The organism is Pseudomonas sp. WS 5411 (assembly GCF_012985595.1).
In the GTDB taxonomy this organism is placed as follows: Bacteria; Pseudomonadota; Gammaproteobacteria; order Pseudomonadales; family Pseudomonadaceae; genus Aquipseudomonas; species Aquipseudomonas shahriarae.
Genome location: NZ_JAARMC010000011.1, coordinates 115,344 through 171,761 on the forward strand (window position 1 = coordinate 115,344; position 56,418 = coordinate 171,761).

The 56,418-nt window shown below is 61.4% G+C and carries 53 protein-coding genes (1 of these 53 cut by a window edge); 19 read left to right on the plus strand and 34 right to left on the minus strand.

What is annotated here, in order from left to right:
* From uppS to rpsB, 5 genes are all read right to left on the minus strand, one after another.
* Nucleotides 1-158 carry the beginning of a polyprenyl diphosphate synthase gene (uppS, locus tag HBR93_RS16745; protein WP_057439905.1) on the minus strand. Its footprint begins 598 nt before the window's first position, so 158 of the gene's 756 nt are visible here — the first part of the coding sequence; its start codon is at nt 156-158; its stop codon lies beyond the left edge, outside the window.
* Nucleotides 159-175: 17 nt separating this feature from the next.
* Nucleotides 176-733 carry a ribosome recycling factor gene (gene frr, locus HBR93_RS16750; protein ID WP_057439907.1) on the minus strand — a complete coding sequence of 186 codons (558 nt, stop codon included), beginning with the start codon at nt 731-733 and terminating at the stop codon, nt 176-178.
* Nucleotides 730-1,473 (minus strand): UMP kinase, encoded by a 744-nt coding sequence (pyrH, locus tag HBR93_RS16755; RefSeq protein ID WP_003172271.1) that lies wholly within the window; start codon nt 1,471-1,473, stop codon nt 730-732. Before pyrH ends, frr begins: the two co-directional genes overlap by 4 nt.
* Nucleotides 1,474-1,684: 211 nt before the next feature.
* Nucleotides 1,685-2,548, minus strand: a complete 864-nt coding sequence (gene tsf / locus HBR93_RS16760) for a translation elongation factor Ts (protein ID WP_003172264.1) — start codon at nt 2,546-2,548, stop codon at nt 1,685-1,687.
* Nucleotides 2,549-2,741: 193 nt separating this feature from the next.
* On the minus strand, nt 2,742-3,482 hold the full coding sequence (gene rpsB / locus HBR93_RS16765; RefSeq protein WP_029297291.1) for a 30S ribosomal protein S2: 741 nt from the start codon (nt 3,480-3,482) through the stop codon (nt 2,742-2,744).
* A gap of 386 nt (nt 3,483-3,868) precedes the next feature.
* Here rpsB and map point away from each other — a divergent pair, with 386 nt between their 5' ends.
* The 3 genes from map (at nt 3,869) to dapC (ending at nt 8,767) form a co-directional block, all read left to right on the plus strand.
* Complete coding sequence (gene map, locus HBR93_RS16770) at nt 3,869-4,651, plus strand: type I methionyl aminopeptidase (protein ID WP_032858167.1); 783 nt, start codon at nt 3,869-3,871, stop codon at nt 4,649-4,651.
* Between the two features lie 67 nt (nt 4,652-4,718).
* A complete protein-coding gene (locus tag HBR93_RS16775; RefSeq protein ID WP_115127527.1) occupies nt 4,719-7,421 on the plus strand; it encodes a [protein-PII] uridylyltransferase in 2,703 nt (900 codons plus the stop codon).
* A gap of 146 nt (nt 7,422-7,567) precedes the next feature.
* Nucleotides 7,568-8,767: a succinyldiaminopimelate transaminase gene (gene dapC / locus HBR93_RS16780; RefSeq protein WP_057439911.1), complete on the plus strand. Its 1,200-nt coding sequence runs from the start codon at nt 7,568-7,570 to the stop codon at nt 8,765-8,767.
* 80 nt (nt 8,768-8,847) lie between these two features.
* Here the strand turns inward: dapC and HBR93_RS16785 are convergent, their stop codons facing one another.
* Entirely contained in the window at nt 8,848-10,491 is a 1,644-nt protein-coding gene (locus tag HBR93_RS16785; RefSeq protein ID WP_169960721.1) for a Na+/H+ antiporter, read from the minus strand.
* 264 nt (nt 10,492-10,755) lie between these two features.
* Here HBR93_RS16785 and HBR93_RS16790 point away from each other — a divergent pair, with 264 nt between their 5' ends.
* From HBR93_RS16790 to HBR93_RS16805, 4 genes are all read left to right on the plus strand, one after another.
* Complete coding sequence (locus HBR93_RS16790) at nt 10,756-11,064, plus strand: arsenate reductase (RefSeq protein WP_232545463.1); 309 nt, start codon at nt 10,756-10,758, stop codon at nt 11,062-11,064.
* A 32-nt stretch (nt 11,065-11,096) separates the two neighbouring features.
* Nucleotides 11,097-12,131, plus strand: a complete 1,035-nt coding sequence (gene dapD / locus HBR93_RS16795) for a 2,3,4,5-tetrahydropyridine-2,6-dicarboxylate N-succinyltransferase (RefSeq protein WP_057439915.1) — start codon at nt 11,097-11,099, stop codon at nt 12,129-12,131.
* Between the two features lie 69 nt (nt 12,132-12,200).
* Nucleotides 12,201-13,406 (plus strand): cysteine desulfurase, encoded by a 1,206-nt coding sequence (locus HBR93_RS16800; RefSeq protein ID WP_057439916.1) that lies wholly within the window; start codon nt 12,201-12,203, stop codon nt 13,404-13,406.
* Nucleotides 13,403-13,816: a SufE family protein gene (locus tag HBR93_RS16805; RefSeq protein ID WP_057439918.1), complete on the plus strand. Its 414-nt coding sequence runs from the start codon at nt 13,403-13,405 to the stop codon at nt 13,814-13,816. Before HBR93_RS16800 ends, HBR93_RS16805 begins: the two co-directional genes overlap by 4 nt.
* Before the next feature lie 55 nt (nt 13,817-13,871).
* On the opposite strand, the gene tcdA is transcribed toward HBR93_RS16805, so the two are convergent.
* A complete protein-coding gene (gene tcdA, locus HBR93_RS16810) occupies nt 13,872-14,687 on the minus strand; it encodes a tRNA cyclic N6-threonylcarbamoyladenosine(37) synthase TcdA (protein ID WP_076962157.1) in 816 nt (271 codons plus the stop codon).
* 213 nt (nt 14,688-14,900) lie between these two features.
* Between tcdA and HBR93_RS16815 the strand changes: the two genes are divergently transcribed.
* From HBR93_RS16815 to HBR93_RS16830, 4 genes are all read left to right on the plus strand, one after another.
* The gene (locus HBR93_RS16815) at nt 14,901-17,492 is read left to right on the plus strand and encodes a glycosyltransferase (RefSeq protein ID WP_057958688.1); all 2,592 of its coding nucleotides are present in this window, start codon (nt 14,901-14,903) and stop codon (nt 17,490-17,492) included.
* A 233-nt stretch (nt 17,493-17,725) separates the two neighbouring features.
* On the plus strand, nt 17,726-18,877 hold the full coding sequence (gene dapE, locus HBR93_RS16820) for a succinyl-diaminopimelate desuccinylase (RefSeq protein ID WP_057441751.1): 1,152 nt from the start codon (nt 17,726-17,728) through the stop codon (nt 18,875-18,877).
* Complete coding sequence (locus HBR93_RS16825) at nt 18,877-19,686, plus strand: putative RNA methyltransferase (protein WP_169960722.1); 810 nt, start codon at nt 18,877-18,879, stop codon at nt 19,684-19,686. The genes dapE and HBR93_RS16825 overlap by 1 nt, the downstream gene beginning before the upstream one ends.
* Nucleotides 19,687-19,759: 73 nt before the next feature.
* Entirely contained in the window at nt 19,760-20,137 is a 378-nt protein-coding gene (locus HBR93_RS16830; RefSeq protein ID WP_057445111.1) for a hypothetical protein, read from the plus strand.
* 143 nt (nt 20,138-20,280) lie between these two features.
* Here HBR93_RS16830 and HBR93_RS16835 read toward each other — a convergent pair whose 3' ends face one another.
* Entirely contained in the window at nt 20,281-20,490 is a 210-nt protein-coding gene (locus tag HBR93_RS16835; RefSeq protein WP_057441757.1) for a cold-shock protein, read from the minus strand.
* Nucleotides 20,491-20,669: 179 nt separating this feature from the next.
* Here HBR93_RS16835 and plsB point away from each other — a divergent pair, with 179 nt between their 5' ends.
* The 3 genes from plsB to HBR93_RS16850 are packed head-to-tail and all read left to right on the plus strand — an operon-like array spanning nt 20,670 to nt 24,339.
* Nucleotides 20,670-23,174, plus strand: coding sequence for a glycerol-3-phosphate 1-O-acyltransferase PlsB (gene plsB / locus HBR93_RS16840; RefSeq protein ID WP_120731793.1), 2,505 nt, complete (start codon nt 20,670-20,672; stop codon nt 23,172-23,174).
* Between the two features lie 51 nt (nt 23,175-23,225).
* Nucleotides 23,226-23,627: a YbaY family lipoprotein gene (locus HBR93_RS16845; RefSeq protein WP_057958684.1), complete on the plus strand. Its 402-nt coding sequence runs from the start codon at nt 23,226-23,228 to the stop codon at nt 23,625-23,627.
* Nucleotides 23,628-23,652: 25 nt separating this feature from the next.
* Nucleotides 23,653-24,339, plus strand: a complete 687-nt coding sequence (locus tag HBR93_RS16850) for a DUF4197 domain-containing protein (protein ID WP_057441761.1) — start codon at nt 23,653-23,655, stop codon at nt 24,337-24,339.
* A gap of 83 nt (nt 24,340-24,422) precedes the next feature.
* Here the strand turns inward: HBR93_RS16850 and HBR93_RS16855 are convergent, their stop codons facing one another.
* The 3 genes from HBR93_RS16855 to HBR93_RS16865 form a co-directional block, all read right to left on the minus strand.
* A complete protein-coding gene (locus HBR93_RS16855) occupies nt 24,423-24,602 on the minus strand; it encodes a hypothetical protein (RefSeq protein WP_169960723.1) in 180 nt (59 codons plus the stop codon).
* A 138-nt stretch (nt 24,603-24,740) separates the two neighbouring features.
* Nucleotides 24,741-27,806 carry an efflux RND transporter permease subunit gene (locus tag HBR93_RS16860; protein WP_169960724.1) on the minus strand — a complete coding sequence of 1,022 codons (3,066 nt, stop codon included), beginning with the start codon at nt 27,804-27,806 and terminating at the stop codon, nt 24,741-24,743.
* A gap of 6 nt (nt 27,807-27,812) precedes the next feature.
* Nucleotides 27,813-28,916, minus strand: a complete 1,104-nt coding sequence (locus tag HBR93_RS16865; protein ID WP_057958680.1) for an efflux RND transporter periplasmic adaptor subunit — start codon at nt 28,914-28,916, stop codon at nt 27,813-27,815.
* A gap of 92 nt (nt 28,917-29,008) precedes the next feature.
* Here HBR93_RS16865 and HBR93_RS16870 point away from each other — a divergent pair, with 92 nt between their 5' ends.
* Entirely contained in the window at nt 29,009-29,644 is a 636-nt protein-coding gene (locus HBR93_RS16870) for a TetR/AcrR family transcriptional regulator (protein ID WP_057958679.1), read from the plus strand.
* Here the strand turns inward: HBR93_RS16870 and HBR93_RS16875 are convergent.
* Nucleotides 29,622-30,416, minus strand: a complete 795-nt coding sequence (locus HBR93_RS16875; protein WP_057958678.1) for a class I SAM-dependent methyltransferase — start codon at nt 30,414-30,416, stop codon at nt 29,622-29,624. The two genes, HBR93_RS16870 and HBR93_RS16875, sit on opposite strands and share 23 nt — an antisense overlap.
* Nucleotides 30,417-30,511: 95 nt before the next feature.
* On the opposite strand from HBR93_RS16875, the gene HBR93_RS16880 reads away from it, so the two are divergent.
* Nucleotides 30,512-31,132, plus strand: coding sequence for a hypothetical protein (locus tag HBR93_RS16880; RefSeq protein WP_057958677.1), 621 nt, complete (start codon nt 30,512-30,514; stop codon nt 31,130-31,132).
* 3 nt (nt 31,133-31,135) lie between these two features.
* Here HBR93_RS16880 and HBR93_RS16885 read toward each other — a convergent pair whose 3' ends face one another.
* From HBR93_RS16885 to ppc, 7 genes are all read right to left on the minus strand, one after another.
* Nucleotides 31,136-31,834: an extensin family protein gene (locus HBR93_RS16885; RefSeq protein ID WP_169960725.1), complete on the minus strand. Its 699-nt coding sequence runs from the start codon at nt 31,832-31,834 to the stop codon at nt 31,136-31,138.
* Nucleotides 31,835-31,837: 3 nt separating this feature from the next.
* On the minus strand, nt 31,838-32,665 hold the full coding sequence (locus HBR93_RS16890; protein ID WP_057441771.1) for an isocitrate lyase/phosphoenolpyruvate mutase family protein: 828 nt from the start codon (nt 32,663-32,665) through the stop codon (nt 31,838-31,840).
* Between the two features lie 25 nt (nt 32,666-32,690).
* Entirely contained in the window at nt 32,691-33,551 is an 861-nt protein-coding gene (locus HBR93_RS16895) for a DUF72 domain-containing protein (protein ID WP_057441772.1), read from the minus strand.
* Nucleotides 33,551-33,871: a hypothetical protein gene (locus tag HBR93_RS16900; RefSeq protein ID WP_057441774.1), complete on the minus strand. Its 321-nt coding sequence runs from the start codon at nt 33,869-33,871 to the stop codon at nt 33,551-33,553. Before HBR93_RS16900 ends, HBR93_RS16895 begins: the two co-directional genes overlap by 1 nt.
* Before the next feature lie 192 nt (nt 33,872-34,063).
* Complete coding sequence (gene tsaB, locus HBR93_RS16905; protein WP_169960726.1) at nt 34,064-34,747, minus strand: tRNA (adenosine(37)-N6)-threonylcarbamoyltransferase complex dimerization subunit type 1 TsaB; 684 nt, start codon at nt 34,745-34,747, stop codon at nt 34,064-34,066.
* A 90-nt stretch (nt 34,748-34,837) separates the two neighbouring features.
* The gene (gene adk / locus HBR93_RS16910) at nt 34,838-35,485 is read right to left on the minus strand and encodes an adenylate kinase (RefSeq protein ID WP_057441778.1); all 648 of its coding nucleotides are present in this window, start codon (nt 35,483-35,485) and stop codon (nt 34,838-34,840) included.
* 293 nt (nt 35,486-35,778) lie between these two features.
* Nucleotides 35,779-38,424: a phosphoenolpyruvate carboxylase gene (gene ppc, locus HBR93_RS16915; RefSeq protein WP_057441780.1), complete on the minus strand. Its 2,646-nt coding sequence runs from the start codon at nt 38,422-38,424 to the stop codon at nt 35,779-35,781.
* 184 nt (nt 38,425-38,608) lie between these two features.
* Here ppc and HBR93_RS16920 point away from each other — a divergent pair, with 184 nt between their 5' ends.
* The 3 genes from HBR93_RS16920 to HBR93_RS16930 all read left to right on the plus strand — a co-directional run bounded on the left by HBR93_RS16920 (nt 38,609) and on the right by HBR93_RS16930 (nt 40,508).
* Nucleotides 38,609-38,953, plus strand: a complete 345-nt coding sequence (locus HBR93_RS16920; protein WP_057441782.1) for a hypothetical protein — start codon at nt 38,609-38,611, stop codon at nt 38,951-38,953.
* Nucleotides 38,954-39,245: 292 nt separating this feature from the next.
* On the plus strand, nt 39,246-39,671 hold the full coding sequence (locus HBR93_RS16925) for a DUF4398 domain-containing protein (RefSeq protein ID WP_057441784.1): 426 nt from the start codon (nt 39,246-39,248) through the stop codon (nt 39,669-39,671).
* Nucleotides 39,672-39,725: 54 nt separating this feature from the next.
* Nucleotides 39,726-40,508, plus strand: a complete 783-nt coding sequence (locus HBR93_RS16930; RefSeq protein ID WP_057441786.1) for an OmpA family protein — start codon at nt 39,726-39,728, stop codon at nt 40,506-40,508.
* 85 nt (nt 40,509-40,593) lie between these two features.
* Here HBR93_RS16930 and HBR93_RS16935 read toward each other — a convergent pair whose 3' ends face one another.
* The 15 genes from HBR93_RS16935 to HBR93_RS17005 all read right to left on the minus strand — a co-directional run bounded on the left by HBR93_RS16935 (nt 40,594) and on the right by HBR93_RS17005 (nt 56,413).
* The gene (locus HBR93_RS16935; protein WP_057445117.1) at nt 40,594-40,908 is read right to left on the minus strand and encodes a hypothetical protein; all 315 of its coding nucleotides are present in this window, start codon (nt 40,906-40,908) and stop codon (nt 40,594-40,596) included.
* Between the two features lie 97 nt (nt 40,909-41,005).
* Nucleotides 41,006-41,332, minus strand: coding sequence for a hypothetical protein (locus HBR93_RS16940; RefSeq protein ID WP_057441790.1), 327 nt, complete (start codon nt 41,330-41,332; stop codon nt 41,006-41,008).
* Nucleotides 41,329-42,243: an alpha/beta hydrolase gene (locus HBR93_RS16945; RefSeq protein ID WP_169960727.1), complete on the minus strand. Its 915-nt coding sequence runs from the start codon at nt 42,241-42,243 to the stop codon at nt 41,329-41,331. Before HBR93_RS16945 ends, HBR93_RS16940 begins: the two co-directional genes overlap by 4 nt.
* Nucleotides 42,244-42,386: 143 nt before the next feature.
* Nucleotides 42,387-43,664, minus strand: a complete 1,278-nt coding sequence (locus HBR93_RS16950; protein WP_057441794.1) for a flavohemoglobin expression-modulating QEGLA motif protein — start codon at nt 43,662-43,664, stop codon at nt 42,387-42,389.
* Nucleotides 43,665-43,685: 21 nt separating this feature from the next.
* Nucleotides 43,686-44,234: a hypothetical protein gene (locus HBR93_RS16955; protein ID WP_169960728.1), complete on the minus strand. Its 549-nt coding sequence runs from the start codon at nt 44,232-44,234 to the stop codon at nt 43,686-43,688.
* Between the two features lie 44 nt (nt 44,235-44,278).
* Nucleotides 44,279-44,995, minus strand: coding sequence for a TetR family transcriptional regulator (locus HBR93_RS16960; RefSeq protein WP_081044192.1), 717 nt, complete (start codon nt 44,993-44,995; stop codon nt 44,279-44,281).
* Nucleotides 44,996-45,104: 109 nt separating this feature from the next.
* Nucleotides 45,105-46,604: a lysine--tRNA ligase gene (gene lysS / locus HBR93_RS16965; RefSeq protein WP_057441798.1), complete on the minus strand. Its 1,500-nt coding sequence runs from the start codon at nt 46,602-46,604 to the stop codon at nt 45,105-45,107.
* 83 nt (nt 46,605-46,687) lie between these two features.
* A protein-coding gene (gene prfB / locus HBR93_RS16970; protein ID WP_115127508.1) for a peptide chain release factor 2 occupies nt 46,688-47,783 on the minus strand; the annotation gives its coding sequence in 2 pieces (ribosomal slippage) (nt 46,688-47,710 and nt 47,712-47,783; 1,095 coding nt in all).
* A gap of 169 nt (nt 47,784-47,952) precedes the next feature.
* The gene (locus tag HBR93_RS16975) at nt 47,953-48,954 is read right to left on the minus strand and encodes a diguanylate cyclase (protein ID WP_057441800.1); all 1,002 of its coding nucleotides are present in this window, start codon (nt 48,952-48,954) and stop codon (nt 47,953-47,955) included.
* 51 nt (nt 48,955-49,005) lie between these two features.
* Nucleotides 49,006-50,016, minus strand: coding sequence for a chemotaxis response regulator protein-glutamate methylesterase (locus HBR93_RS16980; protein ID WP_169960729.1), 1,011 nt, complete (start codon nt 50,014-50,016; stop codon nt 49,006-49,008).
* A complete protein-coding gene (locus tag HBR93_RS16985) occupies nt 50,013-52,310 on the minus strand; it encodes a hybrid sensor histidine kinase/response regulator (protein WP_169960730.1) in 2,298 nt (765 codons plus the stop codon). The genes HBR93_RS16980 and HBR93_RS16985 overlap by 4 nt, the downstream gene beginning before the upstream one ends.
* Nucleotides 52,307-53,005, minus strand: coding sequence for a chemotaxis protein CheW (locus HBR93_RS16990; protein WP_057445119.1), 699 nt, complete (start codon nt 53,003-53,005; stop codon nt 52,307-52,309). Before HBR93_RS16990 ends, HBR93_RS16985 begins: the two co-directional genes overlap by 4 nt.
* Nucleotides 53,002-54,270, minus strand: coding sequence for a protein-glutamate O-methyltransferase CheR (locus tag HBR93_RS16995; RefSeq protein ID WP_169960731.1), 1,269 nt, complete (start codon nt 54,268-54,270; stop codon nt 53,002-53,004). Before HBR93_RS16995 ends, HBR93_RS16990 begins: the two co-directional genes overlap by 4 nt.
* Entirely contained in the window at nt 54,270-54,791 is a 522-nt protein-coding gene (locus tag HBR93_RS17000) for a chemotaxis protein CheW (RefSeq protein ID WP_057441807.1), read from the minus strand. Before HBR93_RS17000 ends, HBR93_RS16995 begins: the two co-directional genes overlap by 1 nt.
* Complete coding sequence (locus HBR93_RS17005; RefSeq protein ID WP_169960732.1) at nt 54,791-56,413, minus strand: methyl-accepting chemotaxis protein; 1,623 nt, start codon at nt 56,411-56,413, stop codon at nt 54,791-54,793. The genes HBR93_RS17000 and HBR93_RS17005 overlap by 1 nt, the downstream gene beginning before the upstream one ends.
* Nucleotides 56,414-56,418 lie beyond the last annotated feature (5 nt).

Below are 56,418 nucleotides of genomic sequence, written 5' to 3' on the forward strand. Positions count from 1 at the left end.
GCACACACCTCGATCACGGCCCGTACCGCATCGACACCCGCTTTATGCCCGGCGACACCCGGCATAAAGCGTTTTTTCGCCCAGCGATTATTCCCATCCATGATGATCGCGACATGGCGCGGCACCACAGAGGGCACAGTCTGCTTGGTCTTTTCCATGAAGGCGTCCTGACCCCTTATACGGCCATCAGGTCCTTTTCTTTCTCTTCCGTGGCCTTGGTGATCAGGGCCTCGGATTCCTTGGTCAACTTATCGATATCGGCGATTGCACGACGCTCTTCGTCTTCGCTGATTTCTTTGTCCTTGACCAGCTTCTTCAGGTCACCCAAGGCATCGCGACGGATGTTGCGCACGGCAACACGAGCATCTTCAGCTGCGCTGCGCGCCTGCTTGGTGAAGCCCTTGCGGGTTTCTTCGGTCAGGGCCGGCATGGAGATCAGCAGCAACTCACCCAGGTTGGTCGGGTTGAGGTTCAGGCCAGCGCTCTGGATAGCCTTGTCGACGGCAGCGAGCATGTTGCGCTCGAAGGCCACGACCTGCAGGGTGCGCGAGTCTTTTACGGTCACGTTGGCCACGCCGCTCAGCGGGGTGTCGGAGCCGTAGTAAGGCACCATCACGCTGCCCAGGATGCTTGGGTGGGCCTTGCCGGTACGAATCTGGCCAAACGCGTGGTTCAGAGACTCCAGGGATTTTTGCATACGCGCTTGGGCGTCTTTCTTGATTTCATTGATCATTGTTGGCCTTCCTCGATCAGAGTCCCTTCTGCGCCGCCGTGTACGATATTCAGCAGGGCGCCGGGCTTGTTCATGTTAAATACGCGCAGCGGCATCTTATGGTCGCGGCACAGGCAGATTGCCGTCAGGTCCATCACACCCAGCTTGCGATCCAGCACTTCATCATAAGTCAGATGATCGAACTTCTCGGCATGCGGGTCTTTGAATGGATCGGCAGTGTAGACACCATCGACCTTGGTGGCCTTGAGCACTACGTCGGCATCAATTTCGATGGCACGCAGGCAGGCAGCCGAGTCGGTGGTGAAGAACGGGTTGCCGGTACCGGCGGCAAAAATCACCACCTCTTTGGCATTCAGGTGGCGCATGGCTTTGCGGCGATCATAATGATCGGTCACACCCACCATGGAAATGGCCGACATCACGATGGCCGAGATGTTGGCACGCTCCAGGGCGTCGCGCATGGCCAGGGCGTTCATCACAGTGGCCAGCATGCCCATGTGGTCGCCAGTGACCCGATCCATGCCAGCAGCACTGAGCGCAGCGCCACGGAACAGGTTGCCACCACCGATCACCAGGCCGACCTGGACGCCGATACCGACCAGTTGGCCGACTTCCAACGCCATGCGGTCAAGCACCTTGGGATCGATCCCGAACTCTTCCGAGCCCATCAGGGCCTCGCCGCTAAGCTTGAGTAGAATGCGTTTATAGCGAGCCTGATAACCACTGCCCTGCTGAGCCATTGCGAATCTCTCCTGCGGCGTATTTTTAAAAAATTCTTGGCGAGCCGTTTACGGCTTGCGTTCACTCTAGCTGGACGCTGTCACAGCGCCATCGGAACACGGCTTTGTAAGCCAGTTCCAAAGGGAAGCCAAATAAAATTGAGCATCCCATTTGAAAAGAGGCTGCGCGCGTGAGCGGGCAGCCTCTCTTGGGCGACAGTTGAAAACTGTCTTATTGCTTAGCGGCAGCCAGCTGGGCAGCAACTTCTTCAGCGAAGTTGTCGACCGGCTTCTCGATGCCGTCGCCTACTTTGAAGTAGGTGAAGGAAACGATTTCAGCACCGGCTTTCTTGGCCAGCTCGCCAACCTTGATTTCAGGGTTCTTGACGAACGCCTGCTCAACCAGGCTTGCTTCGGCCAGGAACTTGCTGATACGGCCTTTGACCATGTTCTCAACAATGTTTTCTGGCTTGCCTTTGATTTTTTCTTCGTTCAGCTGCAGGAACACAGCTTTTTCGCGCTCGATCGCTTCGGCAGAAACTTCCGAAGGCAGCAGGAACTCAGGGTTGCTGGCCGCTACGTGCATAGCGATGTCTTTGGCCAGCTCAACGTTGCCGCCCTTGAGGACAACTGCAACACCGATCTTGTTGCCGTGCAGGTAACCACCGACAACATCACCTTCAACGCGCACCAGACGACGGATGTTGACGTTTTCGCCAACCTTGCCGACCAGTACCAGACGATCAGCTTCTTGAGCGGCGATCAGCGGAGCGGCGTCAGTCAGTTTGTCGGCGAACGCTTTTTCAACGCTAGCAGCAACAAATGCCTTGAAGTCGTCCTGCAGAGCCAGGAAGTCGGTCTGCGAGTTCACTTCCAGCAGAACGGCAGATTTACCGTCTTCCTTCAGAGCGATAGCGCCTTCAGCAGCGACGTTGCCTGCTTTCTTGGCAGCCTTGATCGCGCCCGAAGCACGCATGTCATCAATGGCTTTTTCGATGTCGCCGTCAGCCTTTTCCAAGGCTTTCTTGCAATCCATCATGCCTTCGCCAGTACGCTCACGCAGTTCTTTAACCAACGCTGCAGTAATTGCTGCCATTTTCAAATTCCTCTTGGATAGGTTTTCAACCATTCCACCCGACTTGTACGGGCGTTCAATTCTTCCCGAACCACCCTTGTTAACCGCTGCACGTTACAGATGCTGTAGCTGTGCCGCTCACAAATGGTTTTCGAGGTGGCAAAAAGGGGGCCAAGCCCCCTTTTTGCTTACTGAGTCAACGCCAGGGCGTCAATTACTCAGCTGCAGCGACCGGTGCTTCTTCAGCAGCGAACTCTACGGTGCCGCCGCCAACATTGTTGCGGCCACGGATTACAGCGTCAGCCATCGAACCCATGTACAGCTGGATAGCGCGGATTGCGTCATCGTTGCCTGGGATGATGTAGTCAACGCCTTCCGGGCTGCTGTTGGTATCGACTACGCCGATAACCGGGATACCCAGCTTGTTGGCTTCGGTGATCGCGATGCGCTCGTGATCAACGTCGATAACGAACAGTGCGTCAGGCAGACCGCCCATGTCCTTGATACCACCCAGGGAACGATCGAGCTTTTCCAGGTCACGGGAGCGCATCAGCGCTTCTTTCTTGGTCAGCTTGGCGAAAGTACCGTCTTCGGCTTGCACTTCAAGGTCACGCAGACGCTTGATGGAAGCACGGATGGTTTTGAAGTTGGTCAGCATGCCGCCCAACCAGCGGTGATCGACGTACGGCGAACCGCAACGTGCTGCTTCTTCAGCAACGATCTTGCCAGCGGAACGCTTGGTGCCGACGAACAGAATCTTGTTTTTGCCCTGGGCCAGGCGCTCTACGAAAGTCAGAGCTTCGTTGAACATTGGCAGGGTTTTTTCAAGGTTGATAATGTGGATCTTGTTACGCGCGCCGAAAATGTATTTACCCATTTTCGGGTTCCAGTAACGGGTCTGGTGACCGAAGTGCACACCGGCCTTCAGCATATCGCGCATGTTGACTTGGGACATGATAGTTCCTTAATAAGTCGGGTTTGGCCTCCACGTATCCCAATGACCAACCAGCGGCTTCAAGGCCTCCGGCACCCAGGTCATCGTGTCGACACGTGTGTGGATTTAAGCTTTGCGGGGTATCCCCGGAAAGCGGCGCATTTTATACCACAGCATCGGCAAAAACGAAACCCGCAATCGCACTTGCTTGCCGCCAGCGCCACCCAAGCCATTGAATCAGGTGAAAATACCCACACCTTATAGAGAGAAGCGATAGCCAGACACTCATGGTTTACACCTTGCGTCTGTTAGAATCGCGTTTTTTGGGCTTGTGCGAACGCTGCACCTTTTTGTCGCACGCCCGTAAACCGTATTGATTTCAGCGCGTCGCGCTAGAGAGAGCCTGTATGACCGTTACCCTGAAAACCGCCGAAGACATCGCTGGTATGCGCGTTGCCGGCAAACTGGCGGCCGACGTACTGGAAATGATTGCCGAACACGTCAAGCCCGGCGTCACCACCGAAGCCCTGGACCGCATCTGCCATGACTATATTGTCGACGTGCAGAAAGCCATCCCCGCGCCGCTGAACTACAAAGGCTTCCCCAAGTCGATCTGCACCTCGATCAACCACGTGGTCTGCCACGGCATCCCTGGCGACAAGCCGCTCAAGGACGGTGACACGCTGAACATCGACGTCACCGTGATCAAGGACGGCTATCACGGCGACACCAGCCGTATGTTCCATGTCGGCAACGTGCCGGTGTGGGCCGAGCGTCTGTCCCAGGTCACCCAGGAATGCATGTACAAGGCCATTGAGCTGGTCAAGCCGGGCTGCCGCCTGGGCGACATCGGTGAAGTGATCCAGAAGCACGCGGAAAAGAACGGCTTCTCGGTAGTCCGTGAATTCTGCGGCCACGGCATCGGTAAAGTGTTCCACGAAGAGCCACAGATCCTGCACTACGGCCGTGCCGGCACCGGCATGGAACTCAAGGCAGGCATGACGTTTACCATCGAACCGATGATCAACCAGGGCAAGGCCGACACCAAGGTGCTGGGCGACGGCTGGACGGCCATCACCAAGGACCGCAAGCTCTCGGCGCAGTGGGAACACACCCTGCTGGTCACCGAGACGGGCTATGAGATCTTCACCCTGCGCGCCGACGACACGATTCCCCGCGTTTCGGCCTGATGCTTGCTGCGGGCTTTCCAGATAGCAATGTTGTGACCTACACCTAGATAGAAAGGAAAGCCGATCAATGCCCCAGGTGGATCCCGAACTCTTCGACCGTGGCCAGTTCCAGGCGGAACTGGCGCTGAAGGCCAGCCCCATAGCAGCCTTCAAGAAGGCCATCCGCCAGGCCCGCGAGGTGCTCGACGAGCGCTTTCGCAGCGGCCGGGAGATTCGCCGGCTGATCGAGGATCGCGCCTGGTTCGTCGATAACATCCTGCAAAAGGCCTGGGAGCAGTTTGATTGGAGCGAGGACGCCGATATCGCCCTGGTGGCCGTCGGCGGCTACGGCCGTGGCGAACTGCACCCCTACTCCGATATCGACCTGCTGATCCTGCTGGACAGCGCCGACCATGAGATCTTTCGTGACTCCATCGAGCGTTTTCTGACGCTGTTGTGGGATATCGGCCTGGAAGTCGGCCAAAGCGTGCGTTCGGTGGCTGAATGCGCCGAAGAAGCCCGCGCCGACCTGACCGTGGTCACCAACCTGATGGAAAGCCGCACCATCTGCGGCCCCGAGCGTCTGCGCCAGCGCATGCTGGAAGTCACCAGCACCGCGCATATGTGGCCGAGCAAGGAGTTCTTCCTGGCCAAGCGCGCCGAGCAGAAAGCCCGGCATCACAAGTACAACGACACCGAATACAACCTGGAACCCAACGTCAAGGGCTCGCCCGGCGGGCTGCGGGATATCCAGACCATTTTGTGGGTCGCCCGTCGCCAGTACGGCACCCTGAACCTGCGGGCCCTGGCCGGCGAAGGTTTTTTGGTGGAGAGCGAAAACGCCCTGCTGGCCTCGTCCCAGGAGTTCTTGTGGAAGGTGCGCTACGCCCTGCACATGCTGGCCGGACGCTCCGAAGACCGCCTGCTGTTCGACCACCAGCGCTCCATCGCCACCCTGCTGGGCTTCGAGGGCGAAGACGCGAAGACCAGCATCGAAAGCTTCATGCAGCAGTACTACCGGGTGGTCATGAGCATCGCCCAGCTCAGCGACCTGATCATCCAGCACTTCGAAGAAGTAATCCTGGCCCCCGAAGACGAAGCGCCGCCACAACCGATCAACGCCCGCTTCCAACTGCACGATGGCTATATCGAGGCACGTAACGACAACGTGTTCAAACGCACGCCGTTTGCCATGCTGGAAATCTTCGTGCTGATGGCCCAGCAACCGGAAATCAAGGGCGTGCGCGCCGATACCATCCGCTTGCTGCGGGAAAACCGTCACCTGATCGACGACGAGTTCCGCCACGACATCCGCAACACCAGCCTGTTTATCGAGCTGTTCAAGTGCAAGGTCGGCATTCACCGCAACCTGCGGCGCATGAACCGCTACGGCATCCTCGGGCGCTATCTGCCGGAGTTCGGTTTTATTGTCGGGCAGATGCAACACGACCTGTTCCACATCTATACGGTCGACGCCCATACCCTGAACCTGATCAAACACCTGCGTAAGCTGCAATACACCCAGGTGTCAGAGAAATTCCCGCTGGCCAGTAAGCTAATGGCCAAGTTGCCCAAGCCTGAACTGATCTACCTGGCCGGCCTGTATCACGATATCGGCAAGGGCCGGCATGGTGACCACTCGGAAATCGGCGCAGTGGATGCCGAAGCCTTCTGCCAGCGCCACCAGTTGCCGCAGTGGGACAGCCGCCTGATCGTCTGGCTGGTGCAGAACCACCTGGTGATGTCCACCACCGCCCAGCGCAAGGACTTGTCCGACCCGCAGGTGATCCATGACTTTGCGCAGATCGTCGGCGACGAAACCCGTCTCGACTACCTGTACGTGCTGACCGTCTCCGACATCAACGCCACCAACCCGACCTTGTGGAACTCGTGGCGCGCCAGTCTGTTGCGCCAGCTCTACACCGAGACCAAGCGCGCCTTGCGCCGCGGCCTGGAGAACCCGGTGGACCGCGAAGAGCAGATCCGCCGCACCCAGAACGCGGCCCTGGATATCCTGGTGCGCGGCGGCAACGACCCGGACGATGTCGAGCAACTCTGGTCGCAGTTGGGGGATGATTACTTCCTGCGCCACACCGCAGGCGACGTGGCCTGGCATACCGACGCGATCCTGCAGCAGCCGGCCGACGGCGGCCCATTGGTGCTGATCAAGGAAACCACCCAGCGCGAATTCGAAGGCGGCACGCAGATCTTTATCTATGCGCCGGACCAGCATGACTTCTTCGCCGTGACCGTGGCCGCAATGGACCAGTTGAACCTGAACATCCATGACGCGCGGGTCATTACCTCCAGCAGCCAGTTCACCCTCGACACCTATATCGTGCTCGACACCGAAGGCGAGTCCATCGGCGACAACCCCGAACGCGTGAAGAAGATCCGCGAGGGCCTGACCGAGGCCCTGCGCAACCCGGACGACTACCCGACCATCATCCAGCGCCGGGTACCGCGCCAGCTCAAGCACTTCGCCTTTGCGCCTGAGGTGACGATCCACAACGATGCCCAGCGCCCGGTGACGGTACTCGAGCTCAGCGCCCCCGATCGCCCTGGCCTGCTGGCGCGGATCGGCGGCATTTTCCTGGAGTTTGACCTGTCGTTGCAGAACGCCAAGATTGCCACCCTGGGCGAGCGGGTCGAAGACGTGTTTTTTATTACCGATGCCGACAACCAGCCACTGTCCGACCCTGAACTGTGCCGCCGCTTGCAGGACGCCATCGTCGCGCAATTGAGCGTGAATCAGGAGCCTGGCGCGGAGTTGTCCAGAATAACCATTTGAGTTGAATTTAATTTCCCTGTGGACGCGGACCTTGTAGGGGCTGGCTTGCCTGCGATGCGGGCGGCGCGGTGTATCTGGTGCACCGAGGCGATGCCATCGCAGGCAAGCCAGCTCCCACAGGGCCGCGCTCAACGATAGAGGCCCCGATGAATAACGCCCTGAACCAACTGCAACCCTACCCGTTCGAGAAATTGCGTGCCCTGCTGGGCAGCGTCACACCAAACCCGGACAAGCGCCCGATTGCCCTGTCCATTGGTGAACCCAAGCACAAGTCCCCGGATTTTGTTGCCCAGGCCCTGGCCAACAATCTGGATCAGATGGCGGTATACCCCACTACCCTGGGGATCCCCGCGTTGCGCGAGGCCATTGGCACCTGGTGCGAACGGCGTTTCGACGTGCCCAAGGGCTGGCTGGACCCGGCGCGCAATATCCTGCCGGTCAATGGCACCCGCGAAGCCCTGTTCGCCTTCACCCAGACCGTGGTCAACCGGGGTGACGATGCCCTGGTGGTCAGCCCGAACCCGTTCTACCAGATCTACGAAGGCGCAGCGTTCCTCGCCGGGGCCAAGCCGCACTACCTGCCGTGCCTGGATGAAAACGGCTTCAACCCGGATTTCGACGCGGTCTCGGCCGATATCTGGAAACGTTGCCAGATCCTGTTCCTGTGCTCACCCGGCAACCCGACCGGCGCACTGATCCCGGTCGACACCCTGAAAAAACTGATTGCCCTGGCCGACCAGTACGACTTCGTGATCGCCGCCGACGAGTGCTACAGCGAGCTGTACTTCGACGAGCAAACCCCGCCGCCAGGCCTGCTCAGCGCCTGCGTCGAGCTGGGCCGCCAGGACTTCAAGCGCTGCGTGGTGTTCCATAGCCTGTCCAAGCGCTCCAACCTGCCGGGCCTGCGCTCGGGGTTTGTGGCCGGAGATGCGGAAATCCTCAAGGCCTTCCTGCTGTACCGCACTTACCACGGCTGCGCGATGCCGGTGCAAACCCAGCTGGCAAGCATCGCCGCGTGGCAGGACGAGGCTCATGTACAGGCCAATCGTGACCTGTATCGGGAAAAATTCGACGCCGTACTGGCGATTCTCAAGCCGGTACTCGACGTGCAAAACCCCGATGGGGGCTTCTACCTATGGCCGAACGTCGAGGGCGACGATGCCGCGTTCTGCCGCGATTTGTTCGCGGAAGAACATGTGACCGTGGTGCCGGGCTCGTACCTGTCGCGGGAAGTGGATGGCTTCAATCCAGGGGCCGGACGGGTGCGCCTGGCATTGGTTGCGCCATTGACCGAATGCGTTGAAGCCGCCGAACGGATGCGCAACTTCATCCAGCGTCGTCGTTGATGACAGGGGCCACTCCCGCCCGGTAGCGGCCTGCGCGTTGAGATCGCGCAAGGGCAACGGGGGTAAGTCAGCCCACTCGGTTATTTCTGGGTCCCCAGGTTGGCCTCACTCATATCCAGGTCAGCCAGCACTTCGCGCAGCACGTCATCGCCAATCTGGTGGTGACGGCTCAGGCTATACAGCTCCAATCGCTGCGCGCGCAGGGCCTTGAGCCGTAACTTGCGCTCCAGATGATCCATCTGCAGCGCCAGCGCCTGGGCTTCGGCCGAGTCATTGAACACCTCCAGTTGATGGCGATATTCCGACATGATCCGTGCCTTGAGCTCTGCCGCCAGTGCAGCCTGGGCCGCATCCAGGGGCGCCGCGTCGGCGGCCTCCTCTGCTTCCAGGGCATGAATCGCGGCTTCGGCGGTTTTCTTCCAGGCATCACGCACCTCGCCGCGCCGCTTGTCATCCGGGCTCTTCTCGATCCCCCGCAACAACAAGGGCAAGGCGATACAGGCGGCGACCAATGACAACAGGATTACCCCGGCGGCAATGAAGATCAGCAGGTCGCGCTCGGGAAACGCCTGGCCAGGCGCCATCAGCAACGGTACCGACATCACACCGGCCAGGGTCACCGCCCCGCGCACCCCGCCAACCGTCAACAACCAGCAGGACCGCGCGGTGGGCACCAGTGTCAGCTCACTTTTACCGCGCAGGCGACGCAGCAGACCGGACAGACGCCAAATGCTCTGTACCCAGATAAACCGCAACACCAACAACACCAGGAAGATCGCGATCACGTCCAGGCAGCGATAGAACAAGGTCGGCCACAGCGTGGCTTCGTGGCTGGTCACCGCCTTGATGATGTCCGGCAACTGCAGGCCCAGCAGCAGGAAGATCAAACCGTTGAAGGCAAACTCCAGCAACGACCAGACACTGCGATTGAGCAAGCGTGTACTGGTCTGGCGTGGCAGCAGGTCCAGCCAGCTCTGCATCATGCCCGCCGCCACGGCCGAGAGAATCCCCGAGGCGCCCAGGCGTTCAGCCAACACATACGCCGCAAACGGCAGCAGCAACATAAACACCACATGGGTCGCCGGATCATCCCAGCCCCGGGCAATCATCCAGGCCCGCAGGCGCCCCACCAGCCAGCTCAAGGCTACGCCAATGGCCAGGCCACCGACCGCCACCAGCACAAATGTCAGGCTGGCATCGGCCAGGGAAAATACCCCGGTCAACGCGGCCACCAGGGCGAACTTGAAGGTCACCAGGCCCGACGCATCATTCATCAAGGCCTCGCCCTGAAGCATGTGCATCAAAGGCGTGGGCAAGCGGTTCTGGGAAATCGCCGACACCGCCACCGCATCCGTCGGCGACAACACTGCCGCCAGGGCGAAAGCCACCGGCAAGGGAATGCTCGGCAACAACCAGTGGATAAAGTACCCGGCGCCCACCACGGTAAACAGCACCAGCCCCACGGCCAACGTCAGGATCGGCCCACGCAGGCGCCACAGCTCACGCTTGGGCATGCGCCAGCCATCGGAGAACAGCAACGGCGGCAGGAACAGAAACAGAAACAATTCAGGGTCCAACGCCACATGCAGCCCCAGGGTCGGCCACGCCAGCAAGGCACCAGCGCCAATCTGCACCAACGGCAACGGCAAAGGGATCACACGCCCGACCAGACGCGAAACGCTGACCAGCATCAGCAGGATAAGAACGGTGTAGGCGGTTTGCATAAAGCGGGGTTCCCGGACAATCGACTTGCAATGACACACTTGAGGCAACAACGCGCCTTTGAAGTGCCATATTAGCTGCCTATGCTGTTGCCGGGCTTTTGCACATAAGTCGCACCTCGTACCGTAAGGAGTGACGAGCGGCACCCAAACTGTTTTGTCGTGGCATAATCCGTGATCGTTTGTTTCCAGCAGCCCAAAGGGGGCAGTTCCTTGACCGATTCAAGCAAAACATTGCACCTTTTTGGCATCAAAGCCTGCGACACCATGAAAAAGGCCCGTACCTGGCTCGATGAAAATGCCATCAGCTATGAGTTTCATGACTACAAGACGGCCGGTATCGACCGCGAACACTTGACCCAATGGTGCAATGAGCACGGTTGGCAGGTGGTTTTGAACCGTGCAGGCACGACCTTTCGCAAACTCGAAGACGAACGCAAAGCCGATCTCGACCAGGCGAAAGCCGTTGAACTGATGCTCGCACAACCCTCGATGATCAAGCGCCCAGTGCTCGATCTCGGTGACAGAACCCTGATTGGCTTCAAGCCAGATAGTTATTCGGCGGCCCTCAAGTAGGCCAGCCACTTCATTTTTGTAGAGGTAACAGCATGTCCAATTCCCTGTTCAGCCTGGGCTTCGGCGTCGGCACCCAGAACCGCCAAGGTGCTTGGCTGGAAGTGTTTTACGCGCAGCCATTGCTCAACCCTTCGGCCGAAATCGTCGCTGCCATCGCGCCGATCCTTGGCTACACCGAAGGCAACCAGGCGATCACCTTCACCATTGCCCAAGCCTCGCAACTGGCTGATGCACTGAAAAATGTAGATGCCACCCAGGCCGCCCTGCTGACCCGCCTGGCCGAAAGCCACAAGCCGCTGGTCGCCACGTTGCTGGCCGAAGATGCCGCACTGACCTCCACCCCAGAGGCCTACCTCAAGCTGCATCTGCTCTCCCACCGCCTGGTCAAGCCCCATGGCCTGAGCCTGGCGGGTGTGTTCCCGCAACTGCCGAACGTGGCCTGGACCAGCCAGGGTGCGATCGACATCGGCGAACTGGCCGAGCGCCAACTGGAAGCGCGCCTGCGTGGCGAGCTGCTGGAAGTGTTCTCGGTGGACAAGTTCCCGAAAATGACCGACTACGTGGTCCCGGCCGGCGTGCGTATCGCCGATGCCGCACGTCTGCGCCTGGGTGCCTATGTGGGCGAAGGCACCACCGTGATGCACGAAGGCTTCATCAACTTCAATGCGGGCACCGAAGGCCCGGGCATGATTGAAGGCCGTGTATCGGCTGGCGTCTTCGTCGGCAAAGGTTCGGACCTGGGCGGCGGTTGCTCCACCATGGGCACCCTGTCGGGCGGCGGCAACATCGTGATCAAGGTGGGCGAAGGCTGCCTGATCGGCGCCAACGCCGGTATCGGTATCCCATTGGGCGACCGCAACACCGTGGAATCGGGCCTGTACGTGACTGCCGGCACTAAAGTGGCGCTGCTCGATGAGCAGAACCAACTGGTCAAGGTGGTCAAGGCCCGTGAACTGGCTGGCCAGCCGGACCTGCTGTTCCGCCGTAACTCCGAGACCGGTGCCGTGGAGTGCAAAACCCACAAGTCGGCCATCGAACTGAACGCAGCGCTGCACGCTCACAACTAAGCAGCGACTCGATGCCACCGGAACCGGCCGTGCCTTGCAGCACGGCCGGTTCATATGAGTCTTGAACCCATGCTTGTGCCCTCGCCCTGGCGCGCCGATTTCCCGGCCATCGCCACCTTGCAACGGCAAGACCAGACCTATCTGGACAACGCCGCTACCACGCAAAAACCTCAAGCCCTGCTGGACGCCCTTGGCCATTACTACGCCAATGGCGCGGCCAATGTGCACCGTGCCCAGCATTTGCCAGGCGCCCATGCGACCCAGGCGTTCGAGGACAGTCGCAGCAAAGTGGCGCAATGGCTCAACGTCGGTGACAGCGGGCAGATTATCTTTACCCACGGCGCGACGTCTGCGCTGAACCTCCTGGCCTATGGCCTGGAGCACCTTTTCAACCCGGGCGATGAGCTTGTCATCAGCGCCCTGGAACATCACGCCAACCTGCTGCCCTGGCAGCAACTGGCCAAACGCCGCGAGCTCACGCTGGTGGTGCTGCCCCTCGACGATGAGGGTTTGATCGACCTGCAAGCCGCCGCCACGATGATCGGCCCACGCACCCGCCTGCTGGCGGTGAGCCAGTTGTCCAACGTGCTGGGCGTCTGGCAGCCGTTGCCGCAGTTGCTGGCACTGGCCAAGGCCCACGACGCCTTGACCGTGGTGGATGGCGCCCAGGGCATCGTCCACGGTCGCCATGACGTGCAGGCCCTGGGCTGCGACTTCTATGTATTTTCCAGCCACAAACTTTATGGTCCGGACGGCGTCGGCGTGCTTTACGGCCGCACAGAAGCCCTGCATCGGCTGCGCCACTGGCAGTTTGGCGGCGAGATGGTGCAGCAGGCGGACTACCACAGCGCCAGCTTCCGTCCGGCGCCCCTGGGCTTCGAGGCGGGTACGCCACCGATTGCCGGGGTGATTGGCCTGGGGGCGACCCTGGATTACCTCAATTCCCTGGATCAACAGGCGGTGATCGCCCACGAAGCGGCACTGCACGACTACCTCTTGCGCGGCCTACAGGCACGCAAGGGCGTCCATCTGCTGGGCTCGCCGCAAGTCGCCCTGGCCAGCTTTGTGGTAGAGGGCGTGCATAACGCCGACCTCGCCCACCTGCTGACCGAGCAGGGCATCGCGGTACGCGCCGGTCATCACTGTGCGATGCCTTTGCTCAAGAGCCTGCATCTGTCGGGGGCGATCCGGGTTTCCCTGGCGTTGTACAACGACTCCGATGATCTGGAGCGTTTCTTTGAAGCGCTGGATCAGGCCCTGGACATGCTGCGATGAGCCTGCCCGCAGATGCACGTGTCGCGTTGCAGGCCTTTCAGGCCGTCGGCAGCTGGGAGCAACGCGCGCGCTTGTTGATGCAATGGGGCGAGCGGCTGCCGGCGTTGGCGGCTGAAGACAAGGTCGACGCCAACCTGGTGCAGGGCTGTGAAAGCCTGGTGTGGCTGGTGGGATGCTTGCGCGACGACCATTGGCAGTTTGCCGCCAGCAGTGATGCACGCTTGATTCGCGGGTTGGTGGCATTGCTGCTGGCGCGGGTCAATGGTCTGTCGGCGGAGGCGTTACAGGCAGTCGACCTGCCCGACTGGTTCAACCAGTTGGGGCTTTCCCGTCAATTGTCGCCGTCGCGCAGTAATGGCCTGAATGCGGTCCTGCAGCGCATGCGCCAATTGAGCCAAACACAAAACTGAATGTGGGAGCTGGCTTGCCTGCTCCCACACTGTGATGGATGTCCAGCCGTGAGATTCAGGCGGGCTTGACCCGCTCGGACGGCCTGCGCACCCCAGCCACAATCTTGTCCACCGCCTTGGTCGCCGCGACCATGCCAAAAGTTGCCGTCACCATCATCACCGCGCCAAACCCGCCGGCGCAGTCCAGCTTGACGCCATCACCGACAAAACTCTTTTGCAAACAGATGCTGCCATCGGGCTTGGGATAGCGCAGTTGTTCGGTGGAGAACACGCAAGGCACGCTGTAGTGCCGGGTCACGGTGCGCGAGAACCCGTAGTCGCGGCGCAAGGTGGAGCGCACTTTCGAGGCCAGCGGGTCGTTGAAGGTGCGGTTCAGGTCGCACACCTGGATCAGCGTCGGGTCAATTTGCCCGCCGGCGCCGCCGGTGGTGATGATCTGGATCTTGCGGCGCTTGCACCAGGCAATCAGCGCCGCCTTGGCGTTGACCGCGTCGATGCAGTCAATCACGCAGTCGATGGTCGGCGTGATGTACTCGGCCATGGTGTCGCGGGTTACGAAGTCCGCCACCGCGTGCACCGTGCAATCGGGGTTGATCGCACGCAGGCGTTCGGCCATCACTTCGACCTTGGGCTTGCCCACCGTGCTGTCCAGGGCGTGCAACTGACGGTTGCTGTTGCTGACGCACACGTCGTCCAGGTCAAACAGCGAAATCTCGCCCACCCCACAACGGGCCATGGCTTCAGCGGCCCACGAGCCGACACCGCCCACGCCGACGATGGCCACATGGGCCGCTTTCAAGCGTTCCAGGCCTTCAATGCCATACAAGCGGGCGACGCCGGCAAACCGTGGATCTTCTGTACTCATGACCATTACCCCAAAAACCGGCGCGCATTATAGGGCTACGCAGCGATAAGTTCTAAGCTACAAGCTATAAGTAAAGAACTTACCGACGCTTTCGCTGCCCAATGCCCGGTTTTTCCTGGCTTGCTGTACGCAGAGTGCAGGGCCGATGGTAGGATGCGCGCCGTTCGGCGTACACCAACACGTCTATTCGTTCCACACCCTTTGGAACCCGAAACAGCTATGTCATCGCGTAAATTTGGACTCAACCTGGTGGTGGTGCTGGCAATTGCCGCGCTGTTCACCGGTTTCTGGGCGCTGATCAACCGCCCGGTCACTACCCCCAACTGGCCTCAGCAGATTTCCGGGTTTTCTTACTCGCCGTTCCAGCAGGGCCAGTACCCGCAAAAAGACCAGTACCCGACCGACGAACAAATGCGTCAGGACCTTGCGATCATGAGCAAGCTGACGGACAACATTCGGACCTATTCGGTCGACGGCCCTCTGGGGAATATCCCCAAGCTGGCGGAAGAGTTCGGCCTGCGTGTGACCCTGGGGATCTGGATCAGCCCGGACCTTGAGCGCAACGAGCGCGAAATCCAGCGGGCCATCGAGATCGCCAACAGCTCGCGCAGCGTGGTACGTGTGGTGGTCGGCAACGAGGCCATCTTCCGCAAGGAGATTACCCCCGAAGAGCTGATTGTCCTGCTGGACCGGGTGCGCGCCGCCGTCAAAGTGCCAGTGACTACCTCCGAGCAGTGGCATATCTGGGAACACAACCCGCAACTGGGCAAGCATGTCGACCTGATCGCCGCGCACGTTCTGCCGTACTGGGAACATGTGCCGATGGCCCAGGCCGGGCAATTCGTCCTCGACCGGGCCAAGGATCTGAAGAAGACCTTCCCGAAAAAGCCATTGCTGCTGTCGGAAGTCGGCTGGCCGAGCAATGGCCGCATGCGCGGTGGCGCGGACGCCTCCCCGGCTGACCAGGCCATTTACCTGCGCACTCTGGTCAACAAGCTGAACCGCCAGGGCTACAACTACTTCGTGATCGAAGCCTTCGACCAACCCTGGAAAGCCAGTGACGAAGGCTCGGTAGGCGCCTATTGGGGCGTGTTCAACGCCGCGCGCCAGCAGAAATTCAACTTTGAAGGGCCGGTCGTGGCGATTCCGCAATGGCGGGTGCTGGCCATCGGCTCGGTGGTGTTGGCACTGCTGTCGCTGACCTTGCTGATGATCGACGGCTCGTCCCTGCGCCAGCGTGGTCGCACCTTCCTGACCTTTATCGCGTTCCTGTGCGGCTCGGTGCTGGTCTGGATCGGCTACGACTACAGCCAGCAATACAGCACCTGGTTCAGTCTGACTGTGGGCTTCTTGCTCGCGCTGGGTGCCATGGGCGTGTTTATCGTGTTGCTGACCGAGGCCCATGAACTGGCGGAAGCGGTCTGGACCCACAAACGCCGGCGTGAATTCCTGCCGGTTGAAGGGGATTCGGACTACCGCCCGAAAGTCTCCATCCATGTGCCGTGCTACAACGAGCCGCCGGAAATGGTCAAACAGACCCTCGACGCCCTGGCCGCCCTCGATTACCCGGACTACGAAGTCCTGATCATCGACAACAACACCAAGGACCCGGCGGTGTGGGAACCGGTACGCGACTACTGCCTGACCCTGGGCCCGCGCTTCAAGTTCTTCCACGTCGCGCCCCTGGCCGGCTTCAAGGGTGGCGCGCTGAACTACCTGATCCCGCACACCGCCAAGGATGCCGAAGTGATCGCGGTGATCGACTCGGACTACTGTGTATCGCCCAACTGGCTCAAGCACATGGTGCCGCACTTCGCCGACCCGAAAATCGCCGTGGTGCAATCGCCCCAGGATTACCGCGACCAGAACGAAAGCACCTTCAAGAAGCTCTGCTACGCCGAATATAAAGGCTTCTTCCATATCGGCATGGTCACCCGCAACGACCGCGACGCGATCATCCAGCACGGCACCATGACCATGACCCGCCGCTCGGTGCTCGAAGAACTGGGCTGGGCCGACTGGTGTATCTGTGAAGACGCCGAACTGGGCCTACGGGTATTCGAGAAAGGTCTGTCGGCTGCGTACTACCACACCAGCTACGGCAAGGGCCTGATGCCCGATACCTTTATCGACTTCAAGAAACAGCGGTTCCGCTGGGCCTATGGTGCGATCCAGATCATCAAGCGCCACACCGCCAGCCTGCTGCGCGGCAAGGACACTGAGCTGACCCGTGGCCAGCGCTACCACTTCCTCGCGGGCTGGTTGCCGTGGGTAGCGGACGGCATGAACATCTTCTTCACCGTCGGTGCCCTGTTGTGGTCGGCGGCGATGATCATTGTGCCGACCCGGGTCGACCCGCCGTTGCTGATCTTCGCAATCCCGCCGTTGGCGCTGTTTGTGTTCAAGGTCGGCAAGATCATCTTCCTCTACCGCCGCGCCGTTGGTGTGAACCTCAAGGATGCGTTCTGCGCAGCCCTGGCCGGGTTGGCGTTGTCCCATACCATCGCCAAGGCAGTGCTGTATGGCTTCTTCACCACCAGTATTCCGTTCTTTCGTACACCGAAAAACGCGGATAACCACGGCTTCTGGGTAGCGATTTCCGAAGCCCGCGAAGAGATGTTCATTATGTTGCTGCTGTGGGGCGCGGCGCTGGGGATCTACCTGGTGCAGGGCCTGCCAAGCAATGACATGCGCTTCTGGGTGGTGATGCTGCTGGTGCAATCACTGCCGTATGTGGCGGCGCTGATCATGGCATTCCTCTCGTCACTGCCGAAACCGGCAGCGGTGGCGGAGCCCGCGACGGCCGCGTAAAAACTTGCGCAATGCACTAAACGGCGGCCTCTGGTCGCCGTTTTGCTATAAGATAACGGCCCTTTATGGGTTCAGGCAGCCACTGCCCCCCCTTGTGGGAGCGGGCTTGCCCGCGATGGCATCGCTGCGGTGCAAGTGCTACACCGCGGCGCCTGCACCGCGGGCAAGCCCGCTCCCACATTGGATATATTTCACTCTCGTCTTGCGCCCTGACACACCTTCGGAGTTTTCCCATGACGGCCCACGCCGACCTTTCGCCGACCCTCCAACTCGCTATCGACTTGATCCGCCGCCCGTCGGTGACACCGATCGACGCCGATTGCCAGAAGCTGATGATGCAGCGCCTGGGCGACGCCGGCTTTGCGCTTGAGCCGATGCGCATCGAGGATGTGGACAACTTCTGGGCCACCCACGGCAAGCATGAAGGCCCGGTGCTGTGCTTCGCCGGCCACACCGACGTGGTCCCGACCGGCCCGGTGCAGGCCTGGCAGAATGACCCGTTCGACGCACTGATCGACGAACACGGCATGTTGTGCGGGCGTGGCGCGGCCGACATGAAGGGCAGCCTGGCCGCGATGCTGGTAGCCTCCGAGCGCTTTGTGAGGGACTACCCGGACCACAAGGGTTCGGTGGCGTTCCTGATCACCAGCGACGAAGAAGGCCCGGCGCACCACGGCACCAAGGCAGTGATCGAGCGCCTGGCAGCACGCAAGGAGCGCCTGGACTGGTGCATCGTCGGTGAACCGTCGAGCACCACCCTGGTGGGCGATGTGGTCAAGAACGGCCGTCGCGGCTCCCTCGGTGCGACCCTGACCGTGCGCGGTGTGCAAGGCCACGTGGCTTACCCGCACCTGGCAAAGAACCCGATCCACCTGGCCGCCCCGGCCCTGGCCGAACTGGCCGCCGAGCATTGGGACAACGGCAATACCTTCTTCCCGCCGACCAGCTTCCAGATTTCCAACCTCAATTCCGGCACCGGCGCCACCAACGTGATCCCGGGTGACCTGACGGCGGTGTTCAACTTCCGTTTCTCCACCGAGTCCACCGTCGAAGGCCTGCAACAGCGGGTCGCGGCGATTCTCGACAAGCACGGCCTGGACTGGCATGTGGAGTGGGCGCTGTCGGGCCTGCCGTTCCTGACCGAGCCGGGCGCGCTGCTCGATGCGGTGTCCGCCAGCATCAAGGCCATTACCGGCCGCGAGACCCAGGCGTCCACCAGTGGCGGCACCTCCGACGGGCGCTTTATCGCGACCCTCGGCACTCAAGTGGTGGAACTGGGCCCGGTCAACGCGACGATCCATCAGGTCAATGAGCGCATTCTGGCCAGCGACCTCGATGTGCTGACCGAAATCTACTACCAGACCCTGATCAAGTTGCTCGCCTGATGCTTGCTTGCCCCATTTGCAGTGCGCCCCTCAATGAGGTGGATAGTGGCGTGGTATGCCCGGCCGGGCACCGGTTCGACCGGGCCCGCCAGGGTTACCTGAACCTGTTGCCGGTGCAGCACAAGAACAGCCGTGACCCAGGCGATAACCTGGCCATGGTGCAAGCGCGCCGCGACTTCCTCAATGCCGGGCACTACGCGCCAGTGGCCAGGCGCCTGGCCGCCCTGGCAGCCGAACGCAAACCCCAGCGCTGGCTGGATATCGGTTGCGGCGAAGGCTACTACACCGCGCAAATCGCCGATGCCCTGCTGCGCGCCGATGGTTATGCCCTGGATATTTCCAAGGAAGCAGTCAAGCGCGCGTGCAAACGCAACCCGACGCTGACTTGGCTGATCGCCAGTATGGCCCGCGTGCCGCTGGCCGACGGCAGTTGCCAGTTCCTCGCCAGCGTGTTCAGCCCCCTGGACTGGCAGGAAGCCAAGCGCCTGCTCAGCCCCGGCGGCGGCCTGATGAAGGTCGGGCCGACCAGCGGCCACCTGATGGAACTGCGCGAACGCCTGTACGACGAAGTGCGCGAGTACACCGACGACAAGCACCTGGCCCTGGTGCCAGAAGGCATGAGTCTGCAACACAGCGAAGTGCTGGAGTTCAAGCTCAGCCTGGCCGCCCCCGAGGACCGCGCCAATCTGCTGGCGATGACCCCCCATGGCTGGCGTGCCAGCGCCGAGCGCCGCGCCCAGGTGATCGAGCAGGCTGAACCGCTGCTGGTCACCGTGTCGATGCGCTACGACTATTTCGTGCTTCAATAACCGACTATTCCGGGCCTTTGCGCCCACCCTGAATCCGCGAATGGATTTTCGAATCCCGCAACGAGGAACATCCATGCGCCAACCCGATATCGAGATTTACCTCAAGGACGCCGACGTCGACTACAAGGCTATCGCCGCCTGGCTCGGCGCTGCCCTGGGGCCGTGCACCGACTGGGTACAGAAGGGCCAGACCTACAAGTGCAAGGCCGGCAATGTGCCAGTGACCTGGCTGCCCAAGGCCGTGGGCAAATGGAACAGCCTGTACCTGGAAAGCGACCAGACCCCGTGGGAAGACGACATCGCCTGCGCCCGTGCGGCCTTTGCCGCGCTGAACGTTGAAGTGCGCTGCGCGCCGGGGACGTGGGTCGAGGAAGAAGGTGAAGAAAGCGCCGACACCTGGATTCGGATCAGCACCGACGGTGAAGAGCAGATCACCTGGAAAACCACCTGATTCTGAACTGTGAACCCAATCAGATGTGGGAGCGGGCTTGCTCGCGAAAGCAGTCAATCAGTCAACCTCTACAGTGACTGATTCAGCGCTTTCGCGAGCAAGCCCGCTCCCACATGGGTTCAGCGGCGTTGCAGAAACCTGCTTTAAAGACCGACTACATCCTCAGCCTGCAAGCCCTTGTCGCCGGTCACCACGGCGTATTCCACCTGCTGGCCCTCGGCCAGGGAGCGGTGTCCTTCACCGCGGATAGCGCGGTAGTGCACAAACACATCCTTGCCATCCTCCCGCTGGATAAAACCATAGCCCTTGGCGTCGTTGAACCACTTCACATTGCCGGTTTCGCGCGTTGTCATCTGTTTGCTCCCACTGGTTTTTATTGTTGAGTCAGTCGCATTGAACTGCCGAGTATAAGACAGGCTCAAAAACGATCAACTCAACTTTACATCGCTGCTTTTTTGCCGATTTTCGGCGAATACGGCACACTACCCGCCCGAGCGCCTGCTCGGTTTTTTCCACTCAAAGCAGCACGCCTATGACCCGCTCCCCGTTCCGCCGTCTGGTATTTGGCACCTTGCGCCGACTGTTGTACCTCTGGGTTCGCTCGGAGACGATCAACCAGTCGTCCCTCACCCTTAACCTGGACCGCAGCCGGCCGGTGTTCTACGTCCTGCAATCGCCCTCCCTGACCGAACTGGCCGTGGTGGATGCCGAGTGCACCAAGGCCGGCTTGCCGCGCCCGGTGCTGCCGGTGTCCGTTGGCCCGTTGATGGAACCGGCGGCGTTCTTCTACCTGACCCCGGACCCGGACTGGCTCGGCCGCCAGGACAAGCGCGGCGCGCCGCCGACCCTGACCCGCCTGGTCAACACCCTGACCGAGCATGCCGAAGAAAACGCCCAGATCATTCCGGTCAGCGTGTTCTGGGGCCAGTCGCCCGCCAGCGAGTCGAGCCCCTGGAAACTGCTGTTCGCCGACAGTTGGGCAGTCACCGGGCGCCTGCGCCGGCTGTTGAGCATCCTGATCCTGGGGCGCAAGACCCGAGTGCAATTCTCTGCGCCAATCAACCTGCGTGAATTGATCGAGCACAATAAAGGTCACGAACGCACCGTACGAATGGCCCAACGGATCCTGCGGGTACACTTTCGCAACCTGAAGACTGCGGTGATCGGCCCCGACCTGTCCCACCGGCGCAACCTGGTCAAAGGCCTGGTGAATATGCCACTGGTGCGCCAGGCGATCCTCGACGAGGCCGAGCGGGAAAAGATCACCCCGGAAAAAGCCAAGGCCCAGGCCCTGCGCTATGGCAACGAAATTGCCTCGGACTACACCTACACCGCCATCCGCTTCCTCGAAGTGGTGCTGAGCTGGTTCTGGAACAAGATCTACGACGGCATCAAGGTCAACAATATCGAAGGTGTGCAAAAGGTCGCCCAGGGCTACGAAGTGATCTACGTGCCCTGCCACCGCAGCCATATCGACTACCTGCTGCTGTCTTACCTCCTATTCAAGAACGGCCTGACCCCGCCGCACATTGCTGCCGGGATTAATCTCAATATGCCGGTGATCGGCAGCCTGTTGCGCCGCGGCGGGGCGTTTTTCATGCGCCGTACCTTCAAAGGCAACCCGCTGTACACCTCGGTGTTCAACGAATACCTGCATACCCTGTTCACCAAGGGCTTCCCGGTGGAGTACTTCGTCGAAGGCGGCCGCTCGCGCACCGGGCGCATGTTGCAACCCAAGACCGGGATGCTGGCGATCACCCTGCGCAGCTTCCTGCGCTCCTCGCGCATGCCCATCGTGTTTGTGCCGGTGTATATCGGCTATGAACGGGTGCTGGAAGGCCGCACCTACCTGGGCGAACTGCGCGGGGCGACGAAAAAGAAAGAGTCGATCTTCGATATCTTCAAGGTCATTGGCGCGCTGAAGCAGCGCTTTGGCCAGGTGGCGGTCAACTTCGGCGAGCCGATCAAGCTGGCGGAATTCCTCGACCAGGAGCAACCGGACTGGCGCGCCCAGGATCTGGCACCGAACTACAAGCCGGCCTGGTTGAATGAGACCACCAACCGCCTCGGCGAGCGCGTGGCCCAGCACCTCAACGAGGCGGCCGCGATCAACCCGGTGAACCTGGTAGCGTTGGCGCTACTGTCCACCAGCCGCCTGGCCCTGGACGACCAGGCCATGGCCCGGGTGCTGGACCTGTACCTGGCGCTGCTGCGCCGGGTGCCCTACTCGCCTCACACCACGCTGCCCGAAGGTGACGGCCAGGCCTTGATCAAGCACGTCAAGGACATGAACCTGCTGTCGGAACAGAGTGATGCCCTGGGCAAGATCCTCTATCTGGACGAGCAAAACGCCGTCCTGATGACCTATTACCGCAACAACGTGCTGCATATCTTCGCCCTGCCGGCGCTGTTGGCCAGCTTCTTCCAGAGCAGCTCGCGCATGAGCCGCGAACAGATCCTGCGCTACACCCGTGCGCTCTATCCGTACCTGCAATCGGAGTTGTTCATCCGCTGGACCCTGGACGAACTTGACGCAGTGGTCGACCAGTGGCTCGAAGCCTTGGTAGAACAAGGTCTGCTGCGCTTTGAAAACAACATCTACCTGCGCCCGGCGCCCAGCTCGCGCAACTTTGTGCTGCTGACCCTGCTGTCCAAGAGCATTGCCCAGACCCTGCAACGCTTCTACATGGCCATTTCCCTGCTGCTCAACAGCGGCCAGAACAGCATCAGCGCCGAAGAGCTGGAAGACTTGTGCACGGTCATGGCCCAGCGCCTGTCGATCCTGCATGGCCTGAATGCCCCGGAGTTCTTCGATAAGAGCCTTTTCCGACATTTTATTCAGACGCTGCTCGAGCAAGATGTGCTGCGTCGCGATGAAGCCGGCAAGTTGAGTTACCACGACCTGCTCGGCGAATTGGCCGAAGGCGCAGCCAAACGGGTGTTGCCGGCGGAGATTCGCCTGTCGATCCGCCAGGTCGCGTTGCACCGCAATGAAGAAGCGCCCGCACCGGACGCCGAGGCGGACGAAACCCGCTAGATTTACCAGGGCGCCAGGGTGTTTCTGGCGCCGTTGACAAGGAGCTGTACCATGAAAAAAATCATCCTCTTGGGCCTGACCGCCCTGCTGGGAGCCTGTCACTCGATGAATCCTGCGCCCAAAGCCAGCCTTGATGGCGAGGTGTTCTACCTGCAACGCATCGCCCTGCCGCCTGCCGCGACCTTGAGCGTCAGCCTGCAGGATGTGTCCCTGGCCGATGCGCCCGCCGTCACCCTGGCCGAGCAGAAAGGCCCGGTCAACGGCCAGGTGCCGCTGCCCTTCCACCTGAGCTACGACCCGGCCCAGGTCAAGCCTGGCCACAGCTATTCGGTCAGCGCTCGCATCGAGCTGGATGGCAAGCTAATGTTTATCACCACCGAGCGCCATTCGGTGCAGTTGAACGGCCAGGATTCCCAGCCGCTGCGCCTGCGCGTTGACGCCGTTGCCCACTGATCCAGTCGATTAAAAGGAAGCGCCCATGCTCCGTAACTCTCTTCGCCTCACCACCTTGTGTGCCGGCCTGCTGCTCGGTGCCAACGCCATGGCCCTGTCCCTCGGCGACCTGTCCCAGGGCGACGCTACCGGCGGCCTCAAGGACGCCCTGACCCAAGGCGCACAGATAGCCGTCAAGCAACTGGGGGCTCCCGGTGGCTTCAGCAACAACCCCGAGGTCAAGATCGGTTTGCCGGGCAAGCTGGAGAAAGCTGCCGGCGCCCTGAAAATGCTCGGCATGGGCGATCAGATCACCCAGCTTGAAGCCAGCATGAACAAGGCCGCCGAATCCGCCGTGACCCAGGCCCAGCCGATTCTGGTGAATGCCGTGAAAAACATGAGCGTGAACGACGCCAAGGGCATCCTCAGCGGTGGCCAGGATTCGGCGACCCAGTATCTGGACAAAAGCAGCCGTGAGCAGATCCGCGCCAAGTTCCTGCCGATCGTCAAGCAATCCACGGACAAGGTCGGTGTAGCCCAGCAATACAACGCGCTCGCCAAAAAGGCGCCCCTGGGTTTACTGGGTGGCAAGAGCGACAGCGTCGAAAACTACGTGACTGAGCAAGCGCTGGACGGCCTGTTCAAGATGATTGCCCAACAGGAAGAAAGCATTCGCCAGAACCCGGCAGCCGCCGCGACCAGCCTGGCGAAGAAAGTGTTCGGTGCCCTCTAGGTATACCGTCGGTAACAAACAACAACGCCCCGAATAATTGGGGCGTTGGTGTTATTGCCCAGCGGACCTGCCCCTTACTACCATCAGCTGTAGCTGATTTTTCCCTCGTACTTGATGGTACTGGAGAACTGCGGCGGTTGAGCGTGGTGGTGGTGGCAGGGCGGAGGCTTGCATTTGGATTTACCGCGCTTGCCCATTTTGAAGGCCATCATCGGCATCATGCCCAGACCTATACCTACACCACCCATTGCAAATAAACCCATAGGTAATTCCTCGCAGGTTGATAAAGCCTTGTTCTGTAACAACCCCGTTGCCAGAAGAAGGTACCTGTAACTCAGGTACCCCTAAGTGGCAAACACGCAGGAAAAGGTTCCTAAACCGCGTAGCCGATTCACGCAGGCTTATGCCGAGCGCGGCTTGACCCGGAACCACGCCGCATACAGCGCCGGCAAAAACAGCAGCGTCAACGCCGTCGCCACAATCAACCCACCCATGATCGCCACCGCCATCGGCCCGAAAAACACACTGCGCGACAGCGGGATCATCGCCAACACCGCCGCCAGGGCCGTCAGCACAATCGGCCGGAAGCGCCGCACGGTGGCTTCGATAATCGCCTGCCAAGGCTCCAGGCCCGCCTTGATGTCCTGCTCGATCTGGTCCACCAGGATCACCGAGTTACGCATGATCATCCCCGACAACGCGATGGTCCCCAACATGGCCACGAAGCCAAACGGCTGGCGGAACACCAGCAGGAACAGCGTCACCCCGATCAGCCCCAGCGGCGCGGTCAGGAACACCATGGCAGTGCGCGAGAAGCTGCGCAGTTGCAGCATCAGCAAGGTCAGCACCACCACGATAAACAGCGGCACCCCGGCCTTCACCGAGTTCTGCCCTCGGGCGGAGTCTTCCACGGTGCCGCCCACGTCCAGCAGGTAACCGTCCGGCAATTCGGCACGTACATCTGCCAGGGTCGGCAGGATCTGCTGGACCAGGGTCGCCGGTTGCTCCTTGCCGTAGATATCAGCACGTACAGTCACCGTTGGCAGGCGGTTGCGGTGCCAGATAATGCCTTCCTCGAAGCCATATTCCAGGGTGGCGATCTGCGACAGCGCCACGCTGGTGCCGTTGTCGGTCGGCACCGCCAGGCTCGGCAGCAGCGACAATTCGGTGCGCTCATGCACGGTGCCGCGCAGGAGGATTTCGATCAACTCGTTGTCTTCCCGGTATTGGCTGACGCTGGAGCCGGTCAGGGAGCTCTGGAGGAATTTCGACAGGTTGGCGGTGCTCACGCCCAAGGCCCGGGCGCGGTCCTGGTCGACATTGAGGTAGACGATCTTGCTCGGCTCTTCCCAGTCCAGATGCACGTTGGCCACGTGGCTGTTCTCACGCACTTTGGCCGCGACCTTGCGCGCCAGGGCACGTACTTCTTCGATGTGCTCGCCGGTCACGCGGAACTGCACCGGGTAACCAACCGGCGGGCCGTTCTCCAGGCGGGTGACCCGCGAACGCAGGTCGGGGAATTGCTCGTTGAGGGTTTCGATCAACCAGGTGCGCAGGGTTTCGCGCTCCTCGATGGTCTTGGCCAACACCACAAACTGGGCAAAGCTGGCCGCCGGCAGTTGCTGGTCCAGGGGCAGGTAGAAGCGCGGTGAGCCGGTGCCGACATAGGCCACGTAGTTTTCGATCCCCTCATGCGCCTTGAGCAAGCCTTCGAGACGCTTGACCTGCTCGGCGGTGCTGCTCAGGGAGGCGCCTTCCGCCAGTTTCAGGTCGACCATCAGTTCCAGGCGTCCGGACGCCGGGAAGAATTGTTGCGGGACAAAACGGAACAGCGCCACCGAGCCGATAAACAGCAGCACCGTCAGCACAATCACGGTTTTGCGGCGACGCACGCACCACTCCACCCAGCGGCGTACGCGCTGGTAGAACGGCGTACCGTACGGATCCGGCCCATCAGTACCGTGCTTGGCCGCATGAATTTTCGCCAGATCCGGCAGGAGCTTTTCCCCCAGATACGGCACAAACACCACAGCGGCGACCCACGAGGCCAGCAGCGCGATGGTCACCACCTGAAAGATCGAGCGGGTGTATTCGCCGGTACTCGATTGCGCGGTGGCAATCGGCAGGAAGCCGGCTGCGGTGATCAGCGTACCGGTGAGCATCGGAAACGCCGTACTGGTCCAGGCGAAACTGGCTGCCTTGAGACGGTCGTAGCCCTGCTCCATTTTGATCGCCATCATTTCCACGGCGATGATCGCGTCGTCCACCAACAGGCCCAGGGCCAGGACCAGCGCCCCCAGGGAAATCTTGTGCAGGCCGATCCCCAGGTAATACATGCAGGCAAACGTCATCGCCAACACCAGCGGAATCGCCAGTGCCACCACCATGCCGGTGCGCACACCGAGGGAGAAGAAACTCACCAGCAATACAATCGCCAAGGCCTCGGCCAAGACCTGGACGAATTCGCCCACGCTGGTCTTCACCGCAGCCGGCTGGTCCGATACCTTGCGCAGTTCCATGCCTGCCGGAAGGTTCTTCTGCAGGCGTGCGAACTCGCCCTCCAGGGCCTTGCCCAGTACCAGGATATCGCCACCATCGCGCATGGCCACGGCCAGGCCGATTGCGTCGTCACCCATATAGCGCATACGTGGCGCCGGTGGGTCGTTGAAGCCCCGGTGAATCTCGGCCACATCGCCGATGCGGAAGGTGCGGTCGCCGACGCGGATCGGGAAATTGCGGATCTCTTCGACCGTCTTGAAGTTACCCGACACCCGCAGTTGCACGCGCTCGCTCGGGGTCTCAAAGAACCCGGCGGTGGACACCGCGTTCTGCTCCTGCAACGCCTGCTGCACCGCCGCCAGGGGCAGGCCGAGGGTGGCGAGCTTGAGGTTGGACAGCTCGATCCAGATCTTCTCGTCCTGCAACCCCAGCAGATCGACCTTGCCCACATCCGGCACCCGTTGCAGCTGGATCTGGATGCGGTCGGCGTAGTCCTTGAGCACCGCGTAGTCAAAACCCTCGCCGGTCAGGGCGTAGATATTGCCAAAGGTGGTGCCGAATTCGTCGTTGAAGAACGGGCCCTGGATGTCCGGTGGCAGGGTCTGGCGGATATCGCTGATCTTCTTGCGCACCTGGTACCACAGGTCGGGAATCTGCGCCGAGTGCATCGAGTCCCGCGCAATAAACGTGACCTGGGATTCGCCCGGGCGGGAGAACGAGACAATGCGCTCGTACTCGCCGGTTTCCATTAGCTTCTTTTCAATGCGCTCGGTGACCTGGCGCGAGACTTCCTGGGCCGTGGCCCCTGGCCAGTTGGTCTTGATGACCATGGCTTTGAAGGTGAACGGCGGGTCTTCACTTTGCCCCAGCTTGGTGTAGGACAACGTACCGACGACGGCCAGCAGCAGCATCAGGAACAGGACGATCTGGCGATTGCGCAACGCCCATTCGGAAAGATTGAAACCCATCGGGGACTACTCCTTGTTGGCCGCCAGATTCACCACCCGGTTGGAGCGATCCACCGGGCGTACTTGCTGGCCCTCATGGAGCACATGGACACCGGCGGCAATCACCCAGTCGGAGGGGCTCAGGCCTTCAAGCACCGGTACGCTTTTTTCGCCGAACGCGCCGATGCGCACCGCCGTGCGCTTGAGGGTGTTATCCGGCTTGACCAACCAGACGTAGGACGCGCCGTTCTCTGCGCTGAGGGCAGACAGCGGTACCGATAACGGAATCACGCCGTCGGCCTGGATAAAGACCCGCGCGCTCTGCCCCAGCTCCGCCGGGACTTTACCGGCGTTGAAGGCGACACGGGCGGCGAAGGTGCGCGACTTGGGATCGGCCGCCGGCGACAGCTCGCGAATGCGCCCCTCGAAGCGTTGGTCGGGCTGGCTCCACAGCTCCACGGAGACCGGCTGGCCGACCTTGAAGCGACCGAAGCTCTGCTCCGGGAAGCTGATCAACACTTCACGCTCGCCATCGGTGGCCAGGGTGAACACGGTCTGCCCGGCCGACACCACTTGCCCGACTTCCACTGCACGCTTGGCGACCACGCCATCCTGGGGCGCGCGCAGCACGGCATAGCCGGCCTGGTTGTTGGCCACGTCGAATTCAGCCTTGATCTGCTGCAGGCGTGCGACACCAGAACGGTAGAGGTTTTCGGAATTGTCGTACTGGGAACGGCTGACCATCTGACGGTCCATCAGGGTCTTGTAGCGATCACGCTCGGCCCGCACCAGGCTCAGGTTGGCCTCGGCTGCCGTGACCTGGGCACGGGTGGCCTGCAGTTGCAGGCGTACATCCTGGGGATCGAGTTCTGCCAGCGGCTGGTTGGCCTTGACGCGCTCGCCCTCCTCCACCAGCCGGCGACTGACTTTGCCACCAATGCGAAAGGCCAGGTCCGGCTCATAACGGGCGCGAACCTCGCCTGGATAACTGTCCATTGCCAGCGCCGAGGGCTGTGGCTGCACCACCATGGCCGGGCGGACGGTGGTTTGGGCCGCTTCTTCATGGCCGCAGGCAGCCAATAAAAGAGCAAGGCTGGCAGGCAACGCGAGGTGCAGGAAAATGCTGCGCATGCTGAAGGACCTTTCGCAAATGGTGCTTGGAGTAATTATACTGGCCAGTATGTTATTAATACCAAACTCACCAGTCCAGTATTAAAGTGAAAATGTCCGACAATCCTGTAAACACCAATAGCCCCGGGCGTCCCAAGGACATGGCAAAACGCCAGGCAATCCTCGACGCGGCGAAAATCCTGTTTTTGAGCAATGGTTACGCGAGTACCAGCATGGATGCCGTGGCCGTTGAGGCTGGCGTGTCGAAACTGACGGTCTACAGCCACTTCACCGACAAGGAAACGCTGTTCACCGCCGCCGTCGAAGCCAAGTGCGAAGCACAACTGCCGGTGATGTATTTCGAGTTGCCGGACGACGTGCCAGTGGAGAAGGTGCTGCTGAACATCGCCCGAGGCTTTCACCTGCTGATCAACAGCGAGGAATCGGTGAACCTGCATCGCCTGATGATGACCTCAGGCAATCAGGATCCGAAGCTGTCGCAGATCTTCTTCGAAGCCGGCCCCATGCGGATGTTGCAGGGCATGGAGCGCCTGCTGGGCAAGATCAATCAAAGTGGCGCATTGCGCATCGACAAGCCATTTACCGCAGCCGAGCACTTCTTTTGCCTGCTCAAGGGCACGGCAAACTTCTGCTTGCTGTATGGCTGCGGCGAACGCTTGAGCGAAGCGGCCGCCGAGGAGCATGTGCAGGAAGTGGTGGGATTGTTTATGCGGGCGTACCGGCCTTGAGCGCTTTCTTGGGATAAATATCGTACCGGCTGGATTTGCCATCCAGCGCATGGCTCGGCTTGGGCCCCTCAATGCACGGCGCCTTGCGTGGGCGCTTCACCACCACCCGGTGGCTGGCCAGGGCCAAGGCCGCCGCGAGCAATGCCGGGGCATCCGGATCGTCACCCACCAGCGGGCGGAACAGGCGCATTTCCTTCTTCACCAGGGCGGTTTTCTCCCGATGGGGAAACATTGGGTCGAGGTAGATCACCTGCGGCGGCTCACCTTCCCAATTACGCATCACCTCGATGGAATTGCCCTTGAGCAGGGTCATCCGCGCAACAATCGGCGCCACTTCAAAATCCTCCGCCCCACGCGCCAGACCATCTTCGAGCAAGGCACCGATCAACGGCTGACGTTCGATCAGGCTCATCTCGCAGCCCAGGCTGGCCAGCACGAAGGCATCCTTACCCAGGCCGGCCGTGGCATCCAGCACTCGCGGGCGCACGCCTTGAGAGACCCCCACCGCCTTGGCAATCATCTGCCCGCTGCCACCCCCATAGAGCCGCCGATGGGCAGCACCGCCCTCGACAAAATCCACTCGCACCGGGCCAGGCGCATCCGGGCCCAGCTGTTGCAGCTGCAGGCCATGCTCACCCACTTGCAGGGCAAAATCGGCGTCCGCCAGTTGCACAGGCAAACCGAGCTGCTCGGCCCAGTGCTGGGCACGGGCCTGAAAACCGTCGGCCAAGGCCTCGACCCGAATGCGGCTGGCCGCGGGTTGTTCGCTCATCGTTTACTACGCTCAAAAATATTAAGGATCGGCAAACAGCGGCCGATAAAAAAGGATCAGGCATTTTGCCAGACCCTGAGCGTCGACCGAGAGAAATGTCAGACATTCATTCCCTATTCACCGGTGTCCTGCCGACCCACAACCACTTCGGCCTGCGCAATACCCAAGCGCTGGCCGGCGTCAGTCATGTGTGGCAGGACTTCTTCGCCCGGGCGTTGGCCGAGCAGCTTGGCCAGGAGCCAGGTGCGCAGCTGGCCGCCGATCCGGTGCCGGTGGATGCCTCGGTCGAACCCAGCGCCGGCAGCGACCTGCTGACGCAAATCGTCACCCAGCGTCATTGCGATGTCCAAGACACCGAGATCGCCCCGCCTGAGCCACTGTTCCTGCCGATTGCCGAGTTCGAACTGGACCTGCTGCCACCGGCGGCCGTGCCGTTCCCGGAGGATGAAATCGTTGCCCAGCAACGCCAGCAGAACTTCGAGAGTGGCTGGGTACGGCCGATCGTCCTGACCGCCGGCCAGCCATTGCCCGAGCCAGGCCCGGCGCCGCAACCCAAGCCGCTGTTCCTGCCGATTGCCGAATTCGAACTGGACCTGCTGCCACCGGCGGCCGAGCCATACCCCGACGAGGAACTGGTGCAACAGCAAAAGGCCCTGGACTTCGATTGCGGCTGGGCCCGCCCATTGATCCTCAACAACCTGCGCCTGGCGGCCTGACCCTTAGCGGCACACCCACCAACGCCCCATATCCAAATGGAAATGGTTGCGATGGGCGGCGTTGTAATCCGGGCTCAAGACCACGTTGAAATCATTGCACGCACTGTCGCGCACCTGCCGCAGAAAGCGTGCGCTGGCACCCTCTCCTGGCCAATCCTTCAACACATTGATGCTGCGCCCATCCGCCAGGCGAAACCCGGCAATGTCCAGGGCATTGGCCGAGGCATGCTGGCTGAGTCGCCCTTCAGCCCGCCCATACATGTTGCGGCAGGCAAAACTGCCGAGGTGATCGACCCGCGTCACCGCCTGGCCAAACACCGCCTGGGCAGCCGGCTGCAAGCTGTGGCGCTCGAACAGGGCAAACGCCACCGCCAAGGGGCAACTGGCGAGAAAACTGCTGCTCAACCCCACCTCCGCGCCCTGAACCCGCAACGTGTTGCGCAATGGGCAAGCCGCATCCGTCGGGCTGTCCGCTTGATGGCTGACCCGCAACCCGGAGGTTTTCAGCACCTGGTCGCACAGGGTGGGATCGTCCTGCAAGCGCCCCAGTTTGAAGCGGGTCAGCAGGTTAGGCGCAGCTTGCACATCCAAGGGCGCCCAGGGGTTCCACTCGGCGGGCAGCGGCACCCAGCCGCGCCAGATACCTACGAGTAGGCCACCCGCGAGTAGCAGCAACACACCCAACACTTTGAAAAAAGCCACGTCTCAACCCTTGCACAACTGATTTGCCTGGCTGAACGGCATCGAGCGCTCGGTAAAGGTGAAGGTTCCCAGCTCCTGAACCTCCCGCGCGGCCCTGAAGAACTCCCCATAGGCCGCCAGGGCCATGGCCGAGCCGACGCTGATGCGCTTGACGCCCATCTCGCTCAGTTGCGCCACCGAGAGCTTGAGACCACCTGACATCAACACATTCACCGGTTTTGGCGCCACCGCCCGCACCACCGCCAATACTTCCTCAGCACTGCGCAGGCCCGGGGCATACAGCACGTCGGCACCCGCTTCGGCGTAGGCCTGCAAACGGCGAATAGTGTCGGGAAAATCCAGGCGACCATGTAGGAGGTTTTCCGCACGGGCCGTCAGCATGAAGGGAAATGGCAAGCTGCGTGCCGCAGCGACGGCAGCCTCGATGCGTTCAACAGACAGATCAAAGGGGTAGATCGGGTCGACCGCAATCCCGGTAGCGTCTTCGATAGAACCGCCGACGATGCCGGTAGCGGCTGCCCGCAACAGGCTTTGGGCACAACCTTGAGGCGTATCGCTGAAGCCGTTTTCCAGGTCCGCCGCCACCGGCAGCGCGGTGGCCTGAACGATCATCCCGGCGTTGCCCAGAGTATCCTCCAGCGATAGCGCGCCTTCAGCATCCGGGCGCCCCAGACTGAAGGCAAAACCCGCGCTGGTAGTGGCCAGGGCTTCAAAACCGAGGCTGGCGAGCATCTTGGCGGAACCGGCGTCCCACGGGTTGGGCATCACGAATGCACGATCACGCTCGTGCAGGGCTCGAAAGGATTCGGCGCGAAGGGTTTGGGCATCCATGACTGACTCCAGGCACAAAAGAACCCTAGAGTAACCCCAGTTGCTCCACCGCGGGCTCCCGATGCAACTGCGCCAGCGCCGGCAACCCCGGCAACCGCTCCATCAATTGCTGATGAAAGCGTATGGCCAGTTGGGCCGCCAGGCGGTTATCCGAGGTGTGCAGGAACACGTAAGGCGTGCGCCCCTCCTCAATCCAGCCAGCGACTTTCTCAAGCCACGGCACGAGGAACGGGTCGTTGGCTTCCAGGTCCGGGTGGCCGATAAAGCGTACCTGGGGAAACTGGGTCAACGCCGCTGGCCGGGGAGGTACCTTGGGCTTTTTCGATTGGGCGTGGAGCACCGCTGCCGAAGTCGACGTGCAACTGAACAAAGCTCGTGGATCCAGGCAGATACGCTCGACCCCGCGATCACGCAGCAGGCGGTTGAGGCTGCGCTCGGCGTCACCCTTGGCGAAGAACTCACGATGACGCACCTCCACCGCCAACGGACGCTCCAGACCGTCGATAAACCCTGCCAGCTCCCCCAGCCGCTGCGGGGTGAAGCTGGCCGGCAGTTGCAGCCACAACGGCGACACCCGCTCGCCCAGCGGGCTCATCAACCCAAGAAAGCTTTCGGCGGCGGGCAACTGTTCGCGCAGGTCGGCACTGTGGCTGATATCACCGGGAAATTTGGCGGTAAACCGAAAGTGCGCGGGCATGATCTCGGCCCAACGCTGCACGGTGGCCACCGAGGGCCGCGCGTAGAAGGTGGTGTTGCCTTCGCAGGCATTGAACACTTGGCAATACAGCCCGAGAAAATCCGTGGCGCGGGCGTCTTGCGGATACAGGTACTCGCGCCAGGCGTTTTCACTCCAGGACGGGCAACCGAGGAAATAAGGCAACAGCATCAGATGTGGATATCGAGACCCAGCACTTCCATATCCCATTCGACAAAGCCGGCAGTGGTCAGGTAGCTGGCCAGGGCCGTAGCGACGTTTTTGCTCATGGAGCGCGGGAAGATCATGTCTTGCTGGCGGGCCGGAACGCCGCCGATACGCGAACCGCTGGCACCTTGGGCACGGGCGGAAACTGCCGCGCCCTGGGAGGTTTCGGGCTGGACTTCAATAAAGTCGGGGGATTCTTCGACGGACTCGTCTACCGTCACGTTCGCCTTGCGTGGCTTGCGCTTGAGGGGGTAGGACTGGGTAGAAAAGCCGTCTATACGCATACATGCAGATCCGCTATCAATGATGGCAATTTAGCGGCACTTTCCTTGGCACGCAAATGCTCTGGTGATAACTAGAACACATAAACGGGCAAAGGTTTAAACCCAGGGGCAAATTCTGACGATTGGCGCGAATTGCCTGCGATCAACGGTGGGGCTCGACAGCTCCCACACTAGAGGCTGAGCGCAATAAGCCTAGAGCCCGCGCTCGGCCTTGGTCTGTGCCACTTTATCGCGCAGGTACACCGGAGCGGCCTGATCAGCCGGGATCGCCTCGCCGCGCTCCCAGGCAAAACGCGCCAGGCTCAGCAGGTCTTCGGCATGGGGCAACATCCCGGCATCCTGGCCGGCCGTGGCCACGGCGATACGTTCGCCATAACCCCACCCCGTACCAGCGCCAAACCAGTCGCCACTGGCATCGGCCGGCAACGCGGCGGCCTCGGGCGGCTGCACGGCCTCGACGCCGACCAGGCGCATCTCACCAGCGGTTTCGCGGTAGCAGCCCCAATAGACCTCATCCATCCGCGCATCAATGGCGGCCGCGATCTGGCGTGCGCCATGTTCACGCAACGCGCGCTGGGCCAACACGGCGAGGTTGGACACCGGCAGTACCGGCCGCTCCAGGGCAAACGCCAGGCCCTGCACCACACCGATGGCGATGCGCACGCCGGTGAATGCACCCGGGCCGCGGCCAAAGGCGATGGCGTCTACCGCCGACAGGGTGGTGCCGGCATCGAGCAATAGCTGCTTGATCATCGGCAGCAGCTTTTGCGCGTGCAGGCGCGGGATCACCTCATAGTGGCTCGTGACCTTGCCGTTATGCAGCAGGGCAACGGAGCAAGCTTCAGTCGCGGTGTCCAGGGCCAGCAGGGTGCTCATCGGTATGGGTGTCCAAATCGAAAAAAAGTGCGCCAGTATAAACAACAACGGCCCGCAAGCGGGCCGTTGAACGTCAAGCCAATCGTCAGATCAGTTCAGCGCTTCCAGCACCTTGGCGGTGATGGCTTCCACCGAGCCAACGCCCGGGATGTGGCTGTATTTCGGCTTGCCCTGGGCTGCCGACAGCTTCTGGTAGAACTCTACCAGCGGCTTGGTCTGGGAGTGGTAGACCGACAAGCGATGACGCACGGTTTCTTCGGTGTCGTCTTTGCGCTGCACCAGGTCATCACCGGTTACATCATCCTTGCCAGCCACTTTTGGCGGGTTGTAGACGATGTGGTAGACGCGACCCGAGGCTTCGTGAACACGGCGACCGGCGATACGCTGGACGATCTCTTCATCTTCAACGGCGATTTCAACCACAGCGTCCAGCTCGACGCCGGCTTTCACCAGGGCTTCGGCCTGGGGAATGGTGCGTGGGAAACCGTCGAACAGGAAACCGTTCTTGCAGTCGTCCTGGCTGATGCGTTCCTTGACCAGGTTGATGATCAGGTCGTCGGAGACCAGGCCACCGCTGTCCATCACGCTCTTGGCGATCAGGCCCAGCTCGGTGCCAGCCTTGACGGCAGCGCGCAGCATGTCGCCAGTGGAGATTTGTGGAATGCCGAACTTTTCAGTGATGAACTTTGCCTGAGTACCTTTACCGGCCCCGGGAGCTCCCAGCAGAATGACGCGCATCGATGTGCTCCTCAATTTTTTATAGAGATGACGCTCGGATTCGCCGCGTGGGGCCAATCTCGTAGAATATGCTCGTAAAAATACGAATCCAGGCCGCCCAACCGGCCAAAGGCTGATCAAGATACACAGCGAGCCCTAACCACACAAGCCGCCAAAAGTCGGAAGAACCCGCACCACACAAGCCTTTTGGTCGCGGTATCCCTTGGTGCAACCCGGACACAAAACCGCCGGCACAGCCCTTTCGGGTCAGCCGGCGGTTTTGTGTGCAAGCCCTTGAGAACACGCCAGAAATGTCAGCCGGTGTTACGCAGCCCGGCGGCAATACCGGCCACGGACACCAGCAGCGCCTGTTCCAGAGGGCTGTCCTGTGTCGCTTCCTGCTGGCGGGAGCGGGCCAGCAGTTCGGCCTGCAACAGGTGCAACGGGTCGAGGTAGGTGTTGCGCAGGCGGATGAACTCCAGGGTGTCGGGGCTATGGGCCAGCAGCTGCGACTGGCCGGTCAGGCCAAGCACCACGGCACAGGCCTGCGACAATAGGTCGCGTAAATGCGCACCCAATGGCAACAGGTCGGCTTGCACCAGACGCTGGTCATAGAGCCGGGCGATATCGGCGTCAGCCTTGGCCAGGACCATTTCCAGCATGTCGATACGGGTGCGGAAGAACGGCCATTGTTCGCGCATCTGCCCCAGCAATTCACCTTCGCCGCGCTCCAGGGCCTTGCTCAATGCCGCTTCCCAGCCGAGCCAGGCCGGCAGCATCAGGCGGGTCTGGGTCCAGCCGAAGATCCACGGGATTGCGCGCAGGCTCTCGATGCCGCCGGCACGGCGCTTGGCCGGGCGACTGCCCAGGGGCAAGCGGCCCAGTTCCTGCTCGGGGGTGGACTGGCGGAAGTACTCGACGAACTGCGGATTTTCCCGCACCACCGCGCGATAGGCGCTGACACCATCAGCCGCCAATTCATCCATCAAATGGCGCCAGGCCGGCTCCGGTGGTGGCGGTGGCAACAAGGTCGCCTCCAGCACCGCGGCCAGGTACAGATTGAGGTTCTGCTCAGCGATATCCGGCAAGCCGAACTTGAAACGAATCATCTCGCCCTGCTCGGTGGTGCGGAAACGCCCGGCTACCGAGCCCGGTGGCTGCGACAGAATCGCCGCATGGGCCGGGCCGCCGCCACGGCCCACGGTGCCGCCGCGACCATGGAACAACAACAGTTCCACCTGCTGCTCGCGACAGATATCCACCAAGCGTTCCTGGGCCCGGTACTGGGCCCAGGCCGCAGCCGTGGTGCCAGCGTCCTTGGCCGAGTCCGAATAGCCGATCATCACTTCCTGCGGGCCTTGCAAGCGCGCGCGATAACCGGGCAGCAGCAACAGGCGCTCGATTACCGGGCCGGCGTTGTCCAGGTCGGCCAGGGTCTCGAACAATGGCACCACACGCATCGGCCGCTGCACCCCGGACTCCTTGAGCAACAACTGCACTGCCAGCACATCGGATGCCGCGCCCGCCATGGAGATGACGTAGGAACCTAGGGAAGCCGCCGGCGCAGCGGCGATTTCCTTACAGGTATTGAGCACTTCGGCGGTATCGGCCGAAGGTTTGAAATACCCCGGCAACAACGGGCGACGATTGGCCAACTCCTTCATCAGGAAGGTGATGCGCGCGTCTTCGTCCCAGTCCTCATAGCGACCCAGACCCAGGTAATCGGTGATTTCGGTCATCGCCGCCGAATGCCGGCTGGAATCCTGGCGTACATCCAGGCGTACCAGGAACAGGCCGAATGTCACTGCACGGCGCAGGCAATCGAGGAGCGGGCCGTCGGCAATCACGCCCATGCCGCAGGCGTGCAGGGACTGGTAGCACAGCTCCAGCGGCTCCAGCAGGTCACGATTGTTTTGCAGCACATCGGCCGGCGCCGGGAGGCTGCCGGTCAACGCCGCGTGCGCCCAATTGCGGGTGGCGCGCAGGCGTTCGCGCAGTTGTTTGAGCAAGGCCCGATAAGGTTCGACGCTATCGCCGACCTTGGCCTGCAACTCAGGGCTGGCCTGCTGCATGGACAGTTCCGAGGCCAGGTGGTCGATATCCCGTAAATACAGATCTGCCGCCATCCAGCGCGCCAGCAGCAGCACTTCACGGGTCACCGGCGCCGTCACGTTGGGATTGCCGTCACGGTCGCCGCCCATCCACGAAGCGAAGCGGATCGGCGCCGCCTCCAAGGGCAGGCGCAGGCCGGTGGCGGCGTGCAAGGCTTGATCGGCCTTGCGCAGGTAGTTGGGGATCGCGTGCCACAGCGAATGCTCGATCACCGCAAAGCCCCACTTGGCCTCGTCCACCGGGGTGGGCCGGGTACGGCGGATTTCTTCGGTGTGCCAGGCTTCGGCGATTAGCCGTTGCAGGCGCTGGCGAATCTGCTCGCGCTCGGCGCTGGTCAGGTCACGGTGATCCTGCAAGGCCAGTTGTGCGGCGATGGCGTCGTATTTCTGGATCAGGGTGCGGCGCGCGACTTCGGTCGGGTGGGCAGTGAGTACCAGTTCGATCTCCAGCCGCGCCAACTGCCGGGCCAGGGATTCGCTGCTGTGGCCCTCACTCTGCAGCCGCGCCAGCAACTCGGGCAACACCCGCGATTCGAACGGGGCCGGCTGGGACTCATCGCGCCGATGAATCAGTTGGTACTGCTCGGCGATATTGGCCAGGTTGAGGAACTGGTTGAACGCCCGTGCTACCGGCAGCAGCTCGTCTTCCTGCAACTGGTTGAGGCTGGCGCTGAGTTCTTCACCGGCCGCTGCATCCGTGGTCCCGCCCCGGCGATCGGCCTTGGCGCCCTTGCGAATCTGCTCGATCTTGGCGAGGAACTCATCACCGTACTGTTCTCGAATCGTGTTGCCCAGCAATTCACCCAACAGGTGAACATCTTCACGCAAACGTGCATCGATATCGCTCATCAGCCAATCTCCAGCCAGGAATCCGTGATGCTTTGATCTTTAAGAGTGCCGATCAAGCCTTGGTCTGACAAGGAACTTTAAACCTTGGCGGTTGCAGCTAGTCTCAAGGGTACGTCGTCGCGTTATCCACGCTACGACTGGTCACTCATCACCGCCCGCTACCCCGGGCATCACTGAGGTTGCCATGAAAATCCGAGAACTGGCCCAGCAATGGGAAGAAACCGCCAAGGGTCGCCTGACCAAGACCGAATATGCCATCCACCTGGATGTAGAGGCCGCTGCCCGGCTAGCGGCCATCCGCGAGATGTACCCCAAGCGCAGCACCGAGGAATTGCTCGGCGAGCTGATCGGCGCCGCCCTGGAAGAGCTGGAAGCCAGCTTTCCGTATATCCGGGGCCAGCATGTGGTTGCCACCGATGAAGAGGGTGACCCGTTGTATGAAGACGTCGGCCCCACGCCGCGTTTCCTGTCGCTGTCACGGCGCTACTTGCACGATATGTCAGCCACGCCTGACGATCAGAAACACTGATCCACATTCGCTGATAAAAACCATCCCCCAGCGTACCGGGCCTTTCATAGGCCCGGCATACCGCTGCAGGTGGCAAAAGTTCCGATTTTTTATCGCTGACCCCTCAGTCAGATTTGTTCAGATTTTTTTTCGGGCAAATCGCCATCTTTGGCTGAACTATTCAAAAAAGCCTCGGGTCACAGCCAGTAAGCCATCACTTGGAACAGGCGTTTGAAAAGGCACACTGAGCTTCACCGCCAAACGCAGACGCTGAACACCGTAGATGGATTTGATGTTTTTCAGGAGTTATCTAATGGAGTTGAAGACGATGAAGACCAGCACTGCCAAATCCTCGTTTAACCACCTGCGCGGGCTCAAATTGGCCGCGTTGGCAATCGGCACCAGCTTCGTCCTCGCGGGCTGCGCCGGCAACCCGCCGACCGAACAGTACGCAGTGACCCAATCGGCCGTGAACAGCGCTGTAAGCGCTGGTGGTACCGAATACGCTGCCGTGGAAATGAAAGCTGCACAGGACAAGCTCAAGCAAGCCGAGCTGGCCATGCATGACAAGAAATACGACGAAGCCCGTCGTCTGGCCGAGCAGGCTGAGTGGGACGCTCGCGTGGCAGAGCGCAAGGCCCAGGCTGCCAAGGCCGATCTGGCGCTGAAGGATTCTCAGAAGGCTATTGAGGAGCTGCGTAACGAAGGCATGCGCCCTGCTGTGATCCAGCAGAAGTAAGCACCGCCATTGTTTGCATCGCACCCGAAATCGAATTGAAAGGACGAAACCACTATGCGTAAACAATTGATGATCCCTGCCCTGCTGGCGATGAGCGTTGCACTGGCGGCTTGCTCCACCCCGCCTAACGCGAACCTGGAAAACGCACGGACCAACTTCTCGGCCCTGCAAGCCAACCCGCAAGCGACCAAAATCGCCGCCCTGGAAACCAAGGACGCCAGCGAATGGCTGGACAAGGCTGACAAGGCGTACCGCGACAAGGAAGACGAGAAGAAGGTCGACCAACTGGCCTACCTGACCAACCAGCGCGTTGAAGTGGCCAAGGACACCATCGCCCTGCGCGAGTCCGAAGCCAAGCTGAAAAACGCTGGCGACCAACGTGCCCGCGCCCTGCTCGAAGCCCGTGACGCGCAGATCAAGCAACTGCAAAGCAGCTTGAACGCCAAGCAGACTGAACGCGGGACCCTGGTGACCTTTGGTGATGTGCTGTTCGCTACCAGCAAGGCTGATCTGAAATCCAGCGGCCTGGTGAACATCAACAAACTGGCGCAATTCCTCCAGGAAAACCCGGATCGTAAAGTCATTATCGAAGGCTACACCGACAGCACCGGCAGCGATGCCTACAACCAGACCTTGTCCGAGCGCCGCGCTACTTCGGTGCAGGTTGCACTGATCAAGATGGGTGTTAACCCAAGCCGCATCGTGACTGCTGGCTACGGCAAGGCATACCCGGTTGCCGATAACGCCAGCGTTTCGGGCCGTGCCATGAACCGCCGCGTTGAAGTGACCATCTCCAACGACAACCAGCCGGTCAAGCCACGTTCTTCGGTTCAATAACCGACTGACAGCTACTGGTCTGAAAGCCCTGCCTGTGTTCCAGGCAGGGCTTTTTTGCATAAGAACTGCGGGCAGACTCTGCGGATCAGCCGAAATTGATTTGGCTGTTGTTCTCTTGAGGCATCTGCATGCCTTGCTGCTGATCGCCACTCATCTGCTTGCGCAGCGGGTCCTCTTCCTCGTTACCACCGCCACTGCCGCCACTGCCCTGGGAGCCGCCTGCACCTCCCGCACCGCCCAACAGTTGCGCCAGGAGTTTCTTCAGCGCTTCAGGGTCCATACCGCCCTGCTGCTGACCGCCTTCGACGCCCTTGCCAACCATATTGCCGGAATCCCCCATGCCGGCGCTGCCGAAGTTACCGAACCCGCTGCCACCACCGCCTACTCCATTAATACTCATAGTGATACTCCACGTAATTAAGGGTTACTCGTCAGCGCTGCTGACGACCCAATCAGTGGTGTCATACGGAATATGGTTCCAAAAACTACCGGCAGGCTCACTCCTGCAGTTGCGGGGTTTCCTGGCCCATGCAACGCACCGCCTGCTTCTTGCTGTTCACCAGCACGCCCGTCAGCCCCTTTTGCTCGGTATCGAACAGCACCAGCACACCGTCGACGCATTGCGCCACTTGGGGGGCCGGGGTCAGGGAAACTTTGTAGTCCTCGCCGGGCACGGTCTTGAGCATGGTGTAGTCGCTGAGCAGCAACGCATCCTCAGGCTTGGCGAAGTGCAGGTAGCCGTAGTACCACAGGCAGCCAACGGTACCGATGATGGTGCCGATGCCGGTGAGGATCAGGGGGATCATGTTGCGTTCTTCGCTCATTGCGGGCTCTCTGATGATTCGGTTTTAGGATTGGCAGCCGCCGGATAATTGGGAATTTCCCCCAGGCGGCGCAAACCGTTGAAATGCTGCGGATCGTCAAGATAGCGCAGCATTACGGTTTGCCAGGTCTTGTCGGCAAAGGTCTGCACATGCCCACCCCGGGTCAGTTGCAACACCCTTGGCGGCGGCGCAGCTTGATACAGACGGATGCCGTTGGAAAGCGGCACGATCGGATCATCCAGGCTATGGAACAGCAGTTTCGGCACGCCAGTCAGCTGTGGCATGCCATGGATCGCACTGTCGGCGTCTGGCACCAGCCACGACAACGGCACCTGGAACGGCCATGTTAGCCAGGAAGTGCTCAGGGCGAATTGCCCTACATCACGATAACTGGCAGGCACGCCATCGAGCACCAGCGCCTTGAGCCGGGGCTGTCGCTCGGGGTGCGCGGCCAGGTAATGCACGGCCAACGCCCCGCCCAGGCTCTGGCCGAGGACCACCAGCGGCTGCCCTTGGGTTTCAGGGGCCTGGTCGAGCCACTGGAAGGCGGCATCCAGATCCTGGTAAATGGCCGGCAACGAAGGTTTGCCTTCTGACACGCCATAGCCGCGATAGTCCAGCATCAGCACTTGATAGCCCTGGGCCGGCAACCACCAACTGCCGCCCAGGTGCCCGGAGAGGTTGCCCCCATTACCGTGCAGGTGCAGCACCGTGCCCTTGAGCGGCACGCCCGCCTTGGCTGGCAGCCACCAGGCCCGCAACTTCAGGCCATCGGCGGTGATCAGGGTGACGTCACGGTATTCCAGGCGCGCCTGCTGTGGACTGAACGGCAGGCCGGGCTCGGGGTAGAACAGCAGCGAGCTGCAGCCATTGAGGGTGAGGAGCAGGCATAGAATGCCGAGGAGTCTCATCCGTTGAAACCTCGCAAATGGGTGGGGACACAACCCTGATAATCAATGAAGACTAACTGTGGAAGCTGGCTGTCAGTTACTCCACCGGTGGCTGACAGACCGCGATCGCGGGCTTGCCTGCTCCCACAGTTGATGGGGTTTGGTCAGAGGATATTGGAGTAATCCGCCTCGATCCGGTCCAGGCTCAGGTGGTTGAGGAAGTTGGAGAAGCACATCCATGCCGACAGCGCGTTCATGTCACGGAACTGATCCGGCAGGTATTTGGGCGGCACCACCAGGCCTTCGTCCACCAACTGGCGCAAAGTACGCATGTCTTCCAGGGTGGTCTTGCCGCAGAACAACAGAGGCACCTGCTCCAGCTTGCCCTTGCGCACGGCCAGCTGGATATAGTTGTAGACCATGATAAAGCCCTTGAGGTACGACAGATCCTTGGTAAACGGCAGCCCCGTCGGCGTCGAGCCGCGGAACACCCGGCTGGCATTGCCGTAGCTCTCGGCCATTTCAAAGCCTTGCTCGCGGAAGAACTCGAACACCTGCAGGAAATCGGCGCCCTCTTCCACCATATGGATCGCGCGGGTGCGGTTGGTCAGCTTGCGCAGGCGGCTGGGGTAAGAGGCAAAGGTGATGATCTCCATCAAGATTGCCAGGCCTTCCTGGGTCACGGTCGACGACGGTGGGCCCTTGGACAGGAAGGTGCAGATCGGCTGGTTCTGGCCATTGAGGGTGGTGCCCACATGGACCAGCCCTTCGTGCACTTCCAGGGCCCGCACATCGCGCTCGTTGAACATCGCATCGGCGCGAATCTTGATGTAGTCGGCGCCCGCCGCCGCGTCGGCAACGATGCCGTCGGACTCAAACACGCGAATGGTTTCTTCGGCTTCGCCAAATACTTTGTTCAGGCGGCTTTGCAGCAGGCCCACAGCGTCCTTGGCGGTCAGGGTCTTGGCTTCGTCCTTGAGGTCGCCACGGCCGTCGATGTTATTCAGGTAGTCGGAAAGCATCAGGCCCAGGTCGGCCAGGGTCGGGTCGCCGGCATGGAATGCATCGGAGGCGGCGCCGTAAAGCTCCTGGGAAATCAGGCCGAAATCCTCGGTGCCACGGGCTTCGAGCATGCGCACCACCATGCGGTACTCCTTGCACATGCGCCGCATGATCTGCCCGACCGGGTTGAACTGGCCCAGTTGGCGGGTGATATCGCGCTCGATGTTCTGGAACTCCAGCTTCACCTTGCTGGAATCGAACGACAGTGGCCGGTTCAGGTAATAGTCGCGGTCCACGGCCGGCATGTGCTTGCCCTTGCCCTGGAGGAAGCCCTTGCGAATGTTGTCGTCCCACTTCACGGCGTCGAGGACGCGAATCGGTGTCTGCGCCAGCACAATGCGATCGGACAAGGTGCGTATCGTCTGCTGGTAATCGTCCACCCGGTGCTCCCTCTTTAAACGTTATTTGCCCACACGCTTATAGCGTACGGCTTCGACAAACACATCGGCGTTGGCCGGATCATCCAGGTAAGCCAGGATCTGGCTCATGGGGCTGTCGATCAATATGCCGTCACCTTCGACAGTTTCCACGTGACTGCCAATCAGGATTTTCTGCGCGATGGCCTGGTTGATTGCCTCGGGGTCGAGGTTGTAGACCACCAGTTCGCGAGCCTCATTCAATTCAAAGCCGGCGAGGATAAAATGCCCACCCAGCTTGTCCGGCAGCGGCGCCGACAGGTACCAGCGGTTGCCGTGGCGGGACACGCTGAACAAATATTCGTCGCGCTTGACCGGTTTGGTTTGCGAAGTGCTCACCGCCTTGTAGCGATGCTGTCCAGCGCGACTGATCTGCAGGTCGAGCGGTTCGCCCCAGGCGTTCCTGCTGGCCCACTTGCCCAGCAGCGCGTCGGGTGCGGCCTCGCTGGCCGGCAGGGGCTCCTTGAAGGTCACCAGGCAGCCGCTCAGGAGCAGCAACACCATCGCGGTCACAACCACACGCCAGGTTTTCATCCATCACTCCACAGCTGTTTTGGGGGGGCCCGGCTCCCACACGACTAGACCGAGGCCAGTACCAGGTGCATGTAACGCTTGAGAATCTCGAGCATTTCTTCGCCAGTCAGGGCCTCGGGCTCGAACAGCAGGCCCTGATATTCCATCCGACTGATAATCGCCGTCAACACTTTGGCATCTTGCTGGGGTTCGCGGGAGCCCAATACCTGGAAAAACTGGCAAGTGCCCTGCAACAGAATCTGCTGATGGGAGCGCACCAGGTCGGCCAGGCGCGGGTTCAACAAGGCCTCCTGGCGAAACGCCTGCTCGGCCATCAGGTACTCGCGACGGTTAAGCAGTTGGCGCAGGACGTAATCGGCGGTCAGCCGCGCAATATCATCGGCCAGTTGCGAGCGCGACTCGGCGCTGCCATCACCATAAGCCACCATCTCGCGCAGCAAGCCCTCATTGCGCACCCACAACTTACCCATGAACGCCGCACTGCGCTCCACGTACTGGGCAAAGGTGTCGGTGAGCAGGTCGTCGATGTCCTTGAAGTAGTAGGTGGTGGCCGACAACGGCACACCGGCCTCCGCCGCTACCGCCCGATGGCGCACGGCGCGCACGCCGTCGCGCACGACAATGCGCATCGCCGCATCGAGGATGTCTTGCCGACGCTGCTCGCTGCCCTGGCGACTGGCCTTGCGCCCTTGGTACTGAACACTTTCAGCCACGGCGGCAGCAATGCCAGCGGCGCCTTCTTGAGCCATTACGCGCTTCACGAAAGATCGTCCTCTCCTATCAACAGAAGCCTGGCGCCGTTTGCTTGACGTTAGTTCAGGCCCCACAAAAAAGCCGCCTTATAAAAGGCGGCTTGATGATTTGCTGCGGTTACGCTTGCGGCCGCATATGCGGGAACAAGATGACATCGCGGATCGACGGTGAGTTGGTGAGCAACATCACCAGACGGTCGATACCGATACCCTCACCGGCCGTTGGCGGCATGCCGTACTCCAGCGCGCGCACGAAGTCGGCGTCGTAGTGCATGGCTTCGTCGTCACCGGCGTCCTTGTCGGCCACCTGGGCCATGAAACGCTCGGCCTGGTCTTCCGCGTCGTTAAGCTCGGAGTAGGCGTTGGCGATTTCGCGACCACCGATAAACAGCTCGAAACGGTCGGTGACGTTCGGGTTGTCGTCGTTGCGACGGGCCAGCGGCGACACTTCGAACGGGTACTGGGTGATGAAGTGCGGCTGCTCCAGCTTGTGCTCCACCAGCTCTTCGAAAATCATCACCTGCAGCTTGCCCAGGCCTTCGAAGCCCAGGACCTTGGCCCCGGCTTTCTTGGCGATGGCGCGAGCCTTGTCGATGTCGTTCAGGTCGTCAGCGGTCAACTCAGGGTTGTACTTGAGGATCGAGTCGAACACCGACAGGCGCACGAACGGCTCGCCGAAATGGAACACCTTGTCGCCGTAAGGCACGTCGGTGCTGCCCAGGACCAGTTGCGCCAGCTCGCGGAACAGTTCTTCGGTCAGGTCCATGTTGTCTTCGTAGTCGGCGTAGGCCTGGTAGAACTCCAACATGGTGAATTCCGGGTTGTGACGGGTCGAGACACCTTCGTTACGGAAGTTGCGGTTGATCTCGAACACCTTCTCAAAACCACCCACCACCAGGCGCTTGAGGTACAGCTCCGGCGCGATACGCAGGAACATTTCCAGGTCCAGGGCATTGTGGTGGGTTTCGAACGGCTTGGCTGCGGCGCCGCCCGGGATGGTCTGCAGCATCGGCGTCTCGACTTCGAGGAAGTCACGCGCCATCAGGAAGCTGCGGATGTGCGCGATTACTTGCGAACGCACGCGGAAGGTCTGGCGCACTTCTTCGTTGACGATCAGGTCAACATAGCGCTGGCGATAGCGCTGCTCGGTGTCGGTCAGGCCGTGGTGCTTGTCCGGCAGCGGGCGCAGCGACTTGGTCAGCAGGCGCACGTTGGTCATTTCGACGTACAGGTCGCCCTTGCCGGAACGGGCCAGGGTGCCTTCGGCGGCAATGATGTCGCCCATGTCCCAGGTTTTCACCGAGGCCAGGGTTTCTTCCGGGAGGGTCTTGCGGTTGACGTAGACCTGGATGCGCCCGGTCATGTCCTGGATCACCATGAACGAGCCACGGTTGAGCATGATGCGACCTGCCACCTTGACCGGGATCGCCGCTTCAGCCAGCTCTTCCTTGGTCTTGTCCGCGTACTGCTTCTGCAAGGCATCGCAGTAGTTTTCGCGGCGGAAGTCGTTGGGGAAGGCATTGCCCTTGGCGCGCTCGGCAGCAAGCTTTTCCTTGCGCAGGGCGATCAGGGAGTTTTCTTCCTGTTGCAGGGCCTGGTCGAGTTGTTGGTCGCTCATGTCTTTAAATTTTCCATCACAGGTTCGTTGCCCCCAGGCCTTCGGCCTGGGGATCGCGGGCAAGCCCGCTCCCACAGAGGGTGTTACAGGCCGGACTTCAGGCTCGCTTCCAGGTATTCGTCGATATCGCCGTCGAGTACCTTGTCGCAGTCGCTGCGTTCGATGTTAGTGCGCAGATCCTTGATCCGCGAAGCATCAAGCACATACGAACGGATCTGGTGACCCCAGCCGATATCCGACTTGGTGTCTTCCAGCGCCTGGGAAGCGGCGTTGCGCTTCTGCATTTCCTGCTCGTACAACTTGGCCCGCAGCATTTTCATGGCGGTGTCCTTGTTGGCGTGCTGGGAACGTTCGTTCTGGCAGCTGACCACGGTGTTGGTCGGTACGTGAGTGATACGTACAGCCGAGTCAGTGGTGTTTACGTGCTGACCGCCGGCACCGGAGGAACGGTAGGTGTCGATCCGCAGGTCGGCCGGGTTGATCTCGATTTCCACCTTGTCGTCGATCTCTGGGGAGACGAAAACGGCGGAGAACGAAGTGTGCCGACGGTTGCCGGAGTCGAACGGGCTCTTGCGCACCAGGCGGTGTACGCCGATCTCGGTCCGCAGCCAGCCAAAGGCGTATTCACCCTTGATATGCACGGTCGCGCCCTTGATACCGGCGACTTCACCGGCGGACAGCTCCATGATGGTCGCTTCGAAACCGCGTTTGTCAGCCCAGCGCAGGTACATGCGCAGCAGGATGTTGGCCCAGTCCTGGGCTTCGGTGCCACCGGAACCGGCCTGGATATCCAGATAGGCGTTGTTCGGGTCCATTTCGTGGCTGAACATGCGGCGGAATTCAAGCTTGGCGAGGTTTTCCTCGAGACGGGCCAGCTCGGCGACGACATCGCCCACTGCGCCTTCGTCGTTTTCTTCGACGGCCATGTCCAGCAGGTCGCGGCAATCGCCCAGACCGGTGTTCAACTCGTCGAGGGTGTCGACGATCTGCGCCAGCGCAGCGCGCTCGCGGCCCAGTTCCTGGGCGTATTCAGGTTTGTTCCAGACAGCCGGATCTTCAAGCTCGCGATTGACTTCGGTCAGACGCTCATGCTTTTGATCGTAGTCAAAGATACCCCCGAATAGTTTCGGAGCGCTCGGACAGGTCCTTGATGGTGTTCAGGATCGGGTTGATTTCCATGGCGGGCAGCACTCGTTGGCGAACTTTTGAAAGCCGGCGAGTATAACGGCAAAAGGCTGGAAACGGCAGTCCGCTTGGCCGAAAAGGCCGGGTTTGTGTGATATCTACAGGCCGATAACGATCAAAGGTGGGAGCGGGCTCCCACATTGGGTTGGCGGTGTCCTGCAGGCTATTCGATCCCCACCTGGTTGCGCCCATTATGCTTGGCCAGATACAACCCCTTGTCCGCCGCCGAGATCAATTGCCGGCAATCAGTCCCCAGCAGCGGCGTCATGGTCGCCAGGCCAATGCTGATGGTCAGGCTCGCCCCTTCAGAGGGTGCGATATGCGGGATTTTCAACGCGGCAACAGCCTGGCGCAGTTTCTCCGCCACCAACCGCGCACCGCCCGGCGAGGTGTTCGGCAACACCAGGGCAAACTCCTCGCCCCCGTAGCGCGCCGGCAGGTCCGAAGGACGGCTGCTGGCGTCACGGATGCTCGCCGCCACCTTACGCAGCGCCTCGTCTCCTTCCAGGTGGCCAAAGCTGTCGTTGTAGGTCTTGAAGAAGTCCACGTCGATCATCAACAACGACAACTGGGTCTGGTCCCGCATGGCGCGTCGCCATTCCAGCTCCAGGTATTCGTCGAAATGCCGGCGGTTGGACAGCCCGGTCAAACCGTCGGAGTTCATCAACCGCTGCAGCACCAGGTTGGTGTCCAGCAGTTGTTGCTGGCTGACCCGCAATGCACGGTAGGCCGCATCCCGCTGCAACAGGGTCATGTAGGAGCGCGAGTGGTAGCGGATACGCGCCACCAGTTCGATATTGTCCGGCAGTTTCACCAGGTAATCATTGGCCCCGGCGGCAAACGCGGCGCTCTTGATCAGCGGGTCTTCCTTGGTCGAGAGCACGATGATCGGGATGTTCTGCGTCGCCGGGTGGTTGCGGTATTCGCGCACCAGGGTCAGGCCGTCCAGCCCGGGCATGACCAGGTCCTGGAGAATCACCGTCGGCTTGATGCGGATCGCCTGGGAGATGGCCTGGTGGGGGTCGGCACAGAAGTGGAAGTCGATATTCTCCTCATGGGCCAGACCGCGTCGCACGGCTTCGCCGATCATCGCCTGGTCGTCCACCAGCAACACCATGGCGGCGTTCTCGTCGGTCTTGAAGTCGTCGAGCTGTAAATCATTCATTTGCGGTCACCTGAATTACTACGTGCAGGCCAGGACAGCGAGTTATATCGGTCATTTTGCGAATACCTCCAGCAATCGTGGCGCAATTCTGTCCAACGGGCGAATCTCAACAGCGGCATCAATCGCCGCCGCCGCTTTGGGCATGCCGTAAACCGCACAGCTCTGCTGATCCTGAGCGATGGTCAGATAGCCCTGCTGACGCATCAATTTGAGTCCCTGGGCTCCGTCGCGTCCCATGCCGGTCAGTAATACGCCGACGGCATCGCCGTTCCAATGGCTGGCGACGCTCTCGAAAAACACGTCGATGGACGGCCGATAAATCTCGTTCACGGGTTCCGCCGTGTAGGCCAACGTGCCGTTTTTCAGCAGCCGGATATGATGATTGGTGCCGGCCAGCAATACCACGCCGCTTTGCGGTGGCTCACCTTCGCGAGCCAGGCGCACCGGCAGGCCCGAGGCGCTGCTCAGCCACTCGGCCATGCCGGCGGCGAATACCTGGTCCACATGCTGCACCAGCACAATGGCTGCCGCAAAGTCCCGAGGCAAGCCCTTGAGCAGGGTTTCCAGCGCCGCCGGGCCGCCCGCCGAAGAACCGATCGCGACCAGGCTCTGGCGCTTGCCCGTCGCCCGCGGATGCACAGGTTCGGCCCGCACCCGGCTGCCGCGCTGGCCGATCAGCCAGCCAATATTAAGGATCTTGCGCAACAGGGGCGCGGCCGCCTCCTTGGCATCGCCAACCCCCAATGCCGGGGTGTCCACCACATCCAGGGCACCATGGCCCATGGCTTCAAACACGCGGCTGACATTCTGCTGGCGATCCACGGTAACGATAACGATAGCGCATGGCGTCTCGGCCATGATCTGCCGGGTGGCCTCAACGCCATCCATCACCGGCATGATCAGGTCCATCAGGATCAGGTCCGGGGTCAGCTCGGCACAGCGCTGCACCGCTTCCAGGCCATTGGTGGCAACCCACACTACTTGATGGGCCGGTTCGAAGCTCAAGGCCCGGCGCAAGGCCTCGACCGCCAGGGGCATGTCATTGACGATGGCGATCTTCATGCCCGGGCGCCTCCAATCAGTTCCACCACCGCATCGAGCAGGGCGTCATCATGGAAACTGGCCTTGGCCAGGTAATAGTCGGCGCCGGCATCCAGGCCGCGCCGCCGGTCTTCTTCACGATCCTTGTAGGACACCACCATCACCGGCAGCGACTGCAGGCGAGTGTCACGGCGTAAAAGTGTGACCAATTCGATACCGTCCATGCGTGGCATATCAATGTCAGTAATCAGCAGGTCGAAGTCTTCGGAACGCAGAGCATTCCAGCCATCCATGCCATCAACGGCGACCGCCACCTCATATCCACGATTAAGTAATAGCTTGCGCTGCAGTTCACGCACGGTAAGCGAGTCATCCACCACCAGGATGCGCTTGCGCGCGGCCTCGACGGTTTGCTGCGCGCGGCGGGCAATGCGTTCCAGGCGGCCGGTGTTGAGCAGCTTGTCCACCGAGCGCAGCATGTCTTCGACATCGACGATCAACACCACCGAGCCGTCATCCAGCAGCGCACCGGCAGAAATGTCCTGCACCTTGCCCAGGCGATCGTCCAGCGGCAGCACCACCAGGGTGCGCTCGCCGATAAAACGCTCTACGGCAATCCCGTACACCGCATCGCGCTCGCGGATTACCACGACCTTGAGGGTATCCTGGCTGGTCTGCCCGGGCGGGCGCTGCAACAACTGGCTGGCCGCGACCAGGCCGACATGCCGGCCTTCGTGCCAGAAATGCTGGCGGCCTTCCAGTTGCACGATTTCGTCGGGTTCCAGGTCGCACATGCGCTCGATATGGGCCAGGGGGAAGGCGTAGGCTTCTTCGCCAACCTCCACCACCAGGCTACGCACCACCGACAAGGTCAGTGGCACTTCCAGATGGAAGCGGCTGCCCTGCCCTGCCGTCTGCTCCAGCACCACCGCACCGCGCAATTGGCGGACCATGTGTTGCACCGCATCCAGGCCGACACCGCGCCCGGAGACTTCGGTCACCTTGTCGCGCAGGCTGAAACCCGGCAGGAACAGGAAGGTCAGCAATTCCTCTTCGCTCAGGCGCAAGGCGGTTTCCAGTGGCGACAGATTGCGCTCGACAATACTGTCGCGCAGGCGCGCAAGGTCCACGCCGTTACCGTCATCACTCAATTCCAGTACCAACAGGCCAGCCTGGTGCGAGGCACGCAGGCGGATCAGGCCTTCGGCCGGCTTGCCCGCCAGCAGGCGCTGCTCAGGCATCTCAATGCCGTGATCGACGGCATTGCGCAACAAATGGGTCAGCGGCGCTTCGAGTTTTTCCAGGACATCACGGTCAACCTGAGTTTTCTCGCCTTCGATTTCCAGGCGCACCTGCTTGCCCAGGCTGCGGCCCAGGTCGCGCACCATGCGCGCCTGTCCCGCCAGCACATCGGCAAACGGGCGCATGCGGCACGCCAGCGCGGTGTCATACAACACCTGGGCGCGCTGCCCGGCCTGCCAGCCGAACTCATCCAGTTCGGCGGTCTTTTCCGCCAGCAGCAACTGCGCTTCGCTCAACAGGCGGCGGGCATCGGCCAGGGCTTCCTGGGCTTCGAGGTTCAGGTCGACGGTCTTGAGCTGGCCATCCAGGTTGTCCAGGGCCCGGGCGCTATTGCTTTGGATGCGCTTGAGGCGTTGCAGGCTGGACAGGTAAGGCTTGAGCCGCTGGGTTTCCACCAGGGATTTGCTGGACAGGTCCAACAGGCTGTTCAAGCGCTCGGCGGTGACCCGCAACACCCGCTCGCCGCCTTCGGTCATACGTTTGTTGTGGCGCGGCGCATCACTGCTGACCGGCGGCGAGGCCTCCGGCTCCGGGGGCAATAGCAGCGATTCTTCAAGGGACGGCAGCGGCTGCGCGAGCGGCGCAGCCACGGGCGGCGGTGCAACCACCTGGGCCATGGGTTGCGACGGGTCCAGCAAGCGTTCCATCAGCGCCACATACGCCTGGATATCGGCCGGGCCCACGGTGTTACCCGGTGTGGCGATGCGCATCAGCAGGTCGGTGCCCTGCAACAACGCGTCGATATGTTCGGGTTGCAGAAACAGCCGGCTTTCCTGGGCGCTGACCAGGCAGTCTTCCATCACGTGAGCCACGCTGACGCCAGCATCGACCCCGACAATCCGCGCCGCGCCTTTGAGCGAATGCGCCGCACGCATGCACGCCTCAAGTTGGTCGGCCTGGGTCGGGTTGCGTTCCAGGGCCAGCAGGCCGGCACTCAGGACCTGGGTCTGGGCATCGGCTTCCAGGCTGAACAGTTCCAGCAGCGAGGCGTCGCGCATCTGGTCGGGGGTCATGACAGGCTCCGGGTCACGGCAGACAGCAGTTGCGTCTCGTCCAGCCAGCGCAGGCTCCGGCCCTTGAACGGCAACACACCCTGGGTGTAGCGCGCACTGGCCTGGGTGCCGGAGGCAGACGCGGCTTTCAGGGTGCGCTCATCAATGGCATGGATGCCATCCACTTCATCCACCGGCACCACTACCGGGCCATCCTGCGCGGCGATGATCAGCATGCGCGGCATGATCCGCCCGCCACTGGCGCCGCCGCCGCTGCTGTCGAGCCCGAGCAACTCCACCAGAGACAGGCAGGCCACCAGCGCACCGCGCACATTGGCGACCCCGAGCAAGGCCCGCGAGCGCTGGTGGGGCAAGGAATGGATCGGCTGCAGGGGCGCCACTTCCACCAGGCAGCGGGTGGCGATGCCCAGCCATTCCTCGCCCAGGCGGAACATCAGCAAGGACCGGGTGGCCACCTCGTCGTCCGCCTGTGTCGCAGCGCCAGGGTGACGGTCCTCTTGCTGCAATGCATAGCGATCCAGCAGGCGGGTGGCCGCTGCCGAATACACCGCACAATTGCGGCAGTGGATATGCTCGGCCAGCAACGGGCAGGATTTATCGCCGTGGATCCCGATGCGGTTCCAGCAATCGTCAATGGCCTGGGTATCGGCGACCGTCAGGTTCAGGCCGGTGTCCGGGGATGCGGAGCTACTCATCGTTTACGCTCACTGTCAGCGGCTCGCTCGCTACGGGCAGCACGGGCTTGCAAGCGCCGCGCCCCCGCCGTATCGCCCTGGGATTCCAGCAGTGCGGCCAGGTGCATCAAGGCCTGCGGATGCTGGGGTTCCAGGTACAAGGCTTTTCGATAATACCCCTGGGCTTCCAGGGCGCTACCCGCCACATCGCTGAGCAGGCCCAGCCAGTAAAACACCTGAGCCGCCGGCGGATGAGTTTGCAGGTACAGCTCACAGGCAGCACGGGCCTCAAGGCTCTTGCCTTCATTGGCCAGGGTTGCGATCTGCCCGAGCAGATCGGCAGCATCCGAATGCACTGGCGCAGGCTTGATCGGCGCCACCGGCGCTACGAATGCACTGAATGCTCGCGGTTTACTCGCAATCGGCGCTGCGCTGCGTTGCGGCAGCGGCGCCGGCATGGGGGTAAAGACCGGCTCAGGCGGCGCGGCTTCGGCGTGGCGACTGAAGGCAAACGACTGCGGCACACCAATCGAGCGCATGCCCAGGCGTCCCAGCAGGCTGCCTTCGGCCGGGCCGATAAACAGCACGCCGTCGACATGGGTCAGGCCCTTGAGCACTTCAAAGACCTGCTTCTGGGTCGGCTGGTCGAAGTAGATCAGCAGGTTGCGGCAGAACACAAAGTCATAAGTCGGCTCATTGGCCAGCAACTGCGGGTCCAGCAGGTTGCCCACTTGCAGGCGCACTTGCTCACGCACCCGGTCGGCGACGCGATAGCCGTCGCTCTCGGCGCTGAAATGCCGCTCACGAAACTCGAGGTCCTGGCCACGGAAGGAGTTCTTGCCATACACCCCGCGCCGCGCCCGCTCCACCGACAATGGGCTGACGTCCATGCCTTGCACCTTGAACTGGTGGGGCGAAAGGCCCGCATCGAGCAGGGCCATGGCGATGGAATAGGGTTCCTCGCCGGTGGAACACGGCAGGCTGAGAATGCGCAGGGCGCGCATATGCTTGATTTCGCCGAGCCGTGTCACCGCCAGCCGCGCCAGGGTGGCAAAGGATTCGGGATAACGGAAAAACCAGGTTTCGGGAACGATGACCGCTTCGATCAGCGCCTGTTGTTCCTCGCTGCTGGTTTGCAGGCGTTGCCAGTACTGATCGGCACTCAGCCCCTGCAACGCCTGGCTGCGCTGGCGCACGGCGCGCTCGATGATGGCTTCGCCCACCGAGGCGACATCCAGGCCGATGCGTTCCTTGAGGAAGTCGAAGAAGCGTTGATCATTGCTCATCACGCCTCCCCAACGGTCAGGTCGGGGGCAAACAGCAAAGCGCAGACCTCGGGGGTCAGCAGGTCGGCGACGCCGATCCACTGCATCAGCCCCCGCTCGTCTTCGCGCACCGGCCCCAGGTAGGGCGCCTGGCGATTGTCCAGGCCGTATGGCTGGAAGTCCGCCGGGTCGCAGCGCAGGGTGTCAGTGGCCTGTTCGAGGATCAGCCCCAGCCAGCGAGGCTCCAGCCAGGTTTCTGGCCGATAGTTGACCAATACCAGACGCGTACTGGTGCGGGCCTGGGCCGATGTACCAAAGGTCAGGGCGCTGAGGTCGATCACCGGCACCATGTTGCCGCGATGGGCAAAGATCCCGGCGACCCACACCGGCGCATGGGCGATCGGTTTGAGCGGCAGGCGCGGCAGCACCTCGGCCACTTCCGTGGCCTTGAGGGCGTAGCGCTCGCTGCCGATATGAAACACCAGGAACAAGGCTTTTTTGGCTGCCGTCACCGCGCCGCGTTTCGCCGCTGGATCGCTCATCAGACTTTAAAACGCGACACGCCGCTGCGCAGACCCACCGCAACCTGGCTCAGTTCATCAATGGCAAAACTGGCCTGGCGCAGGGACTCCACGGTCTGGCTGCTGGCATCGCCCAATTGCACCAAGGCATGGTTGATCTGCTCGGCCCCCGTGGCCTGGGCCTGCATGCCCTCGTTGACCATCAGCACCCGCGGCGCCAGGGCCTGGACCTGATGGATGATCTGCGACAGTTGCTCGCCGACCTGCTGCACCTCGAACATCCCGCGACGGACCTCTTCGGAGAACTTGTCCATGCCCATCACGCCGGCCGATACCGCCGATTGGATCTCGCGCACCATCTGCTCGATATCGTAGGTGGCCACGGCGGTCTGGTCGGCCAGACGCCGTACTTCGGTGGCGACCACGGCAAAGCCGCGCCCGTACTCACCGGCCTTTTCGGCCTCGATGGCGGCGTTGAGGGACAGCAGGTTGGTCTGGTCGGCTACCTTGACGATGGTCACGACCACCTGGTTGATGTTGCCGGCCTTCTCGTTGAGGATCGCCAGCTTGGCGTTGACCAGATCGGCGGCACCCATCACCGAGTGCATGGTTTCTTCCATTCGGGCCAGGCCTTGCTGGCCGGAACCGGCGGCCACCGAGGCCTGGTCGGCGGCGGTAGACACTTCGGTCATGGTGCGCACCAGGTCCTTGGACGTGGCAGCAATTTCCCGCGAGGTGGCGCCGATTTCGGTGGTAGTAGCGGCCGTTTCGGTAGCCGTGGCCTGTTGCTGCTTGGAGGTGGCGGCAATCTCGGTCACCGAGGTGGTGACCTGCACCGACGAACGCTGGGCCTGGGATACCAGGGCGGTCAGCTCGGTCATCATGTCATTGAAGCCGGTTTCCACTGCACCGAACTCGTCCTTGCGGTCCAGGTTCAGGCGCTTGCTCAGATCGCCGGTGCGCATGGTTTCGAGGATATCGACGATGCGCTTCATCGGCGCCATGATCGCGCGCATCAGCAGCAGCCCGCACAGGCCGGCGGCGAGGATCGCCAGGAGCAGCGACACGCCCATACTGATTTTCGCGGCAGCCACAGCATCATCAATGGCCGCGGTGGCGTTGTCCGCGACTGTTTTGTTCTCGTTGATGATGTCATTGAGCTTCATGCGCCCTGCGGTCCAGGCCGGGGTCAATTGCTCGTCGAACATTTTGACCGCTTCGGCTTCCTTGTTGGCCGCATGCAGCTCCAGGACGTGGGCAAGTACTTGGTTGTACTTCAGGTGCAGGGCTTCAAAGGTGTCGAACTCGGTACGATCCTGGTCGATATTGATCGTCTTGGCGTAACTGGCCATATGCTGCTCCAGCCGCGCCTCGAACGCCTTGTAATCCTGCTTATCCGCGTCGGAAATGCCCAGGTGCTCGCGCAACCCGATCAACTCCTGGGTCTGCAGGTAGCTGTCGACCCAGGCGCTACGGATCATCGAGCTGAAAAACACCCCCGGTACGGCATCGTCGCGTACCACGTTTTCGCTCGCTTCGATCTTCAGCAACCGTGAATACGAGACCACAACCATCAGCAGCATGATGGCGATAATCACCGCAAAGCTCGCCAAGATGCGTTGGCGCAAGGTCCAGTTCTTCACAGTAA

What these genes read in the sequence shown, in the direction of transcription:
- HBR93_RS16775 (WP_115127527.1), top strand. Translation starts at nt 4,719, where the DNA reads ATGCCCCAGGTGGATCCCGAACTCTTCGACCGTGGCCAGTTCCAGGCG.
- HBR93_RS16990 (WP_057445119.1), bottom strand. Translation starts at nt 53,005, where the DNA reads ATGAGTAGCTCCGCATCCCCGGACACCGGCCTGAACCTGACGGTCGCC.
- HBR93_RS16880 (WP_057958677.1), top strand. Translation starts at nt 30,512, where the DNA reads ATGTCAGACATTCATTCCCTATTCACCGGTGTCCTGCCGACCCACAAC.
- dapD (WP_057439915.1), top strand. Translation starts at nt 11,097, where the DNA reads ATGTCCAATTCCCTGTTCAGCCTGGGCTTCGGCGTCGGCACCCAGAAC.
- HBR93_RS16890 (WP_057441771.1), bottom strand. Translation starts at nt 32,665, where the DNA reads ATGGATGCCCAAACCCTTCGCGCCGAATCCTTTCGAGCCCTGCACGAG.
- HBR93_RS16920 (WP_057441782.1), top strand. Translation starts at nt 38,609, where the DNA reads ATGAAAATCCGAGAACTGGCCCAGCAATGGGAAGAAACCGCCAAGGGT.
- plsB (WP_120731793.1), top strand. Translation starts at nt 20,670, where the DNA reads ATGACCCGCTCCCCGTTCCGCCGTCTGGTATTTGGCACCTTGCGCCGA.
- HBR93_RS16785 (WP_169960721.1), bottom strand. Translation starts at nt 10,491, where the DNA reads ATGCAAACCGCCTACACCGTTCTTATCCTGCTGATGCTGGTCAGCGTT.
- HBR93_RS16850 (WP_057441761.1), top strand. Translation starts at nt 23,653, where the DNA reads ATGCTCCGTAACTCTCTTCGCCTCACCACCTTGTGTGCCGGCCTGCTG.
- map (WP_032858167.1), top strand. Translation starts at nt 3,869, where the DNA reads ATGACCGTTACCCTGAAAACCGCCGAAGACATCGCTGGTATGCGCGTT.
- ppc (WP_057441780.1), bottom strand. Translation starts at nt 38,424, where the DNA reads ATGAGCGATATCGATGCACGTTTGCGTGAAGATGTTCACCTGTTGGGT.
- tcdA (WP_076962157.1), bottom strand. Translation starts at nt 14,687, where the DNA reads ATGGTCATGAGTACAGAAGATCCACGGTTTGCCGGCGTCGCCCGCTTG.
- HBR93_RS16825 (WP_169960722.1), top strand. Translation starts at nt 18,877, where the DNA reads ATGCTTGCTTGCCCCATTTGCAGTGCGCCCCTCAATGAGGTGGATAGT.
- tsf (WP_003172264.1), bottom strand. Translation starts at nt 2,548, where the DNA reads ATGGCAGCAATTACTGCAGCGTTGGTTAAAGAACTGCGTGAGCGTACT.
- HBR93_RS16875 (WP_057958678.1), bottom strand. Translation starts at nt 30,416, where the DNA reads ATGAGCGAACAACCCGCGGCCAGCCGCATTCGGGTCGAGGCCTTGGCC.
- HBR93_RS16815 (WP_057958688.1), top strand. Translation starts at nt 14,901, where the DNA reads ATGTCATCGCGTAAATTTGGACTCAACCTGGTGGTGGTGCTGGCAATT.
- adk (WP_057441778.1), bottom strand. Translation starts at nt 35,485, where the DNA reads ATGCGCGTCATTCTGCTGGGAGCTCCCGGGGCCGGTAAAGGTACTCAG.
- rpsB (WP_029297291.1), bottom strand. Translation starts at nt 3,482, where the DNA reads ATGTCCCAAGTCAACATGCGCGATATGCTGAAGGCCGGTGTGCACTTC.
- HBR93_RS16870 (WP_057958679.1), top strand. Translation starts at nt 29,009, where the DNA reads ATGTCCGACAATCCTGTAAACACCAATAGCCCCGGGCGTCCCAAGGAC.
- HBR93_RS16980 (WP_169960729.1), bottom strand. Translation starts at nt 50,016, where the DNA reads ATGAAGATCGCCATCGTCAATGACATGCCCCTGGCGGTCGAGGCCTTG.
- dapE (WP_057441751.1), top strand. Translation starts at nt 17,726, where the DNA reads ATGACGGCCCACGCCGACCTTTCGCCGACCCTCCAACTCGCTATCGAC.
- HBR93_RS16975 (WP_057441800.1), bottom strand. Translation starts at nt 48,954, where the DNA reads ATGAATGATTTACAGCTCGACGACTTCAAGACCGACGAGAACGCCGCC.
- tsaB (WP_169960726.1), bottom strand. Translation starts at nt 34,747, where the DNA reads ATGAGCACCCTGCTGGCCCTGGACACCGCGACTGAAGCTTGCTCCGTT.
- HBR93_RS16865 (WP_057958680.1), bottom strand. Translation starts at nt 28,916, where the DNA reads ATGCGCAGCATTTTCCTGCACCTCGCGTTGCCTGCCAGCCTTGCTCTT.
- HBR93_RS16995 (WP_169960731.1), bottom strand. Translation starts at nt 54,270, where the DNA reads ATGAGCAATGATCAACGCTTCTTCGACTTCCTCAAGGAACGCATCGGC.
- HBR93_RS16925 (WP_057441784.1), top strand. Translation starts at nt 39,246, where the DNA reads ATGGAGTTGAAGACGATGAAGACCAGCACTGCCAAATCCTCGTTTAAC.
- HBR93_RS16900 (WP_057441774.1), bottom strand. Translation starts at nt 33,871, where the DNA reads ATGCGTATAGACGGCTTTTCTACCCAGTCCTACCCCCTCAAGCGCAAG.
- lysS (WP_057441798.1), bottom strand. Translation starts at nt 46,604, where the DNA reads ATGAGCGACCAACAACTCGACCAGGCCCTGCAACAGGAAGAAAACTCC.
- HBR93_RS16835 (WP_057441757.1), bottom strand. Translation starts at nt 20,490, where the DNA reads ATGACAACGCGCGAAACCGGCAATGTGAAGTGGTTCAACGACGCCAAG.
- HBR93_RS16800 (WP_057439916.1), top strand. Translation starts at nt 12,201, where the DNA reads ATGCTTGTGCCCTCGCCCTGGCGCGCCGATTTCCCGGCCATCGCCACC.
- HBR93_RS16940 (WP_057441790.1), bottom strand. Translation starts at nt 41,332, where the DNA reads ATGAGCGAAGAACGCAACATGATCCCCCTGATCCTCACCGGCATCGGC.
- HBR93_RS17000 (WP_057441807.1), bottom strand. Translation starts at nt 54,791, where the DNA reads ATGAGCGATCCAGCGGCGAAACGCGGCGCGGTGACGGCAGCCAAAAAA.
- HBR93_RS16935 (WP_057445117.1), bottom strand. Translation starts at nt 40,908, where the DNA reads ATGAGTATTAATGGAGTAGGCGGTGGTGGCAGCGGGTTCGGTAACTTC.
- HBR93_RS16945 (WP_169960727.1), bottom strand. Translation starts at nt 42,243, where the DNA reads ATGAGACTCCTCGGCATTCTATGCCTGCTCCTCACCCTCAATGGCTGC.
- HBR93_RS16955 (WP_169960728.1), bottom strand. Translation starts at nt 44,234, where the DNA reads ATGAAAACCTGGCGTGTGGTTGTGACCGCGATGGTGTTGCTGCTCCTG.
- HBR93_RS16855 (WP_169960723.1), bottom strand. Translation starts at nt 24,602, where the DNA reads ATGGGTTTATTTGCAATGGGTGGTGTAGGTATAGGTCTGGGCATGATG.
- HBR93_RS16830 (WP_057445111.1), top strand. Translation starts at nt 19,760, where the DNA reads ATGCGCCAACCCGATATCGAGATTTACCTCAAGGACGCCGACGTCGAC.
- frr (WP_057439907.1), bottom strand. Translation starts at nt 733, where the DNA reads ATGATCAATGAAATCAAGAAAGACGCCCAAGCGCGTATGCAAAAATCC.
- HBR93_RS16845 (WP_057958684.1), top strand. Translation starts at nt 23,226, where the DNA reads ATGAAAAAAATCATCCTCTTGGGCCTGACCGCCCTGCTGGGAGCCTGT.
- HBR93_RS16985 (WP_169960730.1), bottom strand. Translation starts at nt 52,310, where the DNA reads ATGACCCCCGACCAGATGCGCGACGCCTCGCTGCTGGAACTGTTCAGC.
- HBR93_RS16930 (WP_057441786.1), top strand. Translation starts at nt 39,726, where the DNA reads ATGCGTAAACAATTGATGATCCCTGCCCTGCTGGCGATGAGCGTTGCA.
- dapC (WP_057439911.1), top strand. Translation starts at nt 7,568, where the DNA reads ATGAATAACGCCCTGAACCAACTGCAACCCTACCCGTTCGAGAAATTG.
- HBR93_RS16790 (WP_232545463.1), top strand. Translation starts at nt 10,756, where the DNA reads ATGAAAAAGGCCCGTACCTGGCTCGATGAAAATGCCATCAGCTATGAG.
- HBR93_RS16860 (WP_169960724.1), bottom strand. Translation starts at nt 27,806, where the DNA reads ATGGGTTTCAATCTTTCCGAATGGGCGTTGCGCAATCGCCAGATCGTC.
- HBR93_RS16895 (WP_057441772.1), bottom strand. Translation starts at nt 33,551, where the DNA reads ATGCTGTTGCCTTATTTCCTCGGTTGCCCGTCCTGGAGTGAAAACGCC.
- HBR93_RS16805 (WP_057439918.1), top strand. Translation starts at nt 13,403, where the DNA reads ATGAGCCTGCCCGCAGATGCACGTGTCGCGTTGCAGGCCTTTCAGGCC.
- pyrH (WP_003172271.1), bottom strand. Translation starts at nt 1,473, where the DNA reads ATGGCTCAGCAGGGCAGTGGTTATCAGGCTCGCTATAAACGCATTCTA.